Genomic DNA, 57,671 nt, shown 5'->3' on the forward strand with positions numbered 1-57,671 from the left:
GTCCCAAGGGTTGGGCTGTTCGCCCATTAAAGCGGTACGCGAGCTGGGTTCAGAACGTCGTGAGACAGTTCGGTCCCTATCCGTCGTGGGCGTAGGAAATTTGAGAGGAGCTGTCCTTAGTACGAGAGGACCGGGATGGACGCACCGCTGGTGTACCAGTTGTTCTGCCAAGGGCATAGCTGGGTAGCTATGTGCGGAAGGGATAAGTGCTGAAAGCATCTAAGCATGAAGCCCCCCTCAAGATGAGATTTCCCATAGCGTAAGCTAGTAAGATCCCTGAAAGATGATCAGGTTGATAGGTTCGAGGTGGAAGCATGGTGACATGTGGAGCTGACGAATACTAATAGATCGAGGACTTAACCATATAATATGTAGCAATGTTATCTAGTTTTGAAGGAATATATAATTTTCTTCTTGACATTTCGAAAGAAATGTTTATAATGATAAAAGTCTGGTAATGATGGCAGAGAGGTCACACCCGTTCCCATACCGAACACGGAAGTTAAGCTCTCTAGCGCCGATGGTAGTTGGGACCTTGTCCCTGTGAGAGTAGGACGTTGCCAGGCTTATATTATTCCGCAGTAGCTCAGTGGTAGAGCTATCGGCTGTTAACCGATCGGTCGTAGGTTCGAGTCCTACCTGCGGAGCCATTATGCTTCCATAGCTCAGCTGGTAGAGCACTTCCATGGTAAGGAAGAGGTCACCGGTTCAAGCCCGGTTGGAAGCTTGGGAATAGGTTTAAAACTTTTTTGGCCCGTTGGTCAAGTGGTTAAGACACCGCCCTTTCACGGCGGTAACACGGGTTCGAATCCCGTACGGGTCACCACTTTTGGAGGATTAGCTCAGCTGGGAGAGCACCTGCCTTACAAGCAGGGGGTCGGCGGTTCGATCCCGTCATCCTCCACCATATATATTTTAAATGTCGGAGGGGTAGCGAAGTGGCTAAACGCGGCGGACTGTAAATCCGCTCCTTCGGGTTCGGCAGTTCGAATCTGCCCCCCTCCACCATTTTCTTTAAAATAACCTGAGAGGGTTTATTTTTTTGAAAAGATAACCATACTAGTAAATATTAATGGGCTATAGCCAAGCGGTAAGGCAACGGACTTTGACTCCGTCATGCGCTGGTTCGAATCCAGCTAGCCCAGCCATTTACGAGCCATTAGCTCAGTTGGTAGAGCATCTGACTTTTAATCAGAGGGTCGAAGGTTCGAGTCCTTCATGGCTCACCATTTTCGCGGAAGTAGTTCAGTGGTAGAATACAACCTTGCCAAGGTTGGGGTCGCGGGTTCGAATCCCGTCTTCCGCTTAATTACTAAGGGGCCTTAGCTCAGCTGGGAGAGCGCCTGCCTTGCACGCAGGAGGTCAGCGGTTCGATCCCGCTAGGCTCCATCTAATAGAGAAAGCTTACATCATATGATGTAAGCTTTTTTTGTGTTTGAAAAGACAACTTTCATACTTGTCATTTAAAATGGAGAAAACGTGAAAATAAAGGATGGGGGATAATTATGAAAGTTGTTATTGCATCTGATTCATATAAAGAAAGCTTAAAAGCTATAGAAGTATGTGAAGCTATTGAAAGAGGTTTTGGAGCAATTTTTCCTAAAGCAGAGTACGTAAAAATACCAATTGGAGATGGAGGGGAAGGAACGGTCGATTCCCTTGTTGATGCTACAAGCGGGAGGATTATATCATTTCATGTGACAGGACCGCTTAGAGAGAGCGTACAAGCCTTTTACGGTATGTCTAAAGATAAAAAGACAGCGTTTATTGAAATGGCAGCAGCATCAGGCTTACAACACGTTCCGGCTAAAAAGCGAAACCCACTTATTACGACGACGAAAGGAACAGGAGAACTTATACTACATGCGCTAGACGAAGGAGCTGAGCGTATCATTTTAGGACTTGGAGGAAGTGCTACAAATGATGGAGGAGCGGGTATGTTGTCAGCTTTAGGAGTCAGGTTTATAAATGGAAAAGGAGAAGTAATAGAGCCGTCTGGTGGAACGTTACATTCGATTGTCTCTATTGATTTTTCACAAATGGATTCACGCTTAAAGCATATAAAGATAGAAGCAGCATGTGATGTAGATAATCCGTTAGTTGGAATAAGAGGAGCATCTTTCGTATTTGGGCGACAAAAGGGTGCGGATGAAGAGATGATGAAAGAGCTGGATGAGAACTTAAAGCATTATGCGCATATCCTTAAACAATACCTATTTTGCGACGTATCTAAAATACCTGGTGCAGGAGCTGCAGGAGGTATGGGAGCAGCTGTTATTGCAGTGCTAAAGGGAAGCTTGCGGAGAGGAATTGAAATTGTATTAGATTATACAAATTTTGATAAGCATATAGAAGGTGCAGATTTAATTATAACTGGCGAAGGGAGAATAGATGAACAAACAGCATATGGAAAGGCCCCAGTAGGTGTTGCGGAGCGTGCAAAGCATTTTCATATTCCTGTCATTGCTATTGGGGGATCGGTATCTCCGAATTATTCGGCTGTTCATGAAAAAGGAATTGATGCAGTATTTAGTATTACAACAAGTCCGATGACATTAGAGGAGGCATATAAAGTAGCAGAAGATAATATCGAAATGACAGCAAAGAATATTGCAGCAGTGTGGAAAATAGCATCAGAAAAACACTTCTAAATGGGGGAGTGTTTTTTATTGTTATCTAATAATAATGATAGTAGTTGCTTCATTAAGTTAACTTTATACATGGAATAGTCTTAAAATTTGGATTTCAAAGCGAATATAAGTGAATAGTTTGTATATCCATACAGAAAAATGTCGAGTTGAGTCAGACTATATAAAAGATTTAAAATATTTAGTGAAGGCACAGAAGGGGGATACTATCTATGAAAAAAGAAATCTCAGTTATTGGAGTTCCAATGGATTTAGGACAGATGCGTCGTGGAGTTGATATGGGACCGAGCGCAATCCGTTATGCAGGTGTAATTGAAAGAATTGAAAAAATTGGATATGATGTTAAAGATATGGGAGATATATGTATAGAGAGAGAAAAAGAAGTAGATGTAAATACAAGCTTAAGAAACCTTACACAAGTTGCAACTGTATGTAACGAATTAGCAAGTAAGGTGGATCATATTATAGAAGAAGGACGTTTTCCACTTGTATTAGGTGGAGATCATAGTATCGCTATTGGTACATTAGCTGGTGTTGCGAAACATTATAAAAACCTAGGTGTTATTTGGTATGACGCACATGGCGATTTAAATACAGAAGAAACTTCACCATCTGGAAATATTCATGGTATGTCACTTGCAGCAAGTTTAGGGTATGGACATCCGACGCTTGTAGATTTATACGGGGCATATCCAAAGGTGAAAAAAGAGAATGTTGTAATTATCGGTGCACGTGCATTAGATGAAGGAGAAAAAGACTTTATTCGAAATGAAGGTATTAAAGTATTTTCAATGCACGAGATTGATCGTATGGGTATGACGGCTGTTATGGAAGAAACAATCGCGTATTTATCTCATACTGATGGTGTGCATTTATCATTAGACTTAGATGGTCTTGATCCTCATGATGCACCAGGAGTTGGAACACCTGTAATTGGTGGCTTATCTTATCGTGAAAGTCATTTAGCAATGGAGATGTTAGCGGAAGCTGATATTGTTACATCTGCCGAGTTTGTTGAGGTAAATACGATTTTAGATGAGCGAAATAGAACGGCAACAACAGCGGTTGCTTTAATGGGTTCTTTATTCGGTGAAAAACTAAAATAAATGTAAGAAAAGCAACTGAGAAGTTGCTTTTTTTATTTGAAAATAGGCGTATAATAATGATTTATATTATACTGTACGATAAGAATGTTTGACATCTTACCAATTTAGACTAAAGGGGGGTTGTTTGTAATTGTCGTTTGTTTCATGTATGGTATAATTAACTAGTTGTTGGAAATACATACAGATAGAGCATAAAATAATATTTCAATATATGGATAGAATTGCTCGTAAGTAGGAGGAAGGGTTAGCATGCCTTTTGAAGATACGACCATTTTGAAATATCTTAGTACGGCATTAGATATTGCCGTTGTATGGTTTATTATATATAAGCTAATTCTTATAATCCGAGGGACGAAAGCTGTTCAACTTTTAAAAGGGATTACAGTTATTATTGTCGTTCGGATGATCAGTATTTTCCTTGAATTGCGAACGCTATATTGGCTAACTGAACAAGTATTAACGTGGGGATTTTTAGCCGTTATTATTATTTTTCAGCCAGAATTGCGAAGAGCGCTTGAGCAGCTAGGACGCGGGAGTTTATTTTCGCGTACTGGAACTCATGAGGATGATGAGCCTGAAATGGTTGCAACAGCGATAGCGAAAGCAACGGAATATATGGGAAAACGTAGAATTGGTGCATTAATTACTTTGTCAAAAGAGACCGGTATGGGTGATTATGTAGAAACGGGTATTCCGCTAAATGCAAACGTATCATCGGAATTACTCATTAATATTTTCATTCCAAACACACCTCTTCACGATGGAGCAGTAATTATGCAAGGAAGTACCATTAAAGCAGCAGCTTGCTATCTTCCGTTATCGGAAAGTCCATTTATCTCTAAGGAGTTAGGAACTAGGCATCGCGCTGCAATGGGAGTTAGTGAAGTTACTGATAGTATTACAGTAGTTGTGTCGGAAGAAACAGGCCAAATTTCTTTAACGAAAAATGGTAAGTTGCATCGTGATTTAAAGACAGAACAACTGAAAGATATGTTGTTATCTGAATTTAGTGCGAACGAAAAAACGACTTCTTCGTCTTTATGGAATTGGAGGAGAAAGCGTCATGGATAAGTTAATGGAGAATCATTGGTTTTTAAAGGGGATCTCATTACTATTGGCGTGTATGCTTTTTATGTCAGCGACTTTAACTGAAAAAAATACGACATCGGGGATACTACCTTTTGCAAATGATGCGAAAGAAACATTAACTAATTATGCTATTAACGTTAAGTATGATGAAGAGAAATATATTGTAAGTGGTATTCCGGCAGAGGGCGTTAAGGTGAAGTTAGAGGGTCCAAAAGCAGCAGTTGCTACGGCAAAAGCGAAAAAACAATTTGATATACCAGTTGATTTGAGAGGTAGCGAAAAAGGAACGTATGAAGTTTCTTTGAAAACGAATGGACTTCCAGATGATGTGAAAGGAACAGTTCAGCCATCAACAATTAAAATTACTCTTCATGAAAAAGCGAGAAAATATGTTCATGTAGACTTGAAATTATCAAATGAGGATCAAATGCCAGCTGGTGCTACTCTCGAAAAATCAAACATTAAACCTGATACGGTTGAGGTAGTTGGGACGAAAGAAGAAATTGAAAGTATTTCATCTGCTAAGGCGTATGTTGATTTAAAAGGTGTTAATAAAACTGTTACAAAAACAGCCGAAGTTACATTATACAATAAAGAAGGAAAACGTTTAAATGTAAGAACAAGTCCATCTAAAATTAGTGTAACGTTGAATGTGGCGACGCAAGCTACGGCCAATAATACTGAAAAAACTGTTCCTATAACATATGCGAAAAAGGGGAGTTTACCGGAAGGATTGGCCGTTACAAATATTAGCGTTGAGCCGAGAGAAGTCACGATAGCAGGTTCAAAAGATATATTGGATAATATACAATCGATAGAGGGGGTCGAAGTAGATCTTAGTCAATTGACAGAGTCTACAACATTCGATACCTCTGTTTTATTACCAAAGGGTGTAACAAGTGCGAAGCCAAATCAAGTAAAGGTTTCAGTAGGCGTACAAAAAACAAAACAAACGAAAACAAGAACGATTGATGGTATATCAATTCAAAAAAATGGACTTTCTAAAGACGTTACGGCCCAGTTACTTTCGCCGCAAGATGGGAAGATAAGCGTTGATATTTCAGGAGAAACAAGTATAGTAGATAAAATAACAGCTGCTCAAATAACAGCAGTGATTAATCTACAAAATGTGTCTCCTGGGACGAAGGATGTTGCGATTCAAGTGAGTGGCCCTGGTAATATTTCAATAGAGCCAAAACAAAAAAGTGCTAAAGTTACAATTGTGAAGAAAGAAAATCCCGATAAAGAAGTACAGGGTAACGGTGAGCAACCAAATTCAAATAATAATAAAGATAATCAAACTGAAACACCAAAAAATCCTGAACCTGAACCTAAGCCTGATCCAGAAAAGGAAAAGGAAAAGGAGAAGGAATCGGAACAAAATAAAGATAAAGAAACTAGCCAAGAGCCAACAGTAGATAATCAAAAAGAGCCAGAAAAAGGAGCGAATCATAATGGGTAAATATTTTGGTACAGATGGAGTACGCGGGGTTGCGAATAAGGAGTTAACACCTGAATTAGCGTTCAAAATTGGACGTTTTGGTGGTTATGTATTAACAAAAGATACAGACCGTCCAAAAGTAATTATCGGCCGTGATACACGTATATCAGGACATATGTTAGAAGGAGCTTTAGTAGCAGGTCTATTATCAACTGGAGCAGAAGTAATGCGTCTTGGTGTTATTTCTACACCAGGTGTTGCTTATTTAACGAAAGCGTTAGATGCACAAGCTGGTGTTATGATTTCTGCATCTCATAATCCAGTACAAGATAACGGAATTAAATTCTTCGGTTCAGACGGTTTTAAATTAACAGATGAGCAAGAAGCAGAAATTGAAGCTTTATTAGACAAAGAAGTGGATGAATTACCACGTCCAACAGGTACGAACCTTGGGCAAGTGAGTGATTATTTTGAAGGTGGACAAAAGTATTTACAATACATTAAACAAACTGTAGAGGAAGATTTCTCAGGTTTACATATCGCTTTAGATTGTGCGCATGGTGCTACGTCTTCTTTAGCTCCGTACTTATTTGCTGATTTAGAAGCTGATATTTCAACAATGGGAACTTCACCAAACGGTATGAACATTAACGATGGAGTAGGTTCTACGCATCCAGAAGTATTAGCTGAATTAGTAAAAGAAAAAGGTGCTGATATTGGTCTTGCTTTCGATGGTGATGGTGACCGTTTAATCGCTGTAGATGAAAAAGGAAACATTGTTGATGGCGATCAAATTATGTTTATTTGTGCAAAGTACATGAAAGAAACTGGTCAACTAAAGCATAATACAGTTGTTTCAACAGTTATGAGTAACTTAGGTTTCTACAAAGCACTTGAAGCTAACGGTATTACAAGTGATAAAACAGCAGTTGGTGACCGCTACGTAATGGAAGAAATGAAGCGCGGAGGTTACAACTTAGGTGGAGAACAATCAGGCCATATTATCTTACTTGATTACATTACAACTGGTGATGGAATGTTAAGTGCACTTCAACTTGTAAACATTATGAAAATGACGAAAAAACCATTATCTGAGCTTGCAGGAGAAATGACAAAATTCCCGCAATTACTAGTAAACGTTCGTGTAACAGATAAAAAACTAGCACTAGAAAACGAAAAAATTAAAGAAATTATTCGTGTTGTAGAGGAAGAAATGAATGGTGATGGCCGCATTCTTGTTCGTCCATCTGGAACAGAACCACTTATTCGTGTAATGGCAGAAGCACCAACACAAGAAGTTTGTGATGCATATGTACATCGCATTGTAGAAGTTGTGAAAGCGGAAGTTGGCGCTGAATAATTTAATAAATTTATTGAAAAGGAGCACAATAAGTGCTCCTTTTTCATATGTTTTATAGATGGTGAAAAAATTTTCATTGACGGTTTATCCATGTTTGTTATAAGATGGTCTTGTTCTTTTTCTCAAAGGAAATATTGTAAATTATAGAAGCGCCAGAACTACAAGTAGTGTAGTTGACGAGGTGGGGTTTATCGAGATTTCGGCGGATGGCTCCCGGTTGTTCATCACAACCGCAAGCTTTTACTTAAATCATTAAGGTGACTTAGTGGACAAAGGTGAAAGTGTGATGAGAGAAAAGGAACGGATACAAACTAGCTGTATAAGTATATACGGACTTAAACCCAATCGAGAGGAAGGTGAAAGCCGTTACAAGCTTACAGGGCTAGCAATATGTAATCCGTTTTTTAGTATAAATAAAAATGGTATCGGACTATGTCGTTACATGTTCGCAGAGCAGTGTAAGCATTTGTAACGGCGACTAAACATGTGTGGAATCGTAGGATTTATTGGAGAGCAAGATGCAAAGGAAATTTTATTAAAAGGTTTAGAAAAGCTAGAATATCGTGGATATGATTCAGCAGGTATTGCAGTACAAGCAGAGAACGGTGTTGTTGTATACAAAGAAAAAGGCCGTATTGCAAAACTTCGCGAAATCGTAGATGAGAACGTAGCAACAAGCGTGGGGATCGGTCACACACGCTGGGCTACACATGGTGTTCCGAGCAAAGTAAACGCGCATCCGCATCAAAGTACATCAAAGCGTTTTACACTAGTTCATAACGGTGTAATTGAAAACTATGAGTTAGTGAAGAAGGAATATTTACAAGATGTAACGTTCGTAAGTGAAACGGATACAGAGGTTATCGTACAGCTTATGGAACAACAAGTGAGCACAGGACTAAGTGTAGAAGAAGCGTTCCGTAATACGCTATCTCTTTTACATGGCTCTTATGCAATCGGATTACTTGATGCTGAAAATCCAAACATGATTTATGTTGCTAAAAACAAAAGCCCGCTATTAGTAGGTGTTGGTGACAACTTTAATGTTGTGGCGAGCGACGCTATGGCGATGTTACAAGTTACAGATCAATTTATTGAATTAATGGATAAAGAAATTGTAATTGTAACGAAAGAAAGTATTACAATTAAAAACTTACAAGGTGAAACGATTGAACGTGCACCGTTTACAGCGGAATTAGACGCAAGTGATATTGAAAAAGGAACATACCCTCATTTCATGCTTAAAGAAATCGATGAGCAACCACTTGTTATCCGTAATATAATTCAAAAGTACCAAGATGAAAATGGCGAGATTGAATTAGATCAAGACATCCGCAATGCGATTTTAGATAGCGATCGTATTTACATCATTGCATGTGGAACAAGTTATCATGCAGGTCTTGTTGGAAAACAATTTATCGAGAAGTTTGCAAAAATGCCAGTTGAAGTGCATGTAGCAAGTGAATTCTCTTATAACATGCCATTATTAACAGAAAGACCATTCTTCATTTACATTTCACAAAGTGGTGAAACAGCTGATAGCCGTGCAGTACTTGTACAAACAAATGAAATGGGTCATAAAGCATTAACAATTACAAACGTACCTGGTTCTACACTTTCTCGTGAAGCGGATTATACACTTCCGTTATACGCGGGACCAGAAATCGCCGTTGCATCAACGAAAGCTTACACAGCACAGCTTGCAGTACTTTCAATTTTAGCTGCAGATATTGCTAAAGCAAAAGGTGAAGTTCTTGGTTTTGACTTAACACACGAACTAGGACTTGTAGCAAATGCAATGGTACAACTTTGTGATCAAAAAGAAGAAATGGACGCATTAGCAAAACAATTTTTAGCAACAACTCGTAACTGTTTCTTCATCGGACGTAGCGTAGACTTCTACGTAGGATTAGAAGGAGCGTTAAAGCTAAAAGAAATCTCTTACATCCAAGCAGAAGGATTTGCTGGAGGAGAATTAAAACACGGTACAATCGCCTTAATCGAAAACGGTACACCAGTTATCGCACTTGCTACACAAGAACACGTAAACCTTGGAATTCGTGGTAACGTGAAAGAAGTAGTAGCACGCGGAGCTAACCCATGTATCATCTCAATGAAAGGCTTAGAAATGGAAGGTGACAGCTTCGTATTACCAGCTGTACACGAAGCACTAGCACCGCTAGTAGCAGTTATTCCATTACAACTTATCTCATACTACGCAGCACTTCACCGCGAGTGTGACGTTGATAAGCCACGTAACTTAGCTAAGTCTGTTACGGTTGAGTAGGAGATTAGTAGGTTAGTAAATATAGTGTAGTTTTGAAATAAAGTTAAGACGTTTATAAAAAAGGTGCGATGCTTTATCTCTTTAATCAAAGAATTGTAAATAAGCTATGATCAAACTTTTTTATAAAACATAAACATAAACCTGTTGGATAAGAAACCATTTTGATTAGACTTTTTCAAAATGGTTTCTTTTTATTCATCATAGAATACGGTTTAACACAATATTTTTAATCAAACTTTATTTTAAAGCCACACATTGCTTTTTCTTATGGTGAATTTGTTTCTTAGTTATTTCCTGCATTTTATATCATTCACCAATCATGTAATGTTAAGGGAGATGACAAAAGAAAGGAAGAATGTACAAATGAGTATAGTAAAAAACGGAACATTGCAAGTAATTGGAGCAAGCATCTATTATGAGGTGCGTGGCTCGGGTCCAATTCTTCTTTTGATTCATGGTGGGGGTGGTGATGCCGACAAGTTCCATAATGTCGCCGACCATCTTGCTAAATGGTATACCGTTGTTACTTACGATCGTCGTGGTCATTCCCGTAGCAATCTCGTCAATAAAAATGAGGATTACCATGTGCACACGCATAGCGAAGATGCTCATCGGTTGCTAGCTAATCTGACCAAAGAACCGGCTTATGTATTTGGAAGTAGTTCTGGTGCTGTTATCGGACTTGATTTGTACATACGTCATCCTGAGCAGGTACAGTTACTAATTCCACACGAACCGGTTTTATTACAACTATTATCTGAAAATGAGTTGAAGCAGGCTATAAATTTCATGGAAGACCTTAAAGGGAATCATCAAAGTGAGGTCATGAAGTTATTGTCAAATATTGATGATAGTAATTCCGAACCATCGAAGGATATGCTAACAGAGCGACTACTTGGCAATTCGATGTATTTCACTGAGTATGAAATCCCGGGAATTCTCAGCTATACTTTAAATATCGATGCATTAAAGTCCCTATTAAAACCTGCATCGATACAGGTACGTCCAGCTGGTGGAAGTATTTCAAGAGAAACTTTTCCTTATCATTGCGCATTCAACTTAGCAGAACACCTCGGAACAGAATTGGCAGAGTTTCCAGGACATCATGTGGGTTATAACACAGTGCATCATAAAGAGTTTGCTGAGAGGTTACATGATGTTATTGAGAATTAATCGGGAAACTATCAATGAGCAGTGTATAAACACAATAGCGCGAATAGATATTCATGGAGTTACAAGACAATACGTAATTTAGGGTTTTGTCTATATGTCTAAATTAATTTCAAAGCATCAGCAGAATATGAACAACTAAAAAAGCAGCTACCTCTCCATTTAAAGGTAGCTGCTTCTTTTTACATAGATTCTATAATTATTTGTCTTTCATACCACTTGTTTAGTTTTCCATTTCCTAAATCTTCTTTATCAACAATAATAGTTTTGGGGTGACTTGATTTGTTAGTTTAATAATTATGGGTTTTCCTCTAATAGAACCAACGCGAACAATAAAAGCGCTTGCATAATTAAAAATCCGAGTTATAATACTTGTATACAAGTATACTTGATTAACACGAGGTGGATTTATGACGAAATCAATGGAATTTCTTTATCCTGAAAAATGGCTTTCAAAAGCTTCTACAGGTGATCGTGTTGCGAGCGAATTGAGAATGCGCATTATTGCAGGTGCAATTGAAAGCGGTACCATCCTGTCAGAAAATAAAATAGCTGCCGATTTTTCTGTAAGTCGGTCACCCGTTCGTGAAGCATTAAAATTACTAGCTTCTGAAAATATTATTCGCTTAGAAAGAATGGGCGCAGTTGTCATTGGTTTAACCGAGAAAGAAATTGAAGAAATATATGATGTTCGTTTACTTATAGAAACGTTTATCTTTGAGCGACTTGGAAAGATGGACACAAATGATTTAGTAAGAGAACTAAATAAAATAATGGAAATGATGAAAATCGCCATTAAGTATCATGATTCTGATGAATTTTCTTATCAAGATCTCTTATTCCATGAAACGATTATTCGAACCATTGAGCATTCCTACATCCTGATGATTTGGAATAATTTAAAGCCTGTTATGGAAAGCTTAATCCTTTTATCAATGCGTACTCGTTTCAAGGAAAAGTACGAAGATTTTGAACGGATTATTAAAAATCATGAGCTTTATATAAAAGCAATCGAATCAAAAGATCGAGCCCTCATGATTGAGGCCTTACATCAAAACTTTGATGATGTTCAAGGGAAAGTCGAAGACCTCTGGATGTCACAACAAATGTTATCTAAAGGAGTTGAGCAAGGACATGAGTAGCTATATGTTAGGTATAGATATCGGTACAACAAGTACGAAAGCAGTTTTATTTACTGAAAAAGGCGAAGTCATTCAAACCGAGAATATTGGTTATCCACTTCGCACACCGGATATATCCACAGCGGAACAAGATCCAGAAGAGATTTTCCAAGCTGTTTTACAAGCGATATCAAATATAACGAAACAGCATTCAGATAAAAAACCATCGTTTATTTCATTTAGCAGTGCTATGCATAGTGTCATTGCCATGGATGAAAATGATCAGCCGCTGACACCTTGTATCACTTGGGCAGATAATCGTAGTGAGGCATGGGCACATAAAATCAAAGATGAACTGAATGGCCATGAAGTTTATAGACGAACAGGAACACCTATTCACCCAATGTCACCATTAAGTAAAATTACATGGATCGTGAATGATCATCCGGAAATTGCGATTAGAACAAAGAAATATATTGGAATCAAAGAATATATCTTCAAACAATTCTTTGATCAATATGTTGTTGATCATTCCATCGCCTCTTGCATGGGGATGATGAACTTAAAAAAACTAGGTTGGGATGAGGAAGCTTTAAAAATTGCTGGTATAACATCAAGTCAATTATCTGAACTCGTACCGACCACCCAAACATTTAGCAACTGCAATCCAGATTTAGCCCAAAAGATTGGTATCGATTCCCAAACACCGTTTGTCATTGGTGCTAGTGACGGGGTGCTTTCTAATCTAGGTGTGAATGCAATTCGAAAAGGTGAGATTGCTGTCACAATTGGAACAAGTGGTGCTATTCGGACCATCATTGATAAACCACAAACAGATAAAAAAGGAAGAATATTTTGTTATGCCTTAACGGAAAAGCATTGGGTAATTGGTGGACCGGTAAACAATGGAGGAATGGTCCTTCGTTGGATTCGTGATGAACTTGCTTCATCAGAAGTAGAAACTGCGAAAAGACTAGGAATTGATCCATACGATGTATTAACTAAAATAGCTGAACGCGTGAGACCTGGTGCAGACGGATTATTATTCCATCCATACCTCGCAGGGGAACGTGCACCATTATGGAATCCAGATGTACGTGGTTCCTTCTTCGGTTTAACGATGTCACATAAGAAGGAACATATGATTCGTGCAGCTTTAGAAGGCGTTATATATAATTTATACACTGTATTTTTAGCATTAACAGAATGCATGGATGGTCCTGTAACTCGTATTCAAGCAACAGGCGGCTTCGCAAGGTCTGACGTTTGGCGACAGATGATGTCCGATATTTTCGCATCTGAAGTCGTTGTTCCAAAGAGCTACGAAAGCTCTTGTCTAGGTGCATGTATATTAGGTCTCTATGCCACAGGAAAAATTGATTCTTTTGAAATCGTTTCCGAAATGGTTGGCAGTACCTACAAACATACACCGAAAGAAGAAGCAACAAAAGAATACAGACAATTACTGCCTATATTTATTAACCTATCAAGGGCGCTAGAAGACGATTATACACGAATTGCAAATTATCAAAGAAATTTAATAAAGTAAAACTTTCATCAGTAATCTCCCATGCCTCGCTTCTATCTAAATCTCGAGGTGGTGGGGGCCTTACTGCCCACGAATAGCGGGATCAATACAAATACAGCTAAGATTAGGGGGGAACTACGATGCCATTAGTCATTGTAGCAATTGGGATTTTAGCATTACTTTTACTGATTATGCGCTTTAAATTAAATACCTTTATTTCATTAATCATTGTATCCGTCGGGGTTGCGTTAGCACTTGGAATGCCACCAGAAAAGATTTTTAAAACCATTGAGGCGGGATTAGGCGGAACACTTGGGCACTTAGCACTCGTTTTTGGACTTGGTGCGATGTTAGGTAAGTTGCTTTCAGATTCTGGGGGTGCACAACGCATTGCCATGACCCTTGTGAAAAAATTTGGTGAAAAGAACATTCAATGGGCTGTTGTGACTGCCTCATTTATTATCGGGATTGCATTATTTTTTGAAGTAGGATTAGTATTATTAATCCCGATTGTATTTGCAATTTCAAGAGAATTAAAAGTTTCTATCTTATATCTCGGTATTTCGATGGCAGCTGCTTTATCTGTAACACACGGATTTTTACCACCACACCCAGGACCAACTGCTATCGCTGGTGAATTGCATGCAAACATCGGTGAAGTATTACTTTACGGTTTTATGATAGCGGTTCCAACGGTTGTGTTAGCTGGACCTGTATTTACTAAACTTGCAAAAAAACTAGTACCTGAGGCGTTCACAAAAACCGGTAATATCCAATCATTAGGTGAGCAGAAAGTATTTAAACTTGAAGAAACCCCTGGTTTTGGAATCAGTGTTTTTACCGCTTTACTGCCTGTTCTTTTAATGGCAGTCGCTACAATTATTACTTTGCTGCAAAAAACAATGGGATTCAAAGATAATAGTTTACTAGCAACGATCGAGTTTATTGGGAATGCGGATACTGCCATGTTGATATCCTTACTAGTTGCGATCTATACAATGGGATTGGCAAGAAATATTCCAATCAAAAACGTGATGGAATCTTGTACAACAGCGATCTCGAATATTGGGATGATGCTCTTAATTATTGGTGGAGGCGGCGCTTTCAAACAAGTATTAATTGATGGCGGCGTTGGTAACTATGTAGCCGAATTATTCAAAGGAACTTCCTTATCACCGATCTTGCTCGCATGGATTATCGCTGCCATCTTACGTATTTCATTGGGGTCTGCTACGGTTGCTGCATTAACAACTGTCGGTTTAGTGATTCCGATGTTAGGTCAATCTGATGTTAACCTTGCTTTAGTTGTCCTTGCAACAGGGGCTGGTAGTTTAATTGCTTCACACGTGAACGATGCTGGTTTCTGGATGTTCAAAGAGTACTTTGGTTTAAGCATGAAAGAAACATTTGCAACATGGACTTTACTTGAGACTATCGTTTCTGTAGCCGGATTAGGGTTTACTTTATTATTAAGTTTATTTGTATAGATCTTTCTAAACAGTAAAAGGGATACGGAAGCTGTTTAATGTGATTTTTCATAATTAACCAGTTATTTTTCATGATTGATTAATAAGGATGAAAATTTCTCTTTATTTTTTAACTTGATAGTGATGTGCCGTGTCCCTTTAACCTTTTGCACGAATACTGGCAGAGCCTATTGAAATGAAAAAGTTGGATTATTTGATTAAAGTGTTATTTTAGGTATATATACTATAATACAGAGTAACATACATGGAAAGGAACGATAGAATATGGAAAAGTTACAAATTGGAGTTGTTGGTGTGGGCGTTATGGGAAAAAGCCTCGCACTTAACTTTGAGAGCAAAGGGTATTCTGTTGCCCTATATGATATTTCAAAGGAAAAAGTTGATGAAACCATTGAGGAAAACCGTGGTAAAAACTTAGTTGGTACTCATATAGTTGAAGAGTTTGTTAACTCACTTGAATCACCTAGAAAGATTTTATTAATGGTTAATGCGGGGGAAATTACAGATAAAGCGATTGATTCTCTAGTCCCTCACCTCGATAAAGGTGATATTTTAATTGACGGTGGTAATACATACTTTGTCGATACAATTCGCCGAAACAAACGTCTTGCCGAAGAAGGAATCAATTTCATCGGGGCAGGTGTGTCAGGCGGCGAAGAGGGTGCATTGAAGGGACCATCTATTATGCCAGGCGGACAGAAGGATGCATACGAAAAAGTAAAGGATATGCTTGAAAACATCTCTGCAAAAGTGAATAACGAGCCTTGCTGTTCTTATATCGGACCTAATGGGGCAGGACACTATGTAAAGATGGTTCACAATGGTATTGAGTATGGAGATATGCAATTAATTTGTGAAGCATATTTCTTCTTGAAACAAACACTAGATTTGACTGCAGAAGAGTTCCATGAAATATTTGCTGAATGGAATAAAGGTGAACTGAACAGCTATCTAATTGAGATTACAGCCGATATTTTCAAGAAGAAAGATGAAGAAACTGGTAAGCCATTAGTGGATGTTATTCTTGATACTGCAGGACAAAAGGGTACAGGGAAATGGACAAGTCAAAGCGCGCTTGATTTAGGTATCTCTCTGCCTATTATCACGGAATCTGTATTTGCACGTTGCATTTCTGCTTTAAAAGAAGAGCGTGTGAACGCAAGCAAAGTTTTATCTGGCCCTAAAGATAAAACGGCAATTGGAGTTGAAAAAGCCGAATTAATTGAAGCGGTGCGCCAAGCTTTATATATGAGTAAAATTTGTTCTTATGCACAAGGATTCACGCAATTGAAGGCAGCTTCTGAGGAATATGATTGGAACCTTGATTTTGGCAGCATTTCTATGCTTTGGAGAGGCGGATGTATTATCCGTGCTGCCTTTTTACAGAACATTAAAGAGGCTTATGAGACTAACACTGACCTACCGAACCTTTTACTTGATCCATACTTTAAAGAAATTGTAGAGTCATATCAAGGTGGATTACGCCAAATTATCTCAATGGCGGTACAACAGGGCATTCCGATACCTGCATTTTCAGCAGCAATTTCTTATTATGACAGCTATCGTACTGCCAAATTACCTGCAAACTTGTTGCAAGCGCAGCGCGATTATTTTGGAGCGCATACGTATAAACGAGTAGATAAAGAAGGTACATTCCATACAAAATGGATATAAAATAAAAAATGGACTAAGATTAAATTCTTAGTCCATTTTTTATTCCACAATTCGTAGGCTATAAGACTCCCACTGATGGAAGTTCACTTTAAACGAATGTATGAATCAAAATGCGTTTATTTTTCCCATTTAGATGAAAACCACATAATCTTTAATTTGAGTGGATAGAACTCTATAGATTAAAGTTTTACTTTATCAGATGCACTTTTATTTATCTGAATCTTCCGTTACTATTTTAAGTATCCGTGAACAATTTACTTTATTATGACAAAAAGAGACGAGAGATTTATGGACATTACAAGGGGGCATATTGATGAAAGTGAGTGAAAAAACATATTTAAGTATAGAAGAGATTATTTCATTACCGGCCGTATCAAGTACAAACATAAGTGATGATGGCAAAAACGTAGCATTTGTTAAGAGGACAGCTAACTGGAAAGACAATACATATAGAAATCATGTATGGATATATGAAAAAGGTAAAGGGAAAAATTATCCATTAACAAATGGGGATATAGATAGTACATGCCCGTTATGGTCTCCAAATTCTAGGGATATTGCATACCTTAGCCCTGGTGGTAATGGGAAAAATCAAATCTTCGTTAAGTCATTAGATGGTTATAGTGGGGTGCAAATTACTGATGAGGAAGAAGGGATTAGTACATTCAAATGGGATCATACTGGTAAAGGTTTTTATTATATTGCACAGGCAAAAGAATGTGAGGAAATAAAGAAACGTAAGGAACGATATGGAGATTTCCACCATGTAGGTAAGGAACATCAAAATAATTGTTTATGCTACGTTGAAATAGAAAAAGTGATACAAAATGATAAAGAGGAACGAGAGATTAACGGTGTTTATCAATTAACTGATGGTAAGGATTTTTATATCCATGACTTTGATATTTCAAATGATGGGAAAAAAGTTGTATGTATGGCTACACCAAGCCTAAACGATTATATGAATGGTGATATATATATATTAGATGTTGAAGCTGAGGAACTACAAAAGATGAATGTAGATAGGTTGTTGGGCGGGAGCGTTTGCTTTTCTCCTGAGGGCAACAAAATATGTTACTCAGCAAGCATAAGAGAGAAGGAGTATTATAGAAACCATATACAAGAGAGTACATTAGAGATATATGATATGAATACTGGAGAGGTACTTCAGCCCTTAACAAACTTTGATAGTACGGTTATGCCATTACAGTGGATAGCTAAAGGGATTTTAATTAGATGGCAGGATAAAACGAATTATCGTATTGGGTTACTAGCTGAAGATGGCACTATGGAAGTATTAAGTGACAACGTAGATGGTTTTATAATGGATGCTTCTATAACAAAGGATGGCAATCATATAACCTATAGTAAAGCTATAACAAATGAGACCTTTGAAATCTATTTGGACGATAAAAAAATAACGAATGAAAATAGCTTTTTCGAAGGGAAGCTTAAAAGCAACAGGGAAATCATCTCATGGCAAAGTAGTGATGGTCTTAAAATAGAGGGTGTTTTATCAAGACCAGTAGAGTTTGACTCAAATAAAAAATATCCTTTATTAGTAGTAATTCACGGAGGTCCGGCTTGGGCATCTTTTCCGATATTTTCAGACTGCTTCAATGAGAAATATCCGATTGAACAGTTTGTTGAAAAAGGCTTTATCGTTTTAGAGCCAAACTATAGAGGAAGTTCTGGTTATGGCAATGAATTTTTAAAAGCGAACTACAGAAAACAAGGACTTGCTGATTACGATGATGTTATATCTGGAGTGGATGAACTAGTTGAAAAAGGGATTGTAGATAAAGATAGAGTAGGAGTTATGGGATGGAGTAACGGAGGATATATATCAGCGTTCTGTTCTACATTTAGTAATAGATTTAAAGCGATTTCAGTTGGGGGCGGAATTACGAACTGGAGTACTCATTACGTAAATACAGATATCCCTTATTTTATTAGAATGCATTTAGGAAATACTCCATGGAATGATCCGGATATATATAAGAAAACATCACCAATGACATATATTAAATCAGCCTGTACGCCTACCTTAATCCAACATGGCGAAAAGGATGCAAGAATTCCAGTTACAAATGCATATGAGTTATATGAAGGATTAAGAGATATGGAAGTTGATACAGAACTAATTATATTTAAAGAAATGGCATATAGTTCTGACCAACCAGGAGTTCATGTGGCTATTATGAAGCAGAATTTGATGTGGTTTTCACACTATATACTTGGGGAAAGTATGAAAGATTTTAGAACTATATAATAGATATCCGCGCAGGGATTTTCCGTTGGGTAATCGGGTCAGATTGTTGAAAAAGAGATTCAACAAATTATATAATTTGTTGTAAACTAAACTATTACTGAAGAGATTTAAGTGAGTATAAAGAAACGTAATTCGGAGGACGAATATGACAGCGAATAAAAATGAGTTATCTGTAGAACAACGTGAAGAACTAATAAAAGTATTACAAGCTCGTTTTGAGAAAAACATGAACCGCCATGAAGGTCTTGAATGGGCTAAAGTTGAAGCGAAGATAGAAGCTAATGCTGAAAAATTATGGTCACTTAATGAAATGGAAGTAACAGGCGGTGAGCCGGATGTTGTTGGATATGACAAAGAGAAGGACGAGTATACTTTCTATGATTGTTCAAAGGAGAGTCCTAAAGGTCGTAGAAGCCTTTGTTATGATCTTGAAGCGTTAGAATCAAGAAAGAAGCATAAACCAGAAAATAACGCTATTGATGTGGCAGCCGCTATGGGTATTGAACTATTAACTGAAGAACAATATCGAGAGTTACAACAACTTGGAGATTTTGATATGAAATCATCAAGCTGGGTACAAACACCTTCAGATATTAGAGAACTCGGTGGTGCGCTATTTTGCGATTATCGCTTCGGACATGTTTTCGTGTACCACAATGGAGCAGACTCTTATTATGCTGCCAGAGGTTTTCGTGGCTCGTTAAGAGTTTAAATTTGGAGTAAATAAAAAAGAGCCTATACGCAGGCTCTTTTTCTTATTTATATTTTAAGAGTAAACCGTTACTACGCAGTTTTGCTTAATTTATATGTTCCATGGCTGTTTTTACGGAAAAGTTTTGGGAAAACATAGCCATCTAATCCAATACGTCCGGCGTTCTGTCCTGCAACTAAAATGAACATAGTTAAAATAAGCAGGTTTGGATTTACACTAACAGTTCCGCTTAATAAAAATGAAAGATTCATTATGATTCCGAAAAATGCAGCTGTTTTTGTTAATCCGCCTAAAATCAAACCTAGACCTACTAAAATTTCTCCCCATTGAACTAAAAAGCTAAATAGGTCTGCATTTGGAAGAACAAAGTGTTGAAGGAAATCTGCCCACCAACTTTGTACGGCAGGGTGGTCACCTAATGCTTGAGCAATAGCGCCCTTTAGAAAACCACTTGCGTCAAAAGATTGTCCAAAGACTTTGCCGATTCCAGCAGCGAGCCATGTATATCCTATGTAAAGTCGTAAAAATAATAATATGAAAGCAGCACGTTTATCAGTTCTTAAAAAATTGATAACCATTGAAATCCCTCCAATATTGTATTTACAAGTTTATTATATATCCATTGTGAAAAAATTCACAATGGATATAATGTGAACAAATATATGATTTTTTATTTATAAAAATGCACCTAAAATATTATGAAGTTTATTTTTGAAAATTAAGCAATAAATGAGAGATGGGAGCTATCTATTGTAGCGGATAGCTCCCGTAGTAAACAGTTTTATGTGTATTCTTTAAGTTCATCTGGGCGTTCCTTATTATTTCTCCGGTTTTATATAAGGAACAACTTGTGCAGTAACCCCTACAGAAGCACCGCGAACAAAGTCTTGGTTTTCTAATACCTTAAAGTTTTCCGTTTTCCCAGTTAGCATAACCCCTAAGATTTTCACTTGATCAAATGGTTTGTCCTTGTTTGCTTTTAAAAATTTCTGGATATCTTCGTCATATCCATCGTCATCGTATTGTTTAAGGGAGTCAAAGAACCTTTTGTACGCTTCTTCAGGCTCTTTTTCTGGATCAAATCCGTAAACTTGCATACCGGCAGGACCTTTGCTTTCGTCTTTAATAGGTGAGACCATATATAGCCATACGATATTTAAGTTGTCTGGTATTTTTGTTTGAATTTCTTTTAATGTATAAGGTTGATTGAAAGAGATAGCGACTTCCGCTACATAGTTTTTCATTGTTGAAACGGCACTTAATTCATTTTTGACTCCATTATGATATTCTTTGATAGCCGGATTATAAAATGTAGCAACTTTATTTTTCGTTTGTTTATCATAATTATAAGCCTCTTTACTAGAGCTAGACCAATAAGATCCTGGTATTAACTCGTTGTAATCGATATTAGAGCGAAACCAATCGTAAGAGCTTGTCAGTGTATTCCATCGTACTACGTAACCGTTAATGTTTTTAGAGCGATTAGAGACGATATTGCCGCCAAACATAGAAGAATTACTCGTTACTTGAGAATCAATTTGCACATTCGGTTCTGCAATTGCGTTATGTAAAAAGAGATGTTCGTGCAGCTTCGTAGAACTTTTCGCTGCGAAGTAATTGCCAACCTTGTACATTATAGGAATCAGCATGATTACAACGATAATAGAAGTAATAATGATTTTAAGTAACTGTTTCCTTTTAGCTTTTTTTAATGCATCTTTTAAAGAAGTATCCATTAAGTTTTTCCTCCTACTGTAGAATGAATTGTTTTACGTGCACGATGTAATTTTTGTTTAACACTGTTCACTTGAATATCTAGTATTAGGGCAATTTCTTCATATGAAAAATCATAATAATATTTTAAAAAGAAGGCTTCTTTATATTCTAGTTTTATATATTTTAATAGATAGAAAATCTCATCTTTATTTAAAACAGCATCTAATTCTCGGTCTGTATATTGTAGTTTTGAATAAATCTCTTCAGTTAAATAGATGTTTTGCTGCTCTTTTTTTCTCTTCAAGTCAATGTATTCGTTTAATGCAACCCTAAAAAACCATGGACGTATGTTATTCTCTGTTAGGTCATCTAGCAACGTATATACTTTATAGAAAGTATTTTGGATGATGTCTTCTGCGTCTTCTTTTATAGCCCCTTTCGCTAGTAATAGTTTGAACACTTCCTCCCCTAAATTGATAAGATAGGAGGTCAATATATTTTCTTTTCCCATCATTTTTCCTCCCTATACTTATACAACGGATAGGTAATCATAAATGTATACACTTAAATGAAAGTTTTGTTCTTGATACAAATAGAAAAGGCATATAACAATCATATGTTATATGCCTTTTCTATTATATATTTAGTAATTTATTTAGGTAATGTAAATTTAGCTTTTTTACCTTGTGAAATATCTTTAGCTTCTTTATTTCTCATAGGTCCTAACTCAATCTCAAAGCTTTTGTCTTTCCAAATCTTCTTATACTGCTCTTGATCTAAAATAAATACTTGCAGTAACTCTCCAGATGTTCCCGTTTTGACTGAAGCGTTATAGTCGTAATTTAGTAGCATACCTTCATTAATTGTATATTGTGTACCATCATTCACTCTTAATGTAGAGCTTATAGGAGATAATGAAACGTCTTGAGTATCTTTGTTATCAAGCTTGAATTTCACTGTTAATAGAACAATACCATTTTTGAAATTTGCAAAGCGTGGTGCTTCGACGGAATTTGGTGTGAATTGAGTAAATTGGTATCCGTCTAATGTAACATGAACAGCACCTAATTCTTGGCTGTTATTAATACTTGATTTCTCTTTTAACATTTTTTTATCGCCCATGTTATTAGCTGTAGCTTTATCTTGGTAGAAAGCTTTATCTGTTGCAACCTTTTCAGCACCTTGTTTGTTTAAACTTAATGAAAAGCTTCCAGGGCTTCCAATTGGAGCATCGAATTTTCCTTTATTAGCTTGTGCAGTTGGGACTGAGACTGAGACTGTTGAGAGACTTGAAATTTTTTCTAGATCATCTTTTCCGAATGGATACGCGATATAACCAGAAATAGTTTCTCCTGCTTTTACTAAGTAATCATTCGTTGGAGCAAGCTTAGTTGGTAGCTGATCTTCTTTTGGAATTAAGTCTTTATAGTTACTATATACTTTCTGCGCACCAGTAAATGACATGTCCAATGCTGGCATATAATAAATATCTTTAGCTGAACTATTTTTTACGCTATAGTTCACAAGAATAACTCCGCCCTCTGTTTGACGGTTAAATGGAATGTTAAAGTCCGTATGGAATCCATTTAATTCAACTAATGTATAGCTGTTCATCGATACTGAAACATCTTCAGCTTTATAAACTTGTGGTTCCTTATTTTCAAAAAGAACTTTTGTTTTACCACCTGTTTCTTTTTCCATGTAGGAAATAAGTTTAGAATAATCGCTGGAGCTAGTAGCGGTATTTTCCGTCTTTTTATCTTCAGTTTTCTTGTTTTCGGATTTTTTATCTTCAGGTTTATTTTCTTTCGTCGTATTCGTTTTTTCCGTTTTGCTTTCTTTTGTTGCATTTTCTTTTTGTTCTTTATTTGTCGTATCGCTTTGACCACAGCCGGTTATTACAAAAGCTGCTACGATTACTGCAGAAAATAAAGAAAGTAATTTTTTGGACATGTTTCTTCCCCCTATTTGTTTAAAACTAAACTCTCACATTAGCCCCACATTTTATTATAAGAAAGTTAGTAAATATTTACCAGTCTTTTTCCTGATTATTCTCATTATTAAAATATTGTAATATAATAAATTTGATGGAAGTTTGGAATGGAATATTGGTTTTTATTTTTTTATCATTTAAAATATTACATCATATTGGTATGATAAAAATAGAGATATATGGAAAGGAGACAAGGACTCAATATGTGGATGAACTTGTAATGATTCGAAATTAGATAGATGAATTTTTCTCTCATAAGTGGGGGGGTATTTAGCTATCTGTAAATCATGCAAGGACTGCATATTTGGCTTGTGTATCCCCTTTGTAAGGATAGATACCTATGTGGGGAAATTCATATCTCTTATATAAAATATGCGTCCTTTAAAATTGGAGGAGTATATGATGAATCAATTAAAACATAAAGTAGCAGTTGTTACAGGTGTAAGTCGTTTAGATGGTATAGGCGCAGCAATTTGTAAAGAATTAGCTGAAGCAGGATACGATATATTTTTTACGTATTGGACAGAGTATGATAAAGAGATGCCTTGGGGCGTTGATCAAAGTGAACAAATACAATTACAAGAAGAGTTACTAAAAAACGGTGTGAAAGTATCGAGTATGGAGTTAGATTTAACTCAGAATGATGCACCGAAAGAGCTTATAAATAAAGTTACTGAACAACTAGGCTACCCTCATATATTAATTAATAATGCAGCGTATTCTACGAATAATGATTTCTCTAATTTGACTGCTGAAGAATTAGATAAGCACTACATGGTCAATATTCGTGCGACTACATTATTAAGTAGTCAATTTGCCCGAGGGTTTGATAAGCAATCTGGTGGTAGAATTGTGAATATGACTTCGGGACAATTTCAAGGGCCTATGGTTGGAGAACTAGCGTATGCAACAACGAAGGGGGCTATTGATGCTCTAACTAGTACGTTGTCAGCAGAAGTAGCTCATTTAGGAATAACAGTGAATGCAATTAACCCAGGTCCAACTAATACAGGCTGGATGACTGAAGAGATAAAGCAAGGATTAAAACCGATGTTTCCATTTGGTAGAATTGGTGAACCAAAGGATGCAGCAAGACTTATTAAGTTTTTAGTAAGTGAAGAAGCGGAATGGATTACTGGACAAGTTATTCATTCAGAAGGTGGATTCAAAAGGTAAAAAGAAGGTATCTCACCAGGGTGAGATACCTTCTTTTTTAATCTTTCTTCAATCTTCGTGCAATACCATTCCCTAAAGACTGTAATCCTTGAACGAGGATAATTAAAATAAAGACAGTTGCATACATTACTTCAGGTTCATAGCGTAAATGTCCGAAGCGATATGCTAAGTCCCCTAGCCCACCAGCACCTACAAGGCCAGCCATTGCTGTTGCGCCGATTAAGCCAATCGTTGCAATTGTTAATCCAAGTACAAGGGAGGGACGAGCTTCTTTCACCATGACGTGCCAAATAATTTTTATAGTAGAAACGCCCATCGCTTGATAGGCTTCAATCACACCACGATCTACTTCTAATAATGCGGTCTCCATCAATCTTGCGATATAGGGAGCAGTGAAGACGACAAGCGGTACGATAACACCTTGCACACCAATGGATGTTCCCATTAGAAATTTTGTAAAAGGTAGAATGAAGAATAATAGAATGATAAATGGAAGAGAGCGAATGATATTAATAATTGTATTAAGAATTGGATAAATGATTTTGTTTTCTCGCTGTCCACCAGGTCTCGTTAAAACAAGTGTGACACCAAGTGGCAGTGCAATAAGGATTGAGATGAGTAATGAAATAGATGTCATTTGAAAAGTTTGTATGGTCGCCTCCCATATAACTTTACCCCATTCATCCAAAAAGGACTTGTTTTCCATGGTCTGTTCTACCTCCTTCTACGATGATTCCTTGTTCTTGTAAAAATGATAAAGCACGGTTGATTTCATTTTGTTCCCCTTGCATATGGATGATAAGTTTCCCGTATGCTTCATGTTTTAATTGAGTAATATTACCGGATAAAATATTCGGATATACTTGGAATCGTTTTGTAGCGACAGCTAATGCTGGTTCTCCTGAAGAATTTCCTATAAAAGAAAGAGTTACAATTTCACCAGTAGTTTGAAGTTCTTTTTGTACCTCTTCTGGAATTTTCGCTGCAAATGCGCTATTTACAAATTTCTTCGTTGTTACATGTTGTGGGTTTGTAAAAATATCTTTCACAGTCCCGCTTTCAACTACTGCTCCATGTTCCATAACAGCAACTCGGTCGCATATACGCTGGATGACATTCATTTCATGTGTAATTAATAAAATTGTAATCCCGATTTCCTCATTAATCTTTAATAATAGGTCAAGAATAGAATCAGTTGTTTCTGGATCTAAAGCACTCGTTGCTTCGTCGCTTAATAACACTTCAGGTTCATGTGATAGTGCACGTGCAATGGCAACACGTTGTTTCTGGCCACCAGAAAGTTCACTTGGATAGGCATCCTTTCGATTAAAAAGATCGACAATACGTAAATACTTTTCTACCCTTTTTTCAATTTCTACTTTTGGAATGCCAGCAAGGCGTAAAGGTAGTGCGATATTTTCATAGACGGTAACGGTTTTAAGTAAATTGAACCCTTGAAAAATCATCCCGATTTTTTGTCTCGCTTTTGCTAGTTCTTTTGTAGACAGTGTTGTTAAATCTTGCTCGTTTACAATAATATTTCCTGTTGTTGGTTTTTCTAATAAATTTACACAGCGAATTAATGTACTTTTGCCAGCGCCACTATATCCAATGATTCCAAATACTTCGCCCTTTTTTACTTGGAGGGAAGTAGACTTAAGAGCTTCCACATTCCCCTTTTTTGTTGTAAATACTTTGGATACATTTTTTAATTCAATCATTATCGTCAGCTCCTACCAAGACGGTAAAACAGAACCATCAAATTTTTTATCGATAAATTCTTTTACTTCTTTAGATTGATAAGCTTTCTTTAATTTATTTACAACAGCATCATCTTTATTTTCAGTACGAACAACGACCCAGTTCACATATGGTGAATCTTTTCCTTCGCGGAAGATAGAATCTTTCGCAGGGCTTAATTTTGCACCTAATGCAAAGTTTGTATTAATGGCAGCTGCTTTCACTTCACTTAGTTGTGTTGGTAATTGAGATGCCTCTAATTCAACGATCTTTAAATTTTTTGGATTTTCAATTACATCTTTTGCAGTCGCTTTTTCTGTCGCTTTTGGATCCACTTTTAAAACCCCTGCTTTTTCAAATAGTTTTAAAGCTCGAAGTTCATTCGTTGGATCATTTGGTACAGCAATTGCATCGCCCTCTTTTAATTCTTTTACATCTTTTAAGCTTTTTGAATATACGCCCATAGGGAATGTTACTGTTGAAAATACTTCAGTTAATTTCATATTACGTTCAGCTTTAAATACGTCTAAATATGATTTTGTTTGATAGCTATTTACATCAAGGCTTTTTTCATCGAGGGATACGTTCGGTGCTACATAATCATTAAATACTTTTATATCAATTTCGAGACCGTCTTTCGCTGCTACTTCTTTTACCTTTTCAAAAATTTGTTCATGTGGCCCTCCTGTTACACCGACAGTAATCTTTTTCTCATCTAACGCTTTTACTTCTTTATCTGAACTCCCGCTACATGCGCTTAATAATAATACAGCCCCACTTACAATGCTTAATAATACTTTCTTCATCTATAATTCCTCCTTAAATATACGTTCCAAAATAAAAAGCACCTCTCAAAAATAAGAGAGGTGCCGAATAGACAAAATAGATTCCTCTCTTATCTTCCAAAACGAGAACTCGTTTTGCAGGAATTAGCACCTTAGCTTATACGTTATAAGCTCGGTTGCCGGGCATCATCGGGCCAGTCCCTCCGCCACTCTTGATAAGAGTATGTGTATGTAGTTTTTTTAATATGGTACTAATAGTAAATCTTACAAAAAGAATTGTCAACGTTATTTTCTGAATATATTTTATTTTAAGGTAATCGAAACGTTCCCCTTTTTATGCCCTTTTTCTACATATATATGAGCTTCAGCAATTTCTTCTAATCGGTAAGTTCTATCAATAACAGGCTTTAAATTTTCTGTTTCAGTTAGCTTTTTTAGTAGAAACATATCTTCTTTACTTACCTTTGCCATCATTCCATTAACAGATACATATATTCCATTAGGTGTTAATACTTGTTTACAAAGAGATTTTTTATATTTTCCAACTGCATCAAATATAACATCATAGTATTCCCCCTGCTTAGTAAAATCTTCTTTCGTATAATCGATTACTTTGTCAGCCCCTAAAGATTGAACGAGTTCAAAATTTGAATGACTACAAACAGCCGTAACGGTTGTACCAAAATATTTAGCGAGTTGTATGGCAGCTGTTCCTACTGATCCAGAGGCACCATATATGAGAACTTGTTGCCCCCTTTTTATACGGGCCTTTCTTAGGAAGTGTAGTGCTGAGGTTGCGCCAAAGGGAATAACTGCTGCTTCCTCATACGTTACATTGGTAGGTTTTAATGCAACTAATCCACTTTCATGTACACATGTATATTCTGCATAACCACCGACATTAAGCTCTGTTAATGCAAAAATTTGATCTCCTTTTTTAAATTGAGTTACATCTGTTCCTATTTCTTCGATTTCGCCGGATAACTCTACACCGAGTATAGGCTTTCTCGGTTTTCTAAAACCTAATATGATTCGCATAGGAATCCAAAATAAGAGAGGGCTATTAAACCCACGTATTCTACAATCTCCAGTCGTTACACTCGTTGCGTGAATCTTGACTAATACTTCGTTCTTTTTAGGTATAGGTTTCTCTATATTTTGAAGCTGAAGAACGTTAGGTGGTCCATACTGTGTGCAAATGATCGCCTTCATAATGACCTCCTGAAATGAGTTGTCGTTATTTACATCATATTTAAACTCTTCATGAAACATGTTGCTATATAGCGAATATAGATTGAAATTTATATAGATTTCATAGGAAAAGAGATGATATTATTTTGGGAAAGGGGGGCGGAATTATGAAAAAAATTATTTTTATTTCAAGTTTAGTGCTTGCAATCAGTCTAGGGGTAGGATGTAGTAATGAGAAAACAGCAAAGACGGATGAGCCGAAAAAAGAATCCGTTCAAAAAGAAAAGGAATTAACGGCGAAAGATGTTTTCAAGAAAACGAATGAAGCTTTTAAAGATGAAGAACATGTAACGATGACATATGGTGTAGGGGTAAAAGCTGAGGGAACAGAGATGGATATATTAAAGGCTAAGATGCAATTAGAGCCAAAGACAAAGAATTCTCGTTCTGAAATGAATATTTCCGGTACAGATGTTGTAGTGTATACTGTGGATGGTAAAGTTGCTGGTGAGGTAAAAAACCCTAATACAGGAGAAGTTATAACCGTACCAGAGGAGCAATTAAACGCTGGTGGAATGAAAGCGACTCAAGATATTATAGATAAATTAGAAGTACCGGAAGTAGTTTTAGATAAAATGAAGCTGGAGAAAAGCGGAGATAAATATAAACTGAAATTTACATTAAAAGGGCAAGAAACAGAAAGTATGTTAACTAGCATGGATGAAACGCAGAAGAAAATGTTACAAGCACAAAATGCGAAGATAGAAGAAGTGGATGCAGAATATATCATTACAAAAGATTTTAAATATGAATCAGCAAAGATAGACATGATTATGAGTAGTAATGGCAAGGATAAAGCACATATTATTACGAACGCAAAATATACGTCGTATGAAAAGTTTGACCCAATACAATTGCCAGCAGCAAAGTAACAGTTTTGATAAGGAGGGACCTAAAATAAGGTCCCTCTTTTTTGTATTCTTTCTTCATAGGAAAATAGGTACAATATAAAGAGGAAAAGATGTAGAAGAGGAGAGTGTCATTTGAAAAAAGGAAAGATAGCGGTGGTCATTGTAGCATATACAGTGTTGCTTGCAACGTCTGTACATATATATAAAAAACAACTCGATCATCCTATTATGAGTGATGTAGGTAAATTGCTTCCGACAAAAATAAAACGTGTTGAAAGTGCTACTGATGAGCAATCGTTAATAAAATTAGTGCAAGATGCGAATGTTTCTGGAGAGAAGATTTCTATTGCTGGTATGCAACATAGTCAGGGCGGGCAGACGTATTATCCACATGGTACGATGCTTGATATGAAAGGGTATAATAAAATATTAGAATTTGATCCAGAGAAGAAGCGCATTACAGTTCAAAGTGGTGTCACGTGGAATGATATTCAGAAGAAAGTAAATCCATATGGTCTTGCTGTTCAGGTGATGCAATCGCAAAATATTTTTACGGTTGGCGGTTCATTAAGTGTAAATGTACATGGTCGTGATATTCGTCATGAGGCATTGATTGATACAGTCGAATCATTTCGATTGCTAATGGCAGATGGCACTGTACGTAATGTAAGTAGAGAAGAGAATGCGGATTTATTTCCTTACGTCATTGGCGGTTACGGGTTATTTGGTGTCATTTTAGATGTGACTTTAAAGTTAACAAATGATGAATTATATGAAACGCATACGAAAATGCTAGATTATAAAGAATACACGTCTTATTTCAAAGAAAAAGTGAAAAAAGATGCTAATGTTCGTATGCACTTAGCTCGTATTTCTGTTGCTCCAAATTCATTCTTAAGAGAAATGTATGTGACAGATTATACATTGGCACAAAATCAAAATATGAGGGAAGAGTATAGTGAACTAAAAGAAGAAACTATTATAGCAGCGCCGAAATTTTTACTTGGATTATCACGCTATAGTGATTGGGGAAAGAATACGTTTTGGGATATACAAAGAAGTTATTTCGAACGTACAGATGGAAAGTATGAGACGCGAAATAATGTTATGAGGTCAGATAGTGCCTTTATGGAATATGAAAATCCGAATAGGACAGAGGTGTTACAAGAATATTTTGTACCTATAGATTCTTTCACGGAATACATAGATGATTTACGTAACGTATTAAATGAAGAAGAGTTTAATTTGCTCAATATTACGATTCGTTACGTGGAAAAGAATGAAAATGCAGTTTTATCCTATGCGAAAGGTGATATGTTTGCACTGGTTCTTTTAATTAATCAAGGGCGTTCTGAAAATGAGATAAAGAAAACAGAGGATGTTATTCAGAAGATGATTGATGTTACGTTAAAGCATAACGGTAGTTATTATTTACCGTATTATTCTTATCCAACGAAAGAGCAGTTAAAGAGAGCATATCCTCGTATAGAAGAGTTTCTTCAGAAGAAAAAAGAAGCGGATCCAAAAGAGAGATTTGTGAATTTATTTTATAGGGAGTATACGAAATGACATATAGAAGATTTGTAGCTTCACAAAGCATCATTATGATGGCAGGAAGTATGGTATTTCCTTTTTACATTCTATTGCTTCGGAATGTTGGAAATAGCTTCTCACAGTTTGGCTGGGCATATGGCTTATTTGCCTTAACTTCAGCTCTAGTATATCCGTTAGTTGGAAGAATCTCTGATAGAGTAGGTGATAGAAAGTTACTAATTATATACGCCTGGTCTATGGCAATATTAATGCTTTGTTTTCCTATTGCAACAGAAGTATGGCATGTATACATTCTTCAAATTTTAATGGGTATTTTAGGGGCTGTGCAGCGTAATACGGAGAAGACTTCGTTAGCACGAAAAGTTGTACAAGAAAATGCTGGTTATGAGATTGGAAAATATCATGTGTGGACATCGATTGGAGGAGCAGTAGCAATTATTGCAACAGGATATTTAGTAGATTTCTTTACGATCGGCACGATTTTTTATATTGCATCTATCTTATATGTAGTGAGCGGAGTTGTACTAAGTAGTAAAAAAATATAACAATTCCCATTTTTACCTGAATAACCTTTATTTGTTATACTAAAGGGGAAGACAAAAGAAAAGGGGACATTGCCTTTGATGAAATTTTTAATTTTAGCTATTCTCACTTTGTTTTTGATTCCATGGACAAGAAGAAGCGGTAGTAAACTTCGAGCAGTGGATAAGAAAGGGGATGAGAAGGTTGTAAAGGGTAAGAAATCATCTATTTTAGTTATTCCAGTTTTATTTTGGATAGGTATTGCAATCTATGAATATTTTTGGCTAATTGATGATCGAGCAGATTCAATTCTTACTCATTATTCTGTTGCAGTAGCGATTTTAATTGGGCTTGTTTTATTTTCCCAAGATCAAATAGGTAAATTAGAAGGCACGTTAAAAGGACTTCTAATGTTTGTTTTACTTGCAAGTTACGGCTACTTTGGTTATTTGCACGATATAGTAATCTCGCAAAAGAAATATGATTCTGTTGTAAAGGTAGAGAAAGATATTTCAGAGCCATTTACTGAAAATGATCAGCCATTTACAGTGCCGCCAAAGACAGCGGAGAATAAGATGAAAAAAGTATTTGGGGATATTCCGAAAGTAGCTTATTTTGAGCTAGGAGAATTAACGCCACAAATGGTAAATGGCGAGGCTTTATATGTAGCACCGATTGAAGTTTCAGGATTTTTTAAAGCACGTAAAGCTGAGACAATTCCAGGGTACGTCACGATGTCAGGTACGAATCCTGATGCAGAAGCAAAGCTGCACCTTGGTTATAAAATGAAATACGTGCCAAGCATGTTTTTCGGAAATAATTTAGAGCGTGTGGTAAGGCAAGCAGAACCAAATTTAATCTTTAAAGGAAAACCTAAATTTGAAGTGGATGATAAAGGGAAACCGTATTATACAATGACGTACGGTGAATTTATTTCAGGAAGATCTGGATTTGAGGTAGAGGGCGTTGTAGTAGTAGACGCACAAACAGGTGAAGTGAAAAGATACGATAAAGGAAAGGCACCTAAATTTGTTGATGGCGTATTAAATCACGAGACCGCATCTACATTAAATACGTATTTCGGTAAGTACATTCACGGATTTTGGAATACAAAATTCTCGCAAACGGACATGAAGATTCCGACTGAGTGGGGAACGAAAGAAGGAGTTACACCAATCTTCGGTAAGGATGGAACGTTATATTACTTTACTGATTTCACCTCTCCGAAAGAGGGAGTAGATTCTGCACTAGGTTATTCACTTATCGATGCGCGTACAGGTAAGTTGTATTACTATAACGGAAAAGAAGTAAAGGGAATTATGGATGGTTCGGCTGCTTCGGAAGTCGTGGATAATTCCTTTAAGAGAGAGAAATGGCATGGAACGATGCCGGTTATTTATAACGTGTACGGTAAACCTTCTTGGATTGTACCTGTTATTGATGATGGAGGGTTAGTGCGTGCCCATACGGTTATCTATGCTTCTAATGCGAAAATATTTGCAACAGGTTCGACGCAAAAAGAAGCGCTTGAGAATTATAAAAATGCGCTGAGTGGAAGCGGAGATTCATTTAGACCGACTTCAAATGGAAAAGAGGCGCAAAAAGAAGGCGTTGTACAACGTGTATATAAAGAAAAATCAGGTGAAAATACAATTGTTTATGTACTGTTGGAGAACGAACAAAAAGTGTTTATGATACCTGCGAAAAAGTTCCCATATGCTATGTTTACAGAAGTGGGAGATCCAATTCAAATCACATATTTAGATACAGGAGAGGCGATGTCTTCCGTATCCAAATTTACAAATAGTAATTTGAACAAGTAAAGCGATAGAGATTCTATCGCTTTTTTTACAAAATTAAACAGGAAAATGCGCTATACTTGACGTATGTTTATGTTGTAACTATAATTGTTACGATTTAGTATGTATAGGAAAGGGTGAACGAAAAAAGTGAATGAAGTTAATCAGGAAATATATAAGCCTGTAAAGATGAACAGGTTATGGATGATTCTTGTATTAGGAACACTTACGGCGATTGGACCATTATCTATTGATATGTATTTGCCTTCGTTACCGAAATTAACGGATGACTTGCAAACAGGTGCATCTCTAGCACAGCTTACATTAACAGCTTGTTTGCTTGGGCTTTCAGTAGGACAATTATTTGTTGGCTCAATTAGTGATATTTACGGAAGACGCAAACCTCTTATTATTGCTCTTATTATTTATGTTGCTTCTTCTTTACTTTGTGCTGTTGCGCCATCTATTTGGACTTTAGTGTTATTACGCTTTCTACAAGGAGCTTCAGGATCAGCCGGTATTGTTATATCACGTGCAATGGTACGTGACATGTATTCAGGTTCTGAAATGACGAAATTCTTCTCACTGCTTATGTTAGTAAACGGAGCAGCACCTATTTTGGCACCGATTATTGGGGGACAATTATTACAGTTTACAACGTGGCGCGGTGTCTTTATCGTTCTCGGAGCAATAAGTGTATTTATGTTAATATCAGCTACTTTCGTATTACGTGAAACATTACCTCCTGAAGAAAGAGAAACAGGCGGTTTGTCAGGGACGTTAGCGACGTACGGAAAATTGTTAAAGGACCGTTTGTTTATGGGATATGCATTGTCACAAGGATTAGTAACGGCGGCAATGTTTGCATACATTTCGGGCTCACCATTTGTGTTGCAGAACATATACGGAGCATCACCACAGCAATTTAGTTTATTCTTTGCAATCAACGGTATCGGTATTATTATTGCGAGTCAGGTTACGGGTCGTTTAGCAGGGAAAGTGAATGAGAAGACATTATTTGTCTCTGGTATTGTTATTGCAGCTGTTGGTGGTTTATCTTTACTACTAACAATCTTATTAGGAATAGGGTTAATTGGTGTTTTATGCTCGTTATTCCTTGTCGTATCAAGTGTTGGGGTTGTCTCAACAACTGGGTTCTCATTAGCGATGAGAAATCAAAAACAAGCTGCAGGAACAGCATCAGCTTTATTAGGCTTATTACAGTTCATTTCAGGAGCGCTTGTTGCACCGCTAGTAGGTATAGGTGGAAGCAACACGGCATTACCGATGGGTGTTGTAATAGCTCTTTGTGAAATTGGTGCGGTACTATGCTATTTATTTATGGCTAGAAGAAGTGAAAAGCAGTTTGAACTGCAAGCAAGACAAAATTTAGAGGCTTAACAAAAAAGAACTGATTCAAAGGGAATATTTGAATCAGTTCTTTTTTCATTTCTTTGAAATACCTCATATAGTTTTGTAAGGTGCTGTAGTAAAGCAGTGCAAAAGTTATTTGTATAAAGTGACGATACTGTGACAAACATGTTGGTATATATATTACGATGTCGTCTTAAGTGTAAAAAGTAGGATGTTCTCGGTATAATAACAAGTGGAGATAAAAGAAACTATAATGAGTAGTAGCTGTAGATAAAAGGAGAAGAAGAGATGAAGAAGGTTTTGGGTATTGCTGTAATGGGAAGTATGATTCTTCTAGCAGGATGTAATGGAAATAAGGATACGAAAGAACCGAAAGAAAAGGTAGAGCAATCTACAGAACAAACAGAAGAAATGAAAGAATACCGTGCAGTACATGAAAAATACGATTTGAAAATGAATAAAGAAATTAATAACGCACTGCAGTTATTTGAAGTGGCAAAAGAAAAGGGCGGTAAGGAAATAACGACTGCTACATATAAAGAAGATGTGCAAAAGGTAACAACGAGCATGTTAGAAGATATTGATCATATACGAAAAGAAATTCGTGTTCCGAAGTCGAAAGAGCAAGAACATGAGGTATATGTCGGTTTCTTGAATGAATCGGAACAAGCAATGAAAAAATTACAGAAGTTAGCTAAAGAAGAAGATTCATCGTTGATTCGTGATATAGAAATTAATTTTGCAACAGCATCGACATACTATAAACGTTTTCAAGCAGAAACGAAAAAATAACCTTGCCTATGCAAGGTTATTTTTTCTTCTTGTCATCTCCATCTTCATCCTCGGATACTAATACCTTCTGTTCTTCGTGAAATTCGGAAATAGTTTGCCCGGTAATATTATCGAAAGGGGTATAAAAAGAAGTGATACTTTTCTTTTTGATGAAGAGTTTGTAGAAGCCGATGATGACAAGTATAACGATTGTTAAGGGTAATCCTATAGTAGCTAGAAGTAAGGGGTCCATCTTATAACTCCTTTCATATCTTTTTTTATTATAAGCGAAATACGATATAGATAAATAAAAGTATTAAAAACTGATTTTTCTAAATATATCCAATTTGATTGACTTTTCATTTTTTCAGAATTATAATTCGAAATATACAATTTGAACCAAATAATAATATAGCAATTTACTTATCCAGAGAGGTAGAGGGACTGGCCCTATGACACCTCAGCAGCGGGTTCTGTAATAGGAACACCGTGCTAATTCCAGCAAGCAAGTCTTGAAAGATAAGTGATAGGCCTTTGTTTATTAAGCCTTGATCTTATTTTTTAAGATCAAGGCTTTTTGTATTCTAAAAAGAGAAAGGGAGTAATGGAAAAAGCACGTTCATAAAACTAAGTAAATATATGTGTTTAGGGGGTTATTGGAGTGTATGTAATTAAAAAATTATCAGTTATGGTGTTCACGCTATGGGTTATTACGACGGTGACATTTCTAATTATGCATATTATTCCGGGGGATCCATTTTCATCAGATGCAAAAATCTTTCCTGAAGAAGTGATTCAAAACATGAGAGCGAAGTATCACCTTGATGAACCGTTATGGAATCAATATGTTGCTTATTTAGACGGCGTAGTTCATTTTGATTTTGGTGAATCTGTTCAATCAACCGGGCAAGGTGTATCAGAAATTATAACAACTGGTTTTGGTCCATCAGCAATTATTGGTTTACAAGCACTTATTATTTCATTGCTAGTCGGAATTGCTGCAGGTACATTTGCTGCTCTCTATCATGGGAAGGTAATTGATTACGGTGTAAGTTTACTTGCCATCCTCGGTATTTCTATTCCGAGCTTTATTTTAGCACCACTATTTATACAAGTATTCGCTATTCAATTCGAGCTCTTACCAGTAGCCTCTTGGGGTACATTTGAACATACGGTATTGCCATCCTTTGCATTAGCGTTAGGACCAATAGCAGTGATTACAAGATTTGTTCGCTCTAATATGATTGAAGTTTTGCAGAGTGATTATATTAAGTTAGCGAGAGCGAAAGGTATACCGATTAAGAAAATTATTATAAGACATGCTCTTCGAAATGCAATTGTTCCGGTACTTACATTTGTTGGACCGTTAATGGCGGGACTTTTAACAGGTACTTTCGTTATTGAAAAGATTTTTTCAATTCCTGGTCTCGGAAAATATTTTGTAGATAGTATTTTTAATCGAGATTATCCAGTGATTATGGGAACAACCATTTTTTATAGTGCACTTTTAATTGTATGTATTTTTATTACAGATATTATTCATCGTATTGTTGATCCGCGTATTCGTTCTATTACGTAGGGAGGGAGATGTTTAGATGGGGGCTTATGAAATTAATGACCAGTTATTAACAAATGAAGAGAAAAAAGAATTAACAATAAATAAAGATCAGCAAAAGATTAGCCGAAAGAAAGAAGTGTTTCGTAAGTTTGTATCGAATCCAATCGCAGTTTTAGGATCAGTGACGTTATTACTCATTATTGTTTTTTCACTTGTTGGTGAAAGTTTAACGCCATTTACTGCGAGTGAACAAGTAAAAGAGGCGACAAACTTACCACCTAGTAGTGAGCATTGGTTCGGAACAGATGATTTGGGAAGAGATATATGGGCACGTACTTGGGCTGGCGGGAAAATTTCATTAACAGTTGGATTAGTGGCAGCTGCTCTTGATATAGGACTTGGTGTGCTAATTGGAGGATTTAGTGGATATGTGAGAGGGCGCAATCGCCTTGGGACATTAATTGATGAGTGGATTATACGAGGAATCGAAGTATTATACGGTATCCCGTATTTGTTAATTGTTATTTTACTATTAATTGTTATGAAACCAGGTCTTTTTACCATTATCATCGCCCTTGCATTAACAGGATGGATTGGTATGGCACGTCTCGTTAGGGCGCAAGTCTTATCTTTAAAACAAAGAGAGTTTGTTATTGCAGCGGAGCGATTAGGTACATCACATATGAAAATTATATACGGGCACTTAATTCCGAACTTAACAGGCATTATTATCGTAAATTTATCATTTACAATTCCAGCAGCTATTTTCTCAGAATCATTTTTAAGCTTTATCGGACTAGGAGTGCAATCACCGGCAGCAAGCTGGGGGACGATGACGAATGATGCACTTGGGACATTACTAAGCGGGGAATGGTGGCAGCTATTCTTCCCAGCAATCATGATTGCGCTCATTATGTTCGCATTTAATGCGATTGGTGATGGTTTACAAGATGCAATTGATCCAAAAATCGTAAAACAGAATCGAAAGGAGAAAAAACATGGGACAGCTCTTATCTTTAGAAAACGTAACGTTAGCCGTTGAAAAAGAGAATAGTAAACAAGCAATTGTGAAGCATGTTTCCTTTTCTGTTAGCGAAGGTGAAATAGTTGCACTTGTAGGAGAAAGTGGCTCAGGGAAAAGTGTTACAGCACAATCTATTATCGGCTTAAATCAAGAATCAATTCAAATTGATGATGGAAATATATCTTTTGAATCAAAGGCATTAACGAATCTACAAGAATCAGAATGGAATCAAATTCGTGGGAAAGATATTTCTTTTATCTTTCAAGATCCACTTTCATCTTTAAATCCGACGATGAAGGTGGGAAGGCAAATTACAGAGGTGATTTTGCAACACGAAAAGAAATCGAAAAAAGAAGCAAAAGAAATTGCGATTAACTTATTAAATGATTTAGGGATACATGAAGCAGAGAAACGCTTTGAACAGTACCCACATCAATTAAGCGGAGGTATGAGGCAACGTATTTGTTTAGCAATCGCATTTGCTTGCCACCCAAAACTCGTTATTGCGGATGAACCTACGACAGCATTAGATGTAACAATTCAAAAGCAAATTATGGAGTTATTAAAGGAAAGAAAGGAAAAGCAAAATACGAGTATTTTACTAATTACGCACGATTTAGCACTTGTACGTGAAGTAGCGGATCGAGTAGTTGTGATGTATGGAGGACGTGTTGTTGAAAAAGGAACGATAGAGGAAGTGATAGGTTCCCCTAAACATCCATACACAAAAAGCTTATTACAAGCAATTCCCAATATGGATGATTCCGAAAAAGTATTACGTGCAATAGAAGGGACGACACCTTCCATTGAGACGTTAAATAGCTTTGGTTGTCCTTTTGTAAATCGTTGTCCAGTAGCGATAAAAGAATGTATTCATCGTTTCCCAGAGAGAACAACATATTCCAAGGAGCATAGTTCACATTGCTGGCAACATGTTCTGGAGCATAATAAAGCGAAATCAAAAGAGAAGGTGAATGCTTCATGACGACAGATTTAATTACTGTAAAGCAAGTAACGAAAACGTATGGAAGTAAAAATAAAGAAATCGCAGCGTTAAAAGACATATCACTTGTGATCCCGAAAGGCACAACGCTTGGAATTATTGGAGAAAGTGGTTCAGGAAAAACAACACTTGGTAAGCTCATAGCTGGGATTGAGAGCCCAACGTCTGGTGAAATTGATTATAACGGTCAAGTCGTTCACAAGTTGAAGGCAGCTCATAAACGTGATTTCTTACAGAAAGTACAGTTTATTTTTCAAGATTCCACAGCAGCATTAAATCCGCGCTGGAAAGTACGCGATAGCGTAACGGAAGGTTATATTTCATTCGGTTTAGGTGATAAAGGATTAAAGGATAAAGTAGCAGGTGATGCGCTAGAACGTGTGGGATTAGATAGACGATATATTGATCGCTATCCGCACGAATTTAGCGGAGGACAACGTCAACGAATTGCTATTGCAAGAGCGTTATTGTGTGAGCCAGAAGTATTAATTCTTGATGAACCAATTTCAGCGTTAGATGTTTCATTGCAAATTCAAATTGTACATCTGCTGCAAAAAATCCAAAAGGAACAAGGTTATACATATTTATTCATCGCACACGATTTACCGATGGTTCACTATTTATGTGAAAAAGTAGCTGTCTTATATAAAGGAGAACTTGTTGAATTTGGAACTACGGACGAAGTATTCCGTAATCCACAACATTCTTATACAAAAACACTGTTGGCATCAACACCAAAAATTTCAGGTTAAAGGAGAATGTAGGATGAAGAAGTTTTTACTGTTTGTCATTATGACTGTTTTAGCAATTACTTCTGTCGCTTGCGGTAAGAAAGAGACGCAAAAGGCGAGTGCTGGTAAGGGAGAAGGAGATCGATTAGTAACGAATATTGGTAGCGATCCATATACACTTGATTCCGCTATTGCGACAGATAGTACTTCAGGTTATGTAATTGGACATTTATTCTCAAGCTTATATACGCAAGATAGTGATGGGAAATATCAAAATGAATTAGCAGAGAAAGAAGAAGTAAATGCTGATGGAACTGAGTATACAATTCATTTAAAGAAAGATATTAAATGGTCAGATGGTTCTGCTATTACAGCAAATGATTTTGAATTTGCATGGAAGCGATTATTAAATCCGAAAACGGGTTCTATGAATGCGACAGAAATGTATTTTATTAAAGGGGCAGAGGCATACAATACTGGAAAAGGTGAAGAAGGACAAGTTGGCATTCAAGTCATTGATCCTCAAACATTAAAGGTAACACTTGAGCACCCAGTGTCTTCCATTAAACAAAAATTAGCAAGCTCATTATTCATTCCATTATCTAAAAAATCAATTGATGATAATAATAAATTAAAAACAGATCCAAAAGAGTTAATTACGAACGGACCATTCACATTAAAAGAATGGAAGCACAATCAGGCTATTACAGTACAAAAAAATAAAGAATACTATGATAAAAAGGTAACATTAAAAGAAATTGAGTTTCGTATTATTCCAGATTCTAAAACAGCGTACCAATTATACAAATCAAAAGAATTAGATTTACTAAGTGGTTTACCACAAGAGATGATTGAGAAAGAAAAAGGAAATAAAGAATACAAGCGTGTTGCAGGATTCTCATCTTATATTTATTCGTTTAACGTAGAAAAAGAGCCGTTCACAAATGCAAAGGTACGTAAAGCATTCTCATTAGCAGTTGATCGTAAGTTTATTGTTGAAAAACTGTATAAAAACAATGCACAAGAAGCAAATGCATTCGTTCCAGAAGGAGCAAAAACACAAAGTGGGCGTGATTTCCGTAAAGAAAAAGGTGGTTACGTTAAATTTGATCCAGCAGAAGCGAAAAAATTATTAGAAGAAGGCATGAAAGAACAAGGCTGGTCTACATTACCTGAAGTAACATTAAAGTTCACTACAGATACACAACATAAAAAAGTAGCAGAAGCAATGCAAGAAATGTTTAAGAAAAACCTTGGCGTAGATATTAAATTAGAAAATAAAGAGTGGAAGAGTTATATCGACACATATAAGCAAAGTGATTTCCAATTAGCTTATATGGGATGGGGCGGTTCTCTATTAGACCCAATTACTAAATTAGATTTATATGCAGGTGATGGTCCAAACAATTATGCAAAATGGCATAATAAAGAATTTGATGCTTTAGTGAAGGAAGCAGAAGTTGAACAAAATGAAGATAAGCGTTTTGACTTATTGCATAAAGCGGAAGATATTATGTTTACAGATTCACCATTAATTCCAATTATATTCCCGTCGGATTCCTATTTACAAAAACAAACGGTATCTGGACTTCAATATTATGTTGGATCTAAACCAGATTTAAGATATGCAAAAATAAAGAAGTAGGCAACTGCCTACTTCTTTATTTTATTTCTCTTTTATATTCTTTTTTCGTTCCATCAGAGAAGACAACTTCTAAATCAAATTTTTGATAGTCTTTATCAAGTTTGAACACGTTCACTACTTGATCGATTACTTCTTGGTCAGCAGTATCTTTATCAAATTTTAATTCTTGTAGAAGTGGGCTTAATTTTGTGATAGCCTCGTCTCCTGTTAATTTTACATCTGCTTTATGATCTTCAATTTTTGCTTCCATTTTCTTATCAGCTGCTACATTTTTATAGTCTGCTTCGTAGTCTTTCTTTGTATCTTGGTAGTCTGCCTTTAAATCGAATTCATTGAAGTTTAGTTTTAAATCTGCAGGAGCCTCGTTTTTTGCTTCTTCAGTCGTCTTTTTATTAGAAGTTGTATCTTCTTTTGCAGGAGCTTTACATCCTGTTAATGCAGGTACTAGCATAAGAGCTAATAAAACTGATAGTAGAGTTCTCATTATAAATTCCTCCTTATGTAAATTCGTTCTATACAAGTTTTTCCCAAAATCATGTAATTATGTATGTGTTAAAAATAAATTATTATTCTGTAGTCATAAGGACTAATCCGCAATTTAAATCAAAAACGATTTGTATGTATATGGTAAATTGAAGTTGTGAGGAGGTACTGAAATGCTTTCTAAAACATATCAAACAATCGGCGGATTATTTCCTGCAACATATGCAGCGAATGGCTATTATACAATAATATTTGGAGGAGTTAATTTAGAGAGAAATATTATTTCGTTATTAGTTATTGTATTGGTTACACAATCAGTAGCAGTGATGACTTTAGCCATAAAAGGAATGGTAAAGGGAAGAAGAAGCTCTGTAGTTAAAGAAGCATAAAATAAAAAGGTATCCTCGGTGGGATACCTTTTTATTAGCACTTATTATTTTGCAACTTCTGTCCACTTGTAGTTAAACTCACCACCGAAGTCAGTTGTTACAAGTCCTTTAATAAATCCGCGTTGTAAGTAAGAACGACCTTGTTGGTATAAAGGAGCGACAGCACCGTCTTGTAATAGAATTTTTTCAGCTTGCTTCATTGCTTCCCAGCGAGCTTTTTCATCACCAGCTAAATCTGTTTTTACTTTATGAATTAGCTCATCGTACTCTTTGTTAGAGTATTTATCGAAGTTGTAAGCACTATCTGTTGTAAATAAATCTAAGAATGTAATTGGATCAGCGAAGTCAGGGCCCCAGCCATCAATACCGATTTCATAGTCACCACTTAACAGTAGTTTTAACTGTTGTTTACGTGGTTGTGGTTTTAAATTCACTGTTAATCCATCTAAGTTCTTTTCTAGTTCACCTTTTAAATATTCACCAGTCTTTTTAGCTAAAGCATTATCACTTGTTAGGAGTTCAATTGTTACTTTGTCAGTACCCAGTTCTTGCTTCGCTTTTTTCCAGTTTTCTTTCGCTGTTTTCACATCATCTTTCACTAGATTTCCATTTTCTTTACGGAAGTCGTTGCCATCAGGACTTTTTGCAAATTTCGCAGGAACCATTCCTTCAGCTGCAACAGCGCCGTTATTTAAAATTGTTTCTACGTATGCTTTCTTATTCATTGCTCCGTTAATAGCAAGGCGTGCATGTTGATTTTTTAATGTTTCATTTTTTTGATTGAGTCGTAAAAATTGAATGCCAACTTCAGCGCGTTCTTTGAAGTTTGGATCGCTCTTATATTTATCAACAAACTCCGCAGTTAAAGCAACGCGATCAATTTGTCCTGAATCATATAAATTAACTTCTGTAGACTTATCTTTAACGACATTGAAGTTGATTTCTTCTAATTTCACCGTTTTAGCATCCCAATAGTTAGGATTCTTCTTCAGTTGGAAGCTTTGCTCGTGTTTCCAGTTATCTAATGTGAAGGCACCGTTGTAAATTAAATGATTTGTTTCTAAACCGTATTTATCGCCTTGAGACTTTAAGTACTCTTCATTAATTGGTAAGAATGTTGAGAATGTCGTTAAACTTAAGAAGTAGGGAACAGGACGATCTAGTTGTACTTCTAATGTTTTGTCATCAATAGCTTTGACCCCTAGTTGATCAATCGGCAATTGTTTTTGGTTTATTTGTTTCGCATTCTTTATATCGAAGAATAAGAATGCATATTCAGCTGCTGTATCAGGGTTTACGGCACGTTGCCAAGCGAAGACAAAGTCTTTTGCTGTAACAGGAGTCCCGTTTGACCATTTTGAATCACGCAGATGGAATGTATATTTCGTTTTATCGGGACTAACGTCAACCGACTCAGCGACACCAGGAATCGGTTTATTATCTTCTCCCATTGCATATAACCCTTCAAAAACATTACGCATTACGTTCATGGATTCCCCATCCGTTGCTTTTGCAACATCCATTGTTGGAATTTCTGAAGCAAATGATAAGTTAATTGCCTGTTTATCAGGTGCTTTATCATTTGCTTTCGCTCCGCTTGCGTTATCTTTATTTCCCCCGCAAGCAGTTAGTAATAGACTTGCCCCTAAAACAGATGCAACAACAGGTACAACTTTTTTCTTCATTGTTCGTTCCTCCCTAAATGTGTTGTTCGTAACGTCATAATGTCCATGTCTTAAAGTGTATTTATAGAAGAAGAGAAAACCTATTATAAATGTGTACATGTAGGTAATCAGGTGTTCTATATGTATATACATGTTGAACTATAATCTATCGTTATATGTTTCAACGTAGTAGACGTTATATTATGATGGTGAAATATTTTGTTTCTTTGATTATTTAGAATATTAACACTGGAAAGAACTATATGTCAATAATAAAAAGTTGAGCATTAATTTTTTAAAATAATATATTAAAAAAGCGGATTTCCTCTTATTGAGAATCCGCTTTTAATACATTTTTTCAATAAAATAATTACTATAGATAGAAAAACATCGATTCAGCTTGCCTTTTATCCCGCATTAACGGGCAGTAAGATCCTCACCTCAAAATTCAGCGGAAGCAAAGAAGTTAGGTGGGAGATCAACTGCCCGTAAAAGCCCGATTGGTTGGGGCTGATTAAAGTTTCACTTTATTTTTCAATTTGTGCCCATTTGAAGTTTAATTGACCTGCAAAGTCTACTTGCACAATTCCTTTCACATAAGAACGTTCTAAATAAGATTCGCCTTTCTGGTAAAGAGGAGCGATAACAGAGTCTTTAAATAATATTTTCTCGGATGCTAGTAATGCTTCCCATCGAGCTTTTTCATCACCAGCTAAAGTCGTTTTAACCTTTTCAATTGTTTTATCGAATTCCTTATTAGAGTAATGATCTAAGTTGTATGGATTATTCGTTGTAAACAATTCAAGGAATGTAATTGGATCAGCAAAGTCAGGGCTCCAGCCATCAATACCAATTTCATAGTCACCTTTTAATAAAAGTGAAACTTGTTGTTTACGTGGTTGTGGTTTCACATTTACTGTTAATCCATCTAAATTCTTTTCTAGTTGTCCTTTTAAGAACTCACCAGTTTTCTTATCAAGGTCAGCATCACTTGTTAATAATTCTAATGTTATTTTTTCAGAACCAAGCTCTTGTTTTGCCTTTTTCCATAACTCTTGTGCAGATTTTGTATCAACTTTAGTTAAATCCCCGTTTATAGTACGGAAGTCTTTTCCATCAGGCCCTTTTGCAAAGTTTTTTGGAACGAGACCAAAGGTTGGTGTAGAGCCATCATTTAATAACGTATTTACAAAGGATTTTCGATCAATTGTTTGATCGATTGCTTGGCGTGCAGACACGTTTTGTAGTACTTTGTTTTGTTGATTCATACGTAAAAATTGTACGCCTACGTTCGGGCGTTCTTTAAAGTTCGCATCTTTTTTATATTTATCAACGAAGTCGGATGTTAATTTTATACGGTCTAATTGTTTTGATTCGAATAGGTTTACTTCTGTTGATTTTTCTTTTACGACGTTAAAATTGATTTCCTCTAGTTTGACAGTATCTTTATCCCAATAGGTAGGGTTTTTCTTGAATTTAAAGCTTTGTTCATGCTTCCAATCGCTTAGTGTAAAAGCGCCGTTGTACAAGATTGTATTGTCTTCTAAAGCGTACTTATCACCTTGTTTTTTAAAGAATTCCTCGTTAATTGGTAGAAATGTTGGGAACGCTGTTAAGCTAATAAAATATGGAACAGGGCGTTCTAATTCTACCTCAAATGTATGGTCATCAACTGCTTTTACACCAAGTTGGTCGGCTGGAAGTTCTTTGTTGTTAATTTTTGTTGCATTTTTAATATCAAAGAATAGAAATGCATATTCAGAGGCTGTTGCTGGATCGACAGCTCTTTGCCAAGCGAAGACAAAATCTTTCGCTGTAACAGGAGTACCGTTTGACCATTTTGAATCTCGCAGGTGGAATGTGTATTTCGTTTTATCGCCACTTACTTCATGAGATTTTGCAACACCAGGGACAGGTTTATTACCTTCACCAAGATTATACAAGCCTTCAAATACGTTTCTCATTATTTGGCCAGAATCAGTGTCTGTAGCACGAGCCGTATCCATTGTTCGTATTTCAGTAGGTGAAGATAAGTTTAAAACCTGTTTGCTAGGTGCCTCGTCTTTTGCATTTGCTCCGCTTGCTTCGTTTTTATAACTACCGCAACCAGTTAATAAAATACTTACTCCTACAACTGATGCAATACCGGGTACAAACTTCTTTTTCATTTGATTTTCCTCCTAAATAATTAAGTTTGGATGATGATGAGGGAAATGAAAAATAAAAAATCCCTCTTTTCATATTGAGAAAGAGGGATTTTTACGTACAAGTTATGCACCCGTATATAAACGAAGTCCCTCATTCTATCTTTCAAGCTATAAAGCTTGCAGGAAGTGGCACAGTATTCAAAAATGAACCTGCTGCCGAGGTTTCAAAGGGCCAGTCCCTCCACCTCTCTTGATACAATGAGTAAACGAATAAACTTTATTAATTTTTGTGTTTCTTTGATAATTCAAAATCTTACACCTTGGATGATGAAGTGTCAACTGAATGAAATATAGTTTAAATTTTCAGTTTTCTCAAATGAAAAACCACTGCATATGGCAGTGGTTTTTCTACTAGAAGTTAAAGTTATCTGGATCTGGACCAACGCGACGATCTTCATTTAAAGCTTGAATTGCTTTCATATCATCAGCACTTAATTCAAAGTCGAAGATGTTTGCATTTTCAATAATACGATGTTCTTTAATTGATTTAGGAATTGTTACAACTTCGTTTTGTAAATCCCAGCGTAAAATAATTTGCGCAGTTGATTTATTATATTTTGTCGCAATTTCTTGCAACGTTGGATTATCTAGTAGTTGTCCTTGCATTAACGGTGACCAAGCTTCAAGCTGGATATTATGTTCTTTACAGAAAGCGTGCAACTCTTCTTGTGCTAGACGTGGGTGGTATTCCACTTGATTGACCATTGGCTTAATTTCAGCAATTTCAAATACGTCTTGTAAGTGGTGAATATGGAAATTACTCACGCCAATTGCACGAACACGGCCGTCTTTATAAAGTTTTTCTAACGCTTTCCATGATTCAGTATATTTCCCTTTTACAGGCCAATGTACTAAATATAAATCTAAATACTCTAGTCCTAATTTTTCTAATGTAGTTTCAAATGCTTGAAGTGTTGTTTCATACCCTTGATCGCTATTCCATACTTTTGATGTAATAAATAATTCTTCACGTGAAACACCTGATTCACGGATTGCTTGGCCAACGCCTTCTTCATTTTGATAAATTGCTGCAGTATCTATACTGCGGTAGCCATTTTTAATTGCTGCTTTCACAGACTCGATTACTTCTGAACCATCTTCTACTTTAAAAACACCTAAGCCGAACCAAGGCATTTTTACACCGTTATGTAATGTTGTATAGTCTTTTAAACTTGTTAAACTCATATTATTTCCCCCCTAGCTTTTTTGTTTGTCGCTTCTACTGCTTTTTGAATTGCCTCTGAAAAATTATATTCATATAAAGCTTTGAGACCTTCAGCTGTGGAACCACCTGGCGTTGTTACTTGTTCACGGAGGTTAGCTGGATCTTGTGTTTGTTCAAGCATAGAAGCAGAGCCAGAAATCATTTGAATGACAAGGTGTTTTGCGGTTGCTTCATCGACTCCATAACTTTTTGTTGCTTCAATTAAACTTTCAGCAAAGTAATAAAGGAAGGCTGGTGCACTTCCAGTAACTGCAGTAAGTTGATGAACTTCTTCCTCGGTACAAAGTTGCGAAGTACCAATGCCCCCTAAAAGCAATTGCAGGGTTTCTTGATCAGTCTCGTTTACGAATTGTCCCATCGTGTATAAGGAGATAGACTTACCAATTTCAGCAGCTGTATTTGGCATAATCCAAGCAACAGGCGTTCCTTTAGGAAGTCTTTCTTCTAAATAAGATGGGCCGATGCCGGCAGCTACCGTTACGACAAGTTGATTCGATAGTAAAGGAGATAATTCTGCTAATAATTCTTCATGTGCAGAAGGCGGCATTGCTAAAACAATCGTATCAACAAATGTAACATGCTGCTTCCAATCTGTTGTAGTAGACACATTATATCGCGCTTGTAATTGTTCCAGTTTTTCTACGTTGCTTCGGTTAGAAACGATAATTTCTTCGATGTATTCTTTGCTTGTTTTAAGTAATCCGGAAAATATAGCTTCTGCCATACGACCAGCACCAATAAATAGAATTCGATGTTTAGTTAGCATATCCTCTATTCCTTTCTAGTGGAGATATGTTATAAAAAACGATACCATTTTTAAGAGAATTTTGTAAAAAGAAAAGGCTTATTGTAGATGGAATAGATAATGAAAAGTAGGAAATTAATGGTGAAGGGGAGAGTGATTCCTTATACTAGTGATAGGGAATTTATTACACATCTGGGGAGAGATGATTATGATTAGAAGTCCGCTCTTTTTACTCATTACTAGTATTATTTGTGTATTGGTTGGATTGTATATTCAATCGAGCTATATTGAAATCTTTGCATCGGTCATGGGAATTATTAATGTTTGGCTATTAGCAAGAGAAAAAGTATCCAACTTTTTATTCGGTATGATTACCGTTGCGGTATTTCTGTATATTTTTATTACACAAGGTTTATATGCAATGGCAGTATTGGCAGGTTTTCAATTTATATTTAATGTATATGGTTGGTATCATTGGATTGCACGTAGTGGGGAGGAAGAGGTAAAAGCAACAGTTCGTTTAGATTTGCAAGGTTGGATTTTTTATATAATCTTTATTTTAGTTGCATGGATTGGTTGGGGGTATTATCAAGTCCATTACTTAGAATCAACAAGTCCATATTTAGACGCTTTAAATGCTGTACTAGGATTAGTAGCTCAATTTATGCTAAGTCGAAAAATCCTAGAAAACTGGCATTTATGGATTTTATATAATGTAGTTAGTATTTCAATTTATATCTCCACTGGGTTATATGTTATGCTAATATTAGCTGTTATTAATCTCTTTATATGTGTAGCGGGTTTGCTAGAGTGGAAGAATAATTATAAGGGCCAAAAACATACAAATAATTATATCTAGAAAATAATTAGAATTAAAAACCCCTGAAGCATATGTGCCTCAGGGGTTTACTAATAGATTATAAGTTTATGCTTTTGTCATACCAAGTAATACAGCGCCGCCGATAATTAAAACACTACCTAGTGCAATAAAGATCAATTGACGTTTCGTTTTCTTTTCGCCTAAGAAGACAATCGCACCAAATGTTGAGATAACGATTCCAGTTTGAGATAATGGGAAGCTTGTTGCTACTCCGACACGTGGTAATGAAAGAAGTAAGAATAAGTTTCCAGTTCCCCATAGTAAACCAGATAAAGCGTTACGGATTGCATATTTGTTAAATGGTTTATGTTTAGATGTCAGTACAACCGCACCAACAAACATACCAACTGCTTGTGGTAAAATAGCAGACCAACCATCGATGTTATACCAACGAATAATAATTACATATACAAGATAGCCAAAAGTAGAAACAATTAAAGTAAGAAGTCCCTTTTTCAATTGTCCTGGTGGCTGAGCATTTTCTTTATCATCTAATGATGTGAATACAACACCAACTACGATTAATAGGATTGCAATCGTTCCCAGAATGATCGTTGTAGTAGTAGTCCACTCACGGAAAGCGATAACCCCAAAGATAGAAGTTGCAACAAGTTGCATACCAGTAGAAATTGTTACAGTAGTTGAAACGCCTAGTTTTTCAACTGTTTTTAATTGGTTTACTTGTCCTAAAGCCCAGAATAAACCTGAAATAAAACCAACAATCAAGATTGTCATTGTTAAAGCTGGTTGAGTAAATACATACATAATTGTTGCGAAGAATAGAGCACCGATTGTCATACCTACCGTTTGGCTATATGCACCACCGCCCATTTTTACGCTTACTAATAAGATGTTTCCCCATGCAATTGCAGGAAGAAGCGCTAATAAAATGTCCATTACAAGACTCCCTTCGTTTTGCTATACCAATATAATTACATATCGTTCTAACGATCGGTAATGCCCCACTACTAGAGTAGAAGATTACCGATCGCTAAAACAGGATGAAGAATTCACGATATAAATGCGTTTTCATTTCTTCATTTTTTCAAACACCTCCATATAATAACAGGAAATTGCCTATTTTAGAAAGTAAATTCAAATAGAATGTATATTTAAATAAAATTTAAAATTCAGTTATTTCCCGGTGGTATATTTTTATTTCCTAAGAAATAAAAAAGCAGCTTCAAAAAGAGCTGCCTTAAGAGTTAGTAATTCTTTTATTAATAAGCTGAATACATAGCAAAAATAGGAGGGACATACTAATAGTGATAACTACTAGTGTCCAGGCGAGCTGCATATTACTTGCATCAATCGCCATGTAAATGGCAGTTGGGATAGTTTGTGTTTTACCAGGAATGTTTCCGGCAAACATGAGCGTAGCACCAAACTCACCAAGCGCACGAACAAAGCTCAAAATCATTCCACTTAGTAAGGCAGGAAATGCAAGCGGAAGTGTGACGTGTAGAAAAACTTGATATTCACTTGCACCAAGGTCACGAGCACTTTCTTCAATTTGTACATTCGCGATAGAAAATCCTGTTTTTGCTGATTGGTACATAAGCGGAAATGCAACAACTGTAGAAGCAATGATAGCAGCAGTAGATGTGAACATAATAGATTGCTGAAATATTGATTCTATCCACGTTCCAATAGGACTGTTATTTCCAAAAATGATAATGAGAAAAAAGCCGATTACAGTTGGCGGAAGTACCATTGGTAGTAAGAAAATAGTTTCTAATATTACTTTATATCTCCATGAGGAGCGTGCTAGCGCTCGTCCGATTATCGTTCCTAAAATGGTAACGATAATGGTGGCACATGCAGCTACTCGTAAAGATAGAAAGATTGGTGATAAAATAGTATCAAAGCTCATGGCAATTATGATAGGACTGTAAATCCGTATTTTTTAAAGATAGATTGTGCATCTTTTGACTGCAAATACTCATAAAATGAAGTCGCCTCTTTCTTGTGTTTAGATTCTTTTATAATACCTAAAGGATAGTGAATTGGCTCGTGAGAAGTATCCGCTGCTGTCTCACCAATTTTTACTTTGTTTGAAATAAGAGCATCTGTTTTGTATACAATACCAGCATCAACATTACCTGTTTCTACATATGTTAACACTTGGCGAACATCTTTTGTAAATACGACTTTATTTTGAATGTCATTCCAAAGATTTTCATGTGTGAGAGAAGCTTTTGCGTATTTTCCCGCAGGTACAGATTCAGGTGTACCAAGTGCGATTTTTTTTATTTTTTCATCTTTTAAATCTTGAATTTTTGTAAGAGAACTATCTTTTGGGACGACTAGAACGAGTTCGTTTCCAAGGAGATTTTTCCCCTCTTGTTCATTAATGAACCCTTTTTTAACGAGAGTTTGGAATTTATCTTCGGCTGCTGAGAAGAATAAATCAGCAGGTGCACCTTGTTCGATTTGTTGTTGAAGTGCACCAGAAGCGCCGAAGTTAAAAGAAAGTTTAATATTAGGTTCTTTTTCTTTATATTTTGTTTCAATTTCTTTTAGCGCATCTTGTAAGCTTGCAGCTGCTGATATAGTAAGTTCAACTGTTTTTCCTTCTTTAGCGGTTGATTTCTCTTTCTTCTCTCCGCTTGTACATGCAACACTAAATATAAGAAGAAAAGAAAGGATAAGTGCCCCGATGGATTGTGATGTAAACTTATTCATAAAAAATCCCCTTTCGTTTTGACATAATTAATTATAAATAATTATAACTAATTATAACTAATTATAATTGAATATAATTTGAACGATGTAGTTATTTTTAAAATATAGGAGAAATATTCTTTTCTTTGTTACAATGAAGAAAGAAAGTGAGGAATCGTCTATGGATCATCATTCCTACACAACGGAAGAAGTAGCGAAGCGATTAAAAGTATCAAAATTAACTGTATACGATTTAATTAAAAAAGGAGAACTGCCTTCTTATAGAATTGGTAGACAGATGCGCATTGATGCAGCAGATTTAGAACAATATATTAAGCAAATGAAAACAGGTAACGTACAAGTTACTCCTGTAAAGAATGACAGTAATAGTATCTCGAATACATGTATTATTAGCGGACAAGAACTAACGTTAGACATGTTGGCAAAACGTATAGAAAATCGCCTGCCAAGTTCAACTATATTAAGGGCATATCAAGGTAGTTTAACGAGCCTAGTAAAAATGTATCAAGGAGAAGGAAGTATCGTTAGCTTGCATTTGTTTGATGGCGAAACGGGTACATATAATATTCCTTATGTAAAACGCATTTTAGTAGGACAGCCATGTATTATGATTAACTTATTAGCGAGGAACGTTGGGTTTTATGTGCAAAAGGGGAATCCTAAAAATATAAAAACATGGGCTGATTTATCTCAATCATCTATACGATTTATAAATCGAGAAAAGGGTTCTGGTATTAGGGTGTTAGTCGATGAACAATTGCGCATTCAAAATTTAAATAAAGAACGTATTAGTGGATATGAATGGGAAGAATCGAACCATCTTGGTGTTGCCACGCAAGTCGCGAATGGAAAAGCTGACGTCGGAGTAGGATCAGAAAAGTTTTCGCAAATTGTAAATGTAGACTTTGTTCCAATCATGAAAGAACAGTATGATTTAGTGATTTTGAAGAATAAAGAAAATGAAGAGCTGATCGAAGTTGTGAAAGACATTCTGCAATCGGAAGAATTTCATAATGAACTAAAAGCGATTGGTGGATATGATATGACGAAAACAGGTCAAATTATATATGAAATAAAGTGAAACTTTAATCAGTGGGGGGGCTTCATCCCCCACTGATTATCAGCCCTCACCAATCGGACTTTTATGGGCAGCCCGACCCCCACCTAACTTCTTTGCTTTCGCTGAATTTTGAGGTGGGGGTCTTACTGCCCATTAAAGCGGGACAAACTAAAAAGCTGCTTGTCTATAAGACGAGCAGCTTTTTCTATATATAAAGGGGTTTGGGGAAACAAAGTGTTAAACAAGACCTTTAGCAAGTGTGTAAATGAAAGCTGTAAGAAGAGTCGCTCCACTTGCAAGTCCGATAAAGTCTGATTTGTTAAATGTAATGTTGTTCATTATAATCTCTCCTTATTTGTTTAATGTAGTTGCAACAGCTTTTGCATCGACAAGTGCGGATAGCACCATGCCCATTGTATTTAAAAATTTGTTTGATTTCATTTTGTTCATCATGCGTATCCGCTCCTTTTCGAATTGTTGTTGCCCTGCTTTATATCTTAATTATAGGAAATATGATCGCCTGCAACTATCGAATTAGCTTACGGAAGACTTACACTTTTGTAAGAAAAAAAGACATTCGTGTAAGAATGTCTTTTAAAGCATATTAATGTGGTGGTGCTCTTCGATTGTTTTTAAAAAGCTACGCATTGAATTTGTCATATAGCTATCCTTGCGGCGTATGAAAACCGTTGAAATACTGCCGTATTTTTCAGGGATTGCATGACAATGTACTTTCCCTGCTTTAGAAAGGTGGTGGACAGCAGACTGTGGTACGAGCGTAATTCCAAGGCCCAGTGCAACACTGTTTAATATAGTCTCTAATATATTAAATTCCATAATTCTTTTTGGTAGCAAACCTTCGTCTTTCAGCCATCGTTCTAGTTTGGAACGGTATCCACAACCTTGGTTAAAAACGAGTAGAGGCGTTGTTGTAAATTCTTCTATATGAAAAGCTTTATTTTGTGTTACAAGCATTAATTTCTCTGTACTAACATCATATTGTTCAATAAGGGGATGTTTTATTGGCCCTGATATAAAGGCGCCATCTAGTTGATGATCGAGTACTTCTCTAATTAATTCTTCTGTTAGACCTGCTTGTAATGATAAATCGACGTTCGGATAGCTTTTGTAGTAAGAAGATAAAATGGTAGGTAATGTACTTACTGTTTCGACAGTACCGATTTTTAATATGCCAGAGGGTGTTTCACTATCTAAAAATACTTGTTTTAGCTCCTCAACATCTTGCAAAATTTTATTAACATAAACGAGCATTTTTCTTCCTTCAGCTGTTAAAGTCATGCCTCGTTTATGACGATAAAAGAGCGGTGTTTTCAGCTCGTTCTCCAGTTGTTTAATACGCGTTGTTACATTTGATTGTACGTAATTTAATTCCTTTGCTGCACTACTTACACTACCTTGGTCAGCAACGCTCTGGAAGATTTGTAAATCTCTTAATTCCATAATACGATCCTCCTTGATGTTAACTATCATTATAAATGATAGTTAACATCATTTTGAATCATTTTACGTGATATATTTTTTCTTTTACAATTCTCTTTGTGCAAATAGAAAGAAGTGGGGGATTGCGGTGAGAAAAGGTCAAATGATAATAGGCGCTTTAGCGTGTTTAATTGCAAGTATGTCATGGGGAGCAATGTTTCCAGTTGCTGATCATGCGTTAGAATACATAGATCCATTTTACTTTTCGCTTATTCGCTATGGAGCGGTGGCGATAATGCTGATTATATTGTTGTTAATGAAAGAAGGGAAACAGGCATTTCGTTTAGAAGGAAGAGGAAAGTTACTCGTCTTTTTCGGAACGATGGCGTTTACTGTATATAATGTACTTATATTTTTAGGTCAAATGTTAATGGGAAAATCAGGCGTGATGGTAGCCTCCATTATGGAAGCACTTATGCCGATGATTTCTATTTGTATCCTATGGGGATATAAGCGTGTAAAACCGAAAAAGTATATGATAACGAGCATGATTATCGCTTTTATAGGGGCTGTATTTGTTATTACAAAAGGTGATATGAGTTTCTTTTTAACATTGAAAGATAACATGTTTTCACTAGCATGTATATTTGTTGGAGTTGTGGGCTGGGTTATTTATACGATGGGTGGTCAAACGTGTAGCGATTGGTCAACATTACGTTATTCTACGTTGACGTGTGTATTCGGTACGACTGTTACAGGAATTATAACGATAATTATAACGGCGTTTGGATATGTTTCAGTTCCGAGTATGGGAACGATTTTTATTGTGAAATACGATTTATTATTTATGATGACATTACCAGGGATAGTAGCGTTACTAGCTTGGAATTACGGTGTGAAAATTTTATCGTCCATTAATGGGATTTTATTTATTAATTTTGTGCCAATTACAACCTTAGTTATTATGATGATGCAAGGATATCAAATAACAATGTTTGATATTGTAGGGACTTTACTTGTTATTGTAGCACTTATTCGTAATAATGTTTGTCAGAGGAAAGAAGAAAATATCAACAAGAGAATTTTAGAAGAAGAGCAATTACGTCAAGCTGTTTAATAGGCAATTGGAGGATTTTACATGTTAGAAAGTTTATTGTTTTTCTTTGCCGTCGGAGTTGCTTGTGAGCTTGCAGCAATTAATCGAAATGGTCGTAAGAAGATAAAACAACAAGCTGAAATGATAGAGCTTTTAAAAGAGTTAAAAGAAAGAAACATTTAAAAAGACGACCGGGCATAGACGGTCGTCTTTTTCTATATAAAGGGGAAAGGGGACACAAAGTTATACAAGCGTAGCAGCGTAAATAAAAGCAGTAAGAAGAAGAGAGCCGCTAGCTAATCCTAAAAAATCTAATTTGTTAAAAGTGATGTTATTCATGATGCATTCTCCTTACTTATTTAATGTAGAAGCAACAGCTTTTGCATCGATAAGAGCGGAAAATACCATGCCCATTGTATTTAAAAGATTGTTCGTTTTCAGCTTGTTCATCATATTGATCCGCTCCTTTTCGAATAATGGTTGCCCTGTTTCTGACTTAATTGTATGAAATATCGCAAGAAGTAACTATCGAATTAGCTTACAAGAAAATTACACTTTTGTAAGAATTGAAATTTAACAATTAATACTCATTTTTATTACCAACTCCTATAACTTAGTGTTATAATTGAGGTAAGAAAATGACTATACTTCGGATGTTCAGAAAGGAACGAAACCAATGTATAAACCAATTACATTTTTGTTGAAATATATATTTAAAACAGCTGGGAAAGTAGAAGTGCAAGGAAGAGAAAAGCTACCAGAAGGTGGCCCGTATGTTGTTGCGTGTACACATACAAGTTTTATGGATGTATTAATGTTAGCTACAGGGATGTACCCAACAGAGATTCATTACATGGCCAAAAAAGAATTATTTGAAGGGAAATTCAAAAATTGGTTCTTTAAAAATGTAAATGCATTCCCTGTAGATCGTGCAAATCCAGGACCGAGTACACTTAAAATTCCATCACGCTTATTAAAAGAAGGAAAAGTGGTAGGGATTTTCCCAAGTGGAACGAGATCGACAGAAGATGTTTCGTTAAAAGCTGGTGCTGTGACAATTGCGATGCGTTCTAACGTTCCATTAATACCAGCAGCTTATGTTGGTCCATCAAGTGTAAAAGAATTAATAAAGGGGAAAAAGGCACAATTGATTTTTGGAGATCCGATTCAAATTGATGCTGAAGAACAAATAGATCGGAAAACAGCTATGAAAATGATGACAGACCAATTAAATGAGAAGTTTGAGGAGCTAAAGGAAGCTTTGGAATCAAATCAAAAGTAAGAAAAGACGACCGGGCATAGACGGTCGTCTTTTCTATTACTATTTATAATAAAGTGAAACTTTAATCAGTGGGGGGCTTCATCCCCCACTGATTATTAGTTGAACCAATCGGACTTTTATGGGCAGTTGATCCCCTACCTAACTTCTTTGCTTTCGTTGAATTTTGAGGTGGGGGTCTTACTGCCCATTAAAGTGGGATAAAGGGGAAAGGGGACACAAAATTTATACAAGCGTAGTGGCGTAAATAAAAGCAGTAAGAAGAATCGAGCCACTAGCCAGTCCTAAAAAATCTAATTTGTTAAAAGTGATGTTATTCATAATATATTCTCCTTACTTGTTTAATGTAGAAGCAACAGCTTTTGCATCGATAAGAGCGGAAAATACCATGCTCATTGTATTTAAAAAATTGTTTGATTTCATTTTGTTCATCATATAAATCCGCTCCTTTTCGAATAATGGTTGCCCTGTTTCTGACTTAATTGTATGAAATATCGCAAGAAGTAACTATCGAATTAACTTACAGGGAAATTACACTTTTGTAAGAAAAATGAATGAAGGTGTAATGATGAGGAGGTTTGACATATGTTCATGGAATTTATTAATTTAAAAGTAGAGGTGAATGTATGGCTAATATTAAAGATATTGCAAAGATGGCGGGAGTTTCAGTTACGACTGTTTCGAGAGTATTGAATGATCATCCGTATGTAAGTGAAGAAAAAAGGAAAGCGGTTATAGAGATAGTTGAGAAGTTGAATTACTCACAAAACGCAAATGCTGTTCATTTATCAAAAGGAAAGACGAATATTGTTGGTGTAATTCTCCCTTACATTAATCACCCGAGCTTCGATGCAATGGTAGGGGGAATGATGGAGGGAGCGTTAACTCATAACTACAGGGTGCTACTTTGCCAAACAAACTATAATAAAAAAGAAGAAATGAAAAGTTTACATATGTTAAAAACGAAACAATTAGATGGCCTTATTATTTGTTCACGTGCAAATGATTGGGAAATGATAGAACCGTATGCTTCATACGGCACAATCATTGCTTGTGAAGACAATGATATTTCAAATATCTCAAGTGTATATACAAATCATTCGGCAGCTTTCCAGCTAGGAATGAATCAC

The 57,671-nt window shown here is 36.2% G+C and carries 54 protein-coding genes, 9 tRNA genes, 2 rRNA genes and 3 riboswitches (2 of these 68 cut by a window edge); of the genes, 44 read left to right on the top strand and 21 right to left on the bottom strand.

The genetic code is table 11. The features are described from left to right. From EGX95_RS27195 to EGX95_RS27315, 25 genes are all read left to right on the top strand, one after another. A 23S ribosomal RNA gene (locus EGX95_RS27195) occupies positions 1-364 on the top strand (it extends 2,559 nt beyond the left edge of the window). Between the two features lie 86 nt (positions 365-450). Beyond that, positions 451-566 (top strand): 5S ribosomal RNA (rrf, locus tag EGX95_RS27200). Positions 567-575: 9 nt separating this feature from the next. Next, positions 576-650, top strand: a tRNA-Asn gene (locus tag EGX95_RS27205). Between the two features lie 4 nt (positions 651-654). Continuing rightward, positions 655-727: transfer RNA gene (locus EGX95_RS27210), tRNA-Thr, on the top strand. A gap of 24 nt (positions 728-751) precedes the next feature. Then, positions 752-826: transfer RNA gene (locus EGX95_RS27215), tRNA-Glu, on the top strand. A gap of 5 nt (positions 827-831) precedes the next feature. After that, positions 832-907, top strand: a tRNA-Val gene (locus EGX95_RS27220). Between the two features lie 17 nt (positions 908-924). After that, positions 925-1,008, top strand: a tRNA-Tyr gene (locus tag EGX95_RS27225). A gap of 65 nt (positions 1,009-1,073) precedes the next feature. Further along, positions 1,074-1,148, top strand: a tRNA-Gln gene (locus tag EGX95_RS27230). A 5-nt stretch (positions 1,149-1,153) separates the two neighbouring features. Further along, positions 1,154-1,229 (top strand) — tRNA-Lys (locus EGX95_RS27235). 5 nt (positions 1,230-1,234) lie between these two features. Then, positions 1,235-1,306, top strand: a tRNA-Gly gene (locus EGX95_RS27240). Positions 1,307-1,316: 10 nt separating this feature from the next. Then, positions 1,317-1,389 (top strand) — tRNA-Ala (locus EGX95_RS27245). Positions 1,390-1,505: 116 nt separating this feature from the next. Then, the gene (locus EGX95_RS27250; RefSeq protein WP_000869573.1) at positions 1,506-2,651 is read left to right on the top strand and encodes a glycerate kinase; all 1,146 of its coding nucleotides are present in this window, start codon (positions 1,506-1,508) and stop codon (positions 2,649-2,651) included. 209 nt (positions 2,652-2,860) lie between these two features. After that, entirely contained in the window at positions 2,861-3,754 is an 894-nt protein-coding gene (gene rocF, locus EGX95_RS27255) for an arginase (RefSeq protein ID WP_063246623.1), read from the top strand. 249 nt (positions 3,755-4,003) lie between these two features. After that, positions 4,004-4,825: a diadenylate cyclase CdaA gene (gene cdaA / locus EGX95_RS27260; protein WP_001115701.1), complete on the top strand. Its 822-nt coding sequence runs from the start codon at positions 4,004-4,006 to the stop codon at positions 4,823-4,825. Continuing rightward, positions 4,818-6,305 carry a CdaR family protein gene (locus EGX95_RS27265; RefSeq protein ID WP_000359580.1) on the top strand — a complete coding sequence of 496 codons (1,488 nt, stop codon included), beginning with the start codon at positions 4,818-4,820 and terminating at the stop codon, positions 6,303-6,305. The genes cdaA and EGX95_RS27265 overlap by 8 nt, the downstream gene beginning before the upstream one ends. After that, positions 6,298-7,644, top strand: a complete 1,347-nt coding sequence (glmM, locus tag EGX95_RS27270; protein ID WP_000521474.1) for a phosphoglucosamine mutase — start codon at positions 6,298-6,300, stop codon at positions 7,642-7,644. The genes EGX95_RS27265 and glmM overlap by 8 nt, the downstream gene beginning before the upstream one ends. 286 nt (positions 7,645-7,930) lie before the next feature. After that, a complete protein-coding gene (locus EGX95_RS27275; RefSeq protein WP_001208183.1) occupies positions 7,931-8,116 on the top strand; it encodes a hypothetical protein in 186 nt (61 codons plus the stop codon). A gap of 12 nt (positions 8,117-8,128) precedes the next feature. Then, entirely contained in the window at positions 8,129-9,931 is a 1,803-nt protein-coding gene (gene glmS, locus EGX95_RS27280; protein WP_000334168.1) for a glutamine--fructose-6-phosphate transaminase (isomerizing), read from the top strand. 363 nt (positions 9,932-10,294) lie between these two features. Beyond that, on the top strand, positions 10,295-11,104 hold the full coding sequence (locus EGX95_RS27285) for an alpha/beta fold hydrolase (RefSeq protein ID WP_000029419.1): 810 nt from the start codon (positions 10,295-10,297) through the stop codon (positions 11,102-11,104). A 407-nt stretch (positions 11,105-11,511) separates the two neighbouring features. Continuing rightward, positions 11,512-12,243, top strand: coding sequence for a gluconate operon transcriptional repressor GntR (gntR, locus tag EGX95_RS27290; protein WP_000167470.1), 732 nt, complete (start codon positions 11,512-11,514; stop codon positions 12,241-12,243). Continuing rightward, complete coding sequence (gntK, locus tag EGX95_RS27295) at positions 12,236-13,771, top strand: gluconokinase (protein ID WP_000100541.1); 1,536 nt, start codon at positions 12,236-12,238, stop codon at positions 13,769-13,771. Before gntR ends, gntK begins: the two co-directional genes overlap by 8 nt. A gap of 119 nt (positions 13,772-13,890) precedes the next feature. Further along, a complete protein-coding gene (gene gntP / locus EGX95_RS27300; protein ID WP_001131723.1) occupies positions 13,891-15,237 on the top strand; it encodes a gluconate permease GntP in 1,347 nt (448 codons plus the stop codon). 264 nt (positions 15,238-15,501) lie between these two features. Then, positions 15,502-16,911: an NADP-dependent phosphogluconate dehydrogenase gene (gene gndA / locus EGX95_RS27305; RefSeq protein ID WP_000413557.1), complete on the top strand. Its 1,410-nt coding sequence runs from the start codon at positions 15,502-15,504 to the stop codon at positions 16,909-16,911. A 313-nt stretch (positions 16,912-17,224) separates the two neighbouring features. Beyond that, positions 17,225-19,183, top strand: a complete 1,959-nt coding sequence (locus tag EGX95_RS27310) for a S9 family peptidase (protein WP_000868450.1) — start codon at positions 17,225-17,227, stop codon at positions 19,181-19,183. 145 nt (positions 19,184-19,328) lie between these two features. After that, positions 19,329-19,895: a DUF4256 domain-containing protein gene (locus tag EGX95_RS27315; protein WP_000126341.1), complete on the top strand. Its 567-nt coding sequence runs from the start codon at positions 19,329-19,331 to the stop codon at positions 19,893-19,895. Between the two features lie 71 nt (positions 19,896-19,966). Here the strand turns inward: EGX95_RS27315 and EGX95_RS27320 are convergent, their stop codons facing one another. From EGX95_RS27320 to EGX95_RS27335, 4 genes are all read right to left on the bottom strand, one after another. Further along, a complete protein-coding gene (locus tag EGX95_RS27320) occupies positions 19,967-20,473 on the bottom strand; it encodes a DoxX family membrane protein (protein WP_000236339.1) in 507 nt (168 codons plus the stop codon). A gap of 240 nt (positions 20,474-20,713) precedes the next feature. Then, on the bottom strand, positions 20,714-21,631 hold the full coding sequence (locus EGX95_RS27325) for a sigma factor regulator N-terminal domain-containing protein (protein WP_000381488.1): 918 nt from the start codon (positions 21,629-21,631) through the stop codon (positions 20,714-20,716). After that, positions 21,631-22,122: an RNA polymerase sigma factor gene (locus EGX95_RS27330; RefSeq protein ID WP_000514138.1), complete on the bottom strand. Its 492-nt coding sequence runs from the start codon at positions 22,120-22,122 to the stop codon at positions 21,631-21,633. Before EGX95_RS27330 ends, EGX95_RS27325 begins: the two co-directional genes overlap by 1 nt. 140 nt (positions 22,123-22,262) lie before the next feature. Then, entirely contained in the window at positions 22,263-23,564 is a 1,302-nt protein-coding gene (locus EGX95_RS27335) for a DUF5068 domain-containing protein (RefSeq protein ID WP_123805785.1), read from the bottom strand. Between the two features lie 439 nt (positions 23,565-24,003). On the opposite strand from EGX95_RS27335, the gene EGX95_RS27340 reads away from it, so the two are divergent. Then, on the top strand, positions 24,004-24,780 hold the full coding sequence (locus tag EGX95_RS27340) for an SDR family oxidoreductase (RefSeq protein ID WP_002081692.1): 777 nt from the start codon (positions 24,004-24,006) through the stop codon (positions 24,778-24,780). 37 nt (positions 24,781-24,817) lie between these two features. On the opposite strand, the gene EGX95_RS27345 is transcribed toward EGX95_RS27340, so the two are convergent. The 4 genes from EGX95_RS27345 to EGX95_RS27360 form a co-directional block, all read right to left on the bottom strand. Further along, complete coding sequence (locus tag EGX95_RS27345) at positions 24,818-25,486, bottom strand: methionine ABC transporter permease (protein ID WP_000428874.1); 669 nt, start codon at positions 25,484-25,486, stop codon at positions 24,818-24,820. Next, positions 25,461-26,501, bottom strand: coding sequence for a methionine ABC transporter ATP-binding protein (locus tag EGX95_RS27350; protein ID WP_000571351.1), 1,041 nt, complete (start codon positions 26,499-26,501; stop codon positions 25,461-25,463). The genes EGX95_RS27345 and EGX95_RS27350 overlap by 26 nt, the downstream gene beginning before the upstream one ends. Before the next feature lie 12 nt (positions 26,502-26,513). Next, complete coding sequence (locus EGX95_RS27355) at positions 26,514-27,326, bottom strand: MetQ/NlpA family ABC transporter substrate-binding protein (RefSeq protein WP_000757003.1); 813 nt, start codon at positions 27,324-27,326, stop codon at positions 26,514-26,516. 86 nt (positions 27,327-27,412) lie between these two features. Further along, positions 27,413-27,527: riboswitch (SAM riboswitch) on the bottom strand. 81 nt (positions 27,528-27,608) lie between these two features. Further along, positions 27,609-28,517 carry an NAD(P)-dependent alcohol dehydrogenase gene (locus tag EGX95_RS27360; protein ID WP_000643886.1) on the bottom strand — a complete coding sequence of 303 codons (909 nt, stop codon included), beginning with the start codon at positions 28,515-28,517 and terminating at the stop codon, positions 27,609-27,611. A gap of 146 nt (positions 28,518-28,663) precedes the next feature. Between EGX95_RS27360 and EGX95_RS27365 the strand changes: the two genes are divergently transcribed. From EGX95_RS27365 to EGX95_RS27390, 6 genes are all read left to right on the top strand, one after another. Next, positions 28,664-29,428: a DUF6612 family protein gene (locus EGX95_RS27365; protein ID WP_000720044.1), complete on the top strand. Its 765-nt coding sequence runs from the start codon at positions 28,664-28,666 to the stop codon at positions 29,426-29,428. A 111-nt stretch (positions 29,429-29,539) separates the two neighbouring features. Next, positions 29,540-30,976 (top strand): FAD-binding oxidoreductase, encoded by a 1,437-nt coding sequence (locus EGX95_RS27370; RefSeq protein WP_000715441.1) that lies wholly within the window; start codon positions 29,540-29,542, stop codon positions 30,974-30,976. After that, complete coding sequence (locus EGX95_RS27375) at positions 30,973-31,506, top strand: MFS transporter (protein ID WP_000222369.1); 534 nt, start codon at positions 30,973-30,975, stop codon at positions 31,504-31,506. Before EGX95_RS27370 ends, EGX95_RS27375 begins: the two co-directional genes overlap by 4 nt. Before the next feature lie 78 nt (positions 31,507-31,584). Beyond that, positions 31,585-33,306, top strand: a complete 1,722-nt coding sequence (locus EGX95_RS27380) for a DUF3981 domain-containing protein (RefSeq protein ID WP_000670260.1) — start codon at positions 31,585-31,587, stop codon at positions 33,304-33,306. Between the two features lie 165 nt (positions 33,307-33,471). Continuing rightward, on the top strand, positions 33,472-34,683 hold the full coding sequence (locus EGX95_RS27385; RefSeq protein WP_116777230.1) for a multidrug effflux MFS transporter: 1,212 nt from the start codon (positions 33,472-33,474) through the stop codon (positions 34,681-34,683). 261 nt (positions 34,684-34,944) lie between these two features. After that, positions 34,945-35,448 carry a hypothetical protein gene (locus EGX95_RS27390; RefSeq protein ID WP_000756528.1) on the top strand — a complete coding sequence of 168 codons (504 nt, stop codon included), beginning with the start codon at positions 34,945-34,947 and terminating at the stop codon, positions 35,446-35,448. 16 nt (positions 35,449-35,464) lie between these two features. Here EGX95_RS27390 and EGX95_RS27395 read toward each other — a convergent pair whose 3' ends face one another. Next, positions 35,465-35,680 carry a DUF3951 domain-containing protein gene (locus EGX95_RS27395; RefSeq protein ID WP_000371389.1) on the bottom strand — a complete coding sequence of 72 codons (216 nt, stop codon included), beginning with the start codon at positions 35,678-35,680 and terminating at the stop codon, positions 35,465-35,467. 167 nt (positions 35,681-35,847) lie between these two features. After that, positions 35,848-35,953, top strand: a riboswitch (SAM riboswitch). Positions 35,954-36,088: 135 nt separating this feature from the next. On the opposite strand from EGX95_RS27395, the gene EGX95_RS27400 reads away from it, so the two are divergent. Genes EGX95_RS27400 through EGX95_RS27420 form a run of 5 tightly spaced genes read left to right on the top strand, consistent with a single transcriptional unit; the run spans position 36,089 to position 41,388 of the window. Continuing rightward, entirely contained in the window at positions 36,089-37,006 is a 918-nt protein-coding gene (locus EGX95_RS27400) for an ABC transporter permease (RefSeq protein ID WP_000289310.1), read from the top strand. A 16-nt stretch (positions 37,007-37,022) separates the two neighbouring features. Then, positions 37,023-38,027 (top strand): ABC transporter permease, encoded by a 1,005-nt coding sequence (locus EGX95_RS27405; RefSeq protein WP_000501524.1) that lies wholly within the window; start codon positions 37,023-37,025, stop codon positions 38,025-38,027. After that, positions 37,984-38,994, top strand: a complete 1,011-nt coding sequence (locus tag EGX95_RS27410) for an ABC transporter ATP-binding protein (protein WP_000531256.1) — start codon at positions 37,984-37,986, stop codon at positions 38,992-38,994. Before EGX95_RS27405 ends, EGX95_RS27410 begins: the two co-directional genes overlap by 44 nt. Beyond that, on the top strand, positions 38,991-39,764 hold the full coding sequence (locus tag EGX95_RS27415; RefSeq protein ID WP_000205675.1) for an ABC transporter ATP-binding protein: 774 nt from the start codon (positions 38,991-38,993) through the stop codon (positions 39,762-39,764). The genes EGX95_RS27410 and EGX95_RS27415 overlap by 4 nt, the downstream gene beginning before the upstream one ends. Positions 39,765-39,777: 13 nt before the next feature. After that, positions 39,778-41,388 (top strand): peptide ABC transporter substrate-binding protein, encoded by a 1,611-nt coding sequence (locus EGX95_RS27420; protein ID WP_000714108.1) that lies wholly within the window; start codon positions 39,778-39,780, stop codon positions 41,386-41,388. A gap of 16 nt (positions 41,389-41,404) precedes the next feature. Here the strand turns inward: EGX95_RS27420 and EGX95_RS27425 are convergent, their stop codons facing one another. Next, positions 41,405-41,872, bottom strand: coding sequence for a YusW family protein (locus EGX95_RS27425; RefSeq protein ID WP_001259643.1), 468 nt, complete (start codon positions 41,870-41,872; stop codon positions 41,405-41,407). 172 nt (positions 41,873-42,044) lie between these two features. On the opposite strand from EGX95_RS27425, the gene EGX95_RS27430 reads away from it, so the two are divergent. Next, positions 42,045-42,260 (top strand): hypothetical protein, encoded by a 216-nt coding sequence (locus EGX95_RS27430; protein WP_000949588.1) that lies wholly within the window; start codon positions 42,045-42,047, stop codon positions 42,258-42,260. 44 nt (positions 42,261-42,304) lie between these two features. On the opposite strand, the gene EGX95_RS27435 is transcribed toward EGX95_RS27430, so the two are convergent. The 4 genes from EGX95_RS27435 to proC form a co-directional block, all read right to left on the bottom strand. Beyond that, entirely contained in the window at positions 42,305-43,945 is a 1,641-nt protein-coding gene (locus tag EGX95_RS27435) for a peptide ABC transporter substrate-binding protein (RefSeq protein ID WP_000731079.1), read from the bottom strand. A 506-nt stretch (positions 43,946-44,451) separates the two neighbouring features. Beyond that, positions 44,452-46,092, bottom strand: coding sequence for a peptide ABC transporter substrate-binding protein (locus EGX95_RS27440; protein WP_000726442.1), 1,641 nt, complete (start codon positions 46,090-46,092; stop codon positions 44,452-44,454). Positions 46,093-46,224: 132 nt separating this feature from the next. Beyond that, a riboswitch (SAM riboswitch) is annotated at positions 46,225-46,331 on the bottom strand. A gap of 151 nt (positions 46,332-46,482) precedes the next feature. Continuing rightward, the gene (locus tag EGX95_RS27445) at positions 46,483-47,316 is read right to left on the bottom strand and encodes an aldo/keto reductase (protein WP_000060176.1); all 834 of its coding nucleotides are present in this window, start codon (positions 47,314-47,316) and stop codon (positions 46,483-46,485) included. Then, positions 47,313-48,122, bottom strand: a complete 810-nt coding sequence (gene proC, locus EGX95_RS27450) for a pyrroline-5-carboxylate reductase (protein WP_000956265.1) — start codon at positions 48,120-48,122, stop codon at positions 47,313-47,315. Before proC ends, EGX95_RS27445 begins: the two co-directional genes overlap by 4 nt. A 187-nt stretch (positions 48,123-48,309) precedes the next feature. Between proC and pnuC the strand changes: the two genes are divergently transcribed. After that, a complete protein-coding gene (pnuC, locus tag EGX95_RS27455; RefSeq protein WP_000621368.1) occupies positions 48,310-48,960 on the top strand; it encodes a nicotinamide riboside transporter PnuC in 651 nt (216 codons plus the stop codon). A 66-nt stretch (positions 48,961-49,026) separates the two neighbouring features. On the opposite strand, the gene EGX95_RS27460 is transcribed toward pnuC, so the two are convergent. The 3 genes from EGX95_RS27460 to modA all read right to left on the bottom strand — a co-directional run bounded on the left by EGX95_RS27460 (position 49,027) and on the right by modA (position 51,666). Continuing rightward, on the bottom strand, positions 49,027-49,878 hold the full coding sequence (locus EGX95_RS27460) for a GRP family sugar transporter (protein ID WP_000353544.1): 852 nt from the start codon (positions 49,876-49,878) through the stop codon (positions 49,027-49,029). Between the two features lie 301 nt (positions 49,879-50,179). Then, positions 50,180-50,854 (bottom strand): molybdate ABC transporter permease subunit, encoded by a 675-nt coding sequence (modB, locus tag EGX95_RS27465; RefSeq protein WP_001996525.1) that lies wholly within the window; start codon positions 50,852-50,854, stop codon positions 50,180-50,182. A gap of 5 nt (positions 50,855-50,859) precedes the next feature. Further along, positions 50,860-51,666, bottom strand: coding sequence for a molybdate ABC transporter substrate-binding protein (gene modA, locus EGX95_RS27470; protein WP_001032258.1), 807 nt, complete (start codon positions 51,664-51,666; stop codon positions 50,860-50,862). A 133-nt stretch (positions 51,667-51,799) separates the two neighbouring features. Between modA and EGX95_RS27475 the strand changes: the two genes are divergently transcribed. Next, a complete protein-coding gene (locus EGX95_RS27475) occupies positions 51,800-52,747 on the top strand; it encodes a helix-turn-helix transcriptional regulator (RefSeq protein ID WP_000712208.1) in 948 nt (315 codons plus the stop codon). 216 nt (positions 52,748-52,963) lie between these two features. Here EGX95_RS27475 and EGX95_RS27480 read toward each other — a convergent pair whose 3' ends face one another. Together EGX95_RS27480 and EGX95_RS27485 are read right to left on the bottom strand one after the other, a co-directional pair. After that, positions 52,964-53,065, bottom strand: coding sequence for a DUF3948 family protein (locus EGX95_RS27480; protein ID WP_001060016.1), 102 nt, complete (start codon positions 53,063-53,065; stop codon positions 52,964-52,966). Between the two features lie 255 nt (positions 53,066-53,320). Next, positions 53,321-54,187 carry a LysR family transcriptional regulator gene (locus EGX95_RS27485; protein WP_000423059.1) on the bottom strand — a complete coding sequence of 289 codons (867 nt, stop codon included), beginning with the start codon at positions 54,185-54,187 and terminating at the stop codon, positions 53,321-53,323. 127 nt (positions 54,188-54,314) lie between these two features. Between EGX95_RS27485 and EGX95_RS27490 the strand changes: the two genes are divergently transcribed. Together EGX95_RS27490 and EGX95_RS27495 are read left to right on the top strand one after the other, a co-directional pair. Continuing rightward, positions 54,315-55,283 carry a DMT family transporter gene (locus EGX95_RS27490; protein ID WP_001225435.1) on the top strand — a complete coding sequence of 323 codons (969 nt, stop codon included), beginning with the start codon at positions 54,315-54,317 and terminating at the stop codon, positions 55,281-55,283. Positions 55,284-55,304: 21 nt separating this feature from the next. Next, on the top strand, positions 55,305-55,445 hold the full coding sequence (locus EGX95_RS27495; protein WP_000894066.1) for a YrzO family protein: 141 nt from the start codon (positions 55,305-55,307) through the stop codon (positions 55,443-55,445). 60 nt (positions 55,446-55,505) lie between these two features. Here EGX95_RS27495 and EGX95_RS27500 read toward each other — a convergent pair whose 3' ends face one another. Then, positions 55,506-55,601 carry a DUF3948 family protein gene (locus EGX95_RS27500; protein ID WP_001060007.1) on the bottom strand — a complete coding sequence of 32 codons (96 nt, stop codon included), beginning with the start codon at positions 55,599-55,601 and terminating at the stop codon, positions 55,506-55,508. A 337-nt stretch (positions 55,602-55,938) separates the two neighbouring features. On the opposite strand from EGX95_RS27500, the gene EGX95_RS27505 reads away from it, so the two are divergent. Continuing rightward, on the top strand, positions 55,939-56,544 hold the full coding sequence (locus EGX95_RS27505) for a lysophospholipid acyltransferase family protein (RefSeq protein WP_000277774.1): 606 nt from the start codon (positions 55,939-55,941) through the stop codon (positions 56,542-56,544). A 222-nt stretch (positions 56,545-56,766) separates the two neighbouring features. Here the strand turns inward: EGX95_RS27505 and EGX95_RS27510 are convergent, their stop codons facing one another. Continuing rightward, entirely contained in the window at positions 56,767-56,862 is a 96-nt protein-coding gene (locus tag EGX95_RS27510; RefSeq protein WP_001060001.1) for a DUF3948 family protein, read from the bottom strand. A gap of 305 nt (positions 56,863-57,167) precedes the next feature. Here EGX95_RS27510 and EGX95_RS27515 point away from each other — a divergent pair, with 305 nt between their 5' ends. Then, positions 57,168-57,671, top strand: partial view of a LacI family DNA-binding transcriptional regulator gene (locus EGX95_RS27515; protein WP_063246620.1) — the 5' portion only. It continues 474 nt past the right edge of the window; 504 of the gene's 978 nt are visible here — the first part of the coding sequence; the start codon lies at positions 57,168-57,170; its stop codon lies off the right edge, out of view.

Source organism: Bacillus sp. FDAARGOS_527 (assembly GCF_003812125.1).
Taxonomy (GTDB): domain Bacteria; phylum Bacillota; class Bacilli; order Bacillales; family Bacillaceae_G; genus Bacillus_A; species Bacillus_A paranthracis.

Bases quoted from the DNA above. Each gene is read 5' to 3' on its own strand.
- EGX95_RS27250 (WP_000869573.1), top strand. From the start codon at position 1,506: ATGAAAGTTGTTATTGCATCTGATTCATATAAAGAAAGCTTAAAAGCT.
- rocF (WP_063246623.1), top strand. From the start codon at position 2,861: ATGAAAAAAGAAATCTCAGTTATTGGAGTTCCAATGGATTTAGGACAG.
- cdaA (WP_001115701.1), top strand. From the start codon at position 4,004: ATGCCTTTTGAAGATACGACCATTTTGAAATATCTTAGTACGGCATTA.
- EGX95_RS27265 (WP_000359580.1), top strand. From the start codon at position 4,818: ATGGATAAGTTAATGGAGAATCATTGGTTTTTAAAGGGGATCTCATTA.
- glmM (WP_000521474.1), top strand. From the start codon at position 6,298: ATGGGTAAATATTTTGGTACAGATGGAGTACGCGGGGTTGCGAATAAG.
- EGX95_RS27275 (WP_001208183.1), top strand. From the start codon at position 7,931: ATGAGAGAAAAGGAACGGATACAAACTAGCTGTATAAGTATATACGGA.
- glmS (WP_000334168.1), top strand. From the start codon at position 8,129: ATGTGTGGAATCGTAGGATTTATTGGAGAGCAAGATGCAAAGGAAATT.
- EGX95_RS27285 (WP_000029419.1), top strand. From the start codon at position 10,295: ATGAGTATAGTAAAAAACGGAACATTGCAAGTAATTGGAGCAAGCATC.
- gntR (WP_000167470.1), top strand. From the start codon at position 11,512: ATGACGAAATCAATGGAATTTCTTTATCCTGAAAAATGGCTTTCAAAA.
- gntK (WP_000100541.1), top strand. From the start codon at position 12,236: ATGAGTAGCTATATGTTAGGTATAGATATCGGTACAACAAGTACGAAA.
- gntP (WP_001131723.1), top strand. From the start codon at position 13,891: ATGCCATTAGTCATTGTAGCAATTGGGATTTTAGCATTACTTTTACTG.
- gndA (WP_000413557.1), top strand. From the start codon at position 15,502: ATGGAAAAGTTACAAATTGGAGTTGTTGGTGTGGGCGTTATGGGAAAA.
- EGX95_RS27310 (WP_000868450.1), top strand. From the start codon at position 17,225: ATGAAAGTGAGTGAAAAAACATATTTAAGTATAGAAGAGATTATTTCA.
- EGX95_RS27315 (WP_000126341.1), top strand. From the start codon at position 19,329: ATGACAGCGAATAAAAATGAGTTATCTGTAGAACAACGTGAAGAACTA.
- EGX95_RS27320 (WP_000236339.1), bottom strand. From the start codon at position 20,473: ATGGTTATCAATTTTTTAAGAACTGATAAACGTGCTGCTTTCATATTA.
- EGX95_RS27325 (WP_000381488.1), bottom strand. From the start codon at position 21,631: ATGGATACTTCTTTAAAAGATGCATTAAAAAAAGCTAAAAGGAAACAG.
- EGX95_RS27330 (WP_000514138.1), bottom strand. From the start codon at position 22,122: ATGGGAAAAGAAAATATATTGACCTCCTATCTTATCAATTTAGGGGAG.
- EGX95_RS27335 (WP_123805785.1), bottom strand. From the start codon at position 23,564: ATGTCCAAAAAATTACTTTCTTTATTTTCTGCAGTAATCGTAGCAGCT.
- EGX95_RS27340 (WP_002081692.1), top strand. From the start codon at position 24,004: ATGATGAATCAATTAAAACATAAAGTAGCAGTTGTTACAGGTGTAAGT.
- EGX95_RS27345 (WP_000428874.1), bottom strand. From the start codon at position 25,486: ATGGAAAACAAGTCCTTTTTGGATGAATGGGGTAAAGTTATATGGGAG.
- EGX95_RS27350 (WP_000571351.1), bottom strand. From the start codon at position 26,501: ATGATTGAATTAAAAAATGTATCCAAAGTATTTACAACAAAAAAGGGG.
- EGX95_RS27355 (WP_000757003.1), bottom strand. From the start codon at position 27,326: ATGAAGAAAGTATTATTAAGCATTGTAAGTGGGGCTGTATTATTATTA.
- EGX95_RS27360 (WP_000643886.1), bottom strand. From the start codon at position 28,517: ATGAAGGCGATCATTTGCACACAGTATGGACCACCTAACGTTCTTCAG.
- EGX95_RS27365 (WP_000720044.1), top strand. From the start codon at position 28,664: ATGAAAAAAATTATTTTTATTTCAAGTTTAGTGCTTGCAATCAGTCTA.
- EGX95_RS27375 (WP_000222369.1), top strand. From the start codon at position 30,973: ATGACATATAGAAGATTTGTAGCTTCACAAAGCATCATTATGATGGCA.
- EGX95_RS27380 (WP_000670260.1), top strand. From the start codon at position 31,585: ATGAAATTTTTAATTTTAGCTATTCTCACTTTGTTTTTGATTCCATGG.
- EGX95_RS27385 (WP_116777230.1), top strand. From the start codon at position 33,472: ATGAACAGGTTATGGATGATTCTTGTATTAGGAACACTTACGGCGATT.
- EGX95_RS27390 (WP_000756528.1), top strand. From the start codon at position 34,945: ATGAAGAAGGTTTTGGGTATTGCTGTAATGGGAAGTATGATTCTTCTA.
- EGX95_RS27395 (WP_000371389.1), bottom strand. From the start codon at position 35,680: ATGGACCCCTTACTTCTAGCTACTATAGGATTACCCTTAACAATCGTT.
- EGX95_RS27405 (WP_000501524.1), top strand. From the start codon at position 37,023: ATGGGGGCTTATGAAATTAATGACCAGTTATTAACAAATGAAGAGAAA.
- EGX95_RS27410 (WP_000531256.1), top strand. From the start codon at position 37,984: ATGGGACAGCTCTTATCTTTAGAAAACGTAACGTTAGCCGTTGAAAAA.
- EGX95_RS27415 (WP_000205675.1), top strand. From the start codon at position 38,991: ATGACGACAGATTTAATTACTGTAAAGCAAGTAACGAAAACGTATGGA.
- EGX95_RS27420 (WP_000714108.1), top strand. From the start codon at position 39,778: ATGAAGAAGTTTTTACTGTTTGTCATTATGACTGTTTTAGCAATTACT.
- EGX95_RS27425 (WP_001259643.1), bottom strand. From the start codon at position 41,872: ATGAGAACTCTACTATCAGTTTTATTAGCTCTTATGCTAGTACCTGCA.
- EGX95_RS27430 (WP_000949588.1), top strand. From the start codon at position 42,045: ATGCTTTCTAAAACATATCAAACAATCGGCGGATTATTTCCTGCAACA.
- EGX95_RS27435 (WP_000731079.1), bottom strand. From the start codon at position 43,945: ATGAAGAAAAAAGTTGTACCTGTTGTTGCATCTGTTTTAGGGGCAAGT.
- EGX95_RS27440 (WP_000726442.1), bottom strand. From the start codon at position 46,092: ATGAAAAAGAAGTTTGTACCCGGTATTGCATCAGTTGTAGGAGTAAGT.
- EGX95_RS27445 (WP_000060176.1), bottom strand. From the start codon at position 47,316: ATGAGTTTAACAAGTTTAAAAGACTATACAACATTACATAACGGTGTA.
- proC (WP_000956265.1), bottom strand. From the start codon at position 48,122: ATGCTAACTAAACATCGAATTCTATTTATTGGTGCTGGTCGTATGGCA.
- pnuC (WP_000621368.1), top strand. From the start codon at position 48,310: ATGATTAGAAGTCCGCTCTTTTTACTCATTACTAGTATTATTTGTGTA.
- EGX95_RS27460 (WP_000353544.1), bottom strand. From the start codon at position 49,878: ATGGACATTTTATTAGCGCTTCTTCCTGCAATTGCATGGGGAAACATC.
- modB (WP_001996525.1), bottom strand. From the start codon at position 50,854: ATGAGCTTTGATACTATTTTATCACCAATCTTTCTATCTTTACGAGTA.
- modA (WP_001032258.1), bottom strand. From the start codon at position 51,666: ATGAATAAGTTTACATCACAATCCATCGGGGCACTTATCCTTTCTTTT.
- EGX95_RS27475 (WP_000712208.1), top strand. From the start codon at position 51,800: ATGAAGAAAGAAAGTGAGGAATCGTCTATGGATCATCATTCCTACACA.
- EGX95_RS27480 (WP_001060016.1), bottom strand. From the start codon at position 53,065: ATGAACAACATTACATTTAACAAATCAGACTTTATCGGACTTGCAAGT.
- EGX95_RS27485 (WP_000423059.1), bottom strand. From the start codon at position 54,187: ATGGAATTAAGAGATTTACAAATCTTCCAGAGCGTTGCTGACCAAGGT.
- EGX95_RS27495 (WP_000894066.1), top strand. From the start codon at position 55,305: ATGTTAGAAAGTTTATTGTTTTTCTTTGCCGTCGGAGTTGCTTGTGAG.
- EGX95_RS27500 (WP_001060007.1), bottom strand. From the start codon at position 55,601: ATGAATAACATCACTTTTAACAAATTAGATTTTTTAGGATTAGCTAGC.
- EGX95_RS27505 (WP_000277774.1), top strand. From the start codon at position 55,939: ATGTATAAACCAATTACATTTTTGTTGAAATATATATTTAAAACAGCT.
- EGX95_RS27510 (WP_001060001.1), bottom strand. From the start codon at position 56,862: ATGAATAACATCACTTTTAACAAATTAGATTTTTTAGGACTGGCTAGT.